A 56,272-nucleotide genomic window follows, 5' to 3' on the forward strand; every position below is an offset into this window, starting at 1 on the left:
GCTGTTGAGTTCTCAAGGTGCGGACGCTTCCTTCGTTCCCGTTTCCGGGCCCTCCGGGCGCTTCCTTCGTTTCCGACTCTATCAGATCTTTCCGATCCGATTTCCTCGGTGCTTTCCGGTCCGTTTCGCTTTCGCTCCGGGCCCTTCCGGCGTTTCCGACTCTATCAGATCCTTTCGGCGTCTGATTCCCAGTCAGAGGGGGTTGTCTTCACGGCTTTCGGGCCGTTCCGACGAGTGAGACATTAGCGGATTCCCCGGCCCCGAAGCGAATCGGGGCCCCTGTCCGAACTTCGAACGCGGATTCCTCATTTCGCAAAAGCGCACGGAAATCAGAACGGCACGACGAATCGCGGCCGTCAGGCTCAGTGGTTCTTGCGGAATCGCTGTCCGGGGCCGACCGGGGTCGGTGCTCACGTCGGACAACTCGGAGAACAGTACGGATCAGGCGGAGCAGTGTCAACCCTGGTCCTGGGCGTACTCTCTCCTCATGACTACGCATGCGCACACCACCCAGTGGTGGGCCGCCTGACCGGCGGCCCGTACTGACGCATGCACACGGCCGCCGACTCGGCGGCCGTTCGCGTATCCCCCTCCGGGAGCCGGGCCGTCGGGCCGGCGAAGGACGGAGAAGGAGCGGAACGCGATGACGAGGATCTTCAGCGGGGTCAAGCCCACCGGACACCTGACGCTGGGCAACTACCTCGGAGCCGTACGGCGGTGGGTCGAGGTGGACCAGCACCGGGGCGAGGCGCTGTTCAGCGTCGTGGACCTGCACGCGCTGACGGTGGAGCACGATCCGGCACGGGTGCGCCGGCTGAGCAGGCAGGCGGCGACGCTGCTGCTGGCCTCCGGGCTCGATCCGGAGCGCTGCACGCTGTTCGTGCAGAGCCACGTGGACGAGCACGCCCGGCTGTCGTACCTGCTGGAGTGCACGGCCACCGACGGCGAGCTGCGGCGGATGATCCAGTACAAGGAGAAGAGCGTGCGGGCGCGGGAGGCCGGGCAGGGCGTGCGGCTGTCGCTGCTCACCTATCCCGTGCTGATGGCCGCGGACATCCTGGCCTACGGGGCCGACGAGGTGCCGGTGGGCGAGGACCAGACGCAGCACGTGGAGCTGACGCGGGACCTGGCGGTGCGGTTCAACCAGCGGTACGGGCACACGTTCACCGTGCCGAGGGCGACGCGGCCGGCGGTGGCGGCGCGGGTCATGGACCTCCAGGACCCCACTTCGAAGATGGGGAAGTCCCACGAGAACGGGACCGGGATCGTCTATCTGCTGGACGACGCCGAGACCGTGCGGCGGAAGGTCATGCGGGCCGTGACCGACAGCGGGCGGGAGGTCGTCTACGACCGGGACGCGAAGCCGGGCCTCGCCAATCTGCTCGATCTGATGGCGGCGGCGACGGACGGGAACCCGGAGGAGCTGGCCGGTGTATACGAGTCGTACGGAGCGTTGAAGAAGGACACGGCGGACGCCGTCGTCGAGCTGCTGCGGCCGGTGCGGGAGCGGCATGCCGAGCTCGCGGCGGATCCGGGGTACGTGGACCGGGTGCTGAGGGAGGGGGCCGAGCGGGCCCGGGGGATGGCGCGGCCGCTGGTGGACCGGGCCTATCGGGCGATCGGGCTGCTGCCCGCCGTCTGACGGAAGGCGGCGCGGTAGTCGCGCGGGCTGGTGGCGAGGTGCGAGGCGAAGTGCTGGCGCATCGTGACCTCGCTGCCGAAGCCCGCGCGGCGGGCCACCTCGGGGAGGGGGTGGTCGGTGAGTTCCAGGAGTTTCTGGGCGGCGGCGACCCGCTGGGTGATGAGCCAGTGGAGGGGCGTGGTGCCGGTGGTGGCCTGGAAGTGGCGGGCGAAGGAGCGGGGCGACATGCCGGCGTGGGCCGCGAGGCCGGCGACGGTGTGGGGCTCGTCGAGGTGGGCGAGCGCGTGGGCGCGGACGGCGGCGAGGGCGTCCTCGTCCCGGTCGGTCCTGGGCGTGGGGCGCTCGATGAACTGGGCCTGGGTCCCGGTGCGGAAGGGGGCGGTGACCATCGAGCGGGCGACGGTGGCGGCGACCTCGGCGCCGTGCGCCGTACGGACCAGGTGGAGACAGAGGTCGATGCCGGCGGCGGTGCCGGCCGAGGTCCAGACACCGGTGTCCTCGATGTAGAGCGCCTCGGGTTCGACGCGGACCCGGGGGTGGCGGGCGGCGAGGGTCCCGGCGAGGCGCCAGTGGGTGACCGCGCGGCGGCCGTCGAGCAGTCCGGCGCGGGCCAGGACGAAGGCGCCCGCGCAGAGGGAGGCGACCGGGACGCCGCGGGCGTGGGCGCGGCGGAGGGCGTCGAGGACCGGCGCGGGGACGTCGGCGGAGGGGTCCTCGATGCCGGGGACGAGGACGAGGTCGGTGGGGGCGAGGGTGTCGGTCCAGTCGAGGGGGCGGTCGGGGGTGAGGCTCAGGCCGCCGCGGATCGGGACGGGGACGGCCGGGTCGGCCGCGGTGCGGCGGAGGTCGAAGGCGGGGACGCCGTGGTGGCGGCGGTCGGTGCCCCAGACCTCGGTGACGACCGAGACGTCGAAGGCTCGGATGCCGGGGAAGGAGACGAGAGCGATGCGCTGGGGGGCCGCCACGCTTGGCAGTAAACCATCGATCGCCGGCTTCGGCGCCTCTGGGGAGGGCGGGCGGTGCGCGGCAGGATCGGGGTCATGGAGATCGAGGAGAACGCAGCGCTGATCGTCGTCGACGTCCAGAAGGGCTTCGAGTCCGGGTCCTGGGGCCGCCGGGACAACCCGGAGGCGGAGGGGAACATGGCCGCCCTGATCGACCGGTGGCAGGAGACGGGCCGGCCGGTGGTCTTCGTGCGGCACGACTCGCGGCAGGCGGGGTCGCCGCTGGCGCCCGGTACCGAGGGAAACGCCTTCAAGGACTTCGTCGAGGAGCGGCGGGGCGCGGGTGCGGGACCGGAGGTGCTGGTGACGAAGACGGTGAACTCCGCCTTCTACGGGGAGCCGGACCTGGACGCGTGGCTGAGGGGGGCGGGGATCGGGCAGCTCGTGATCGTCGGGATCCAGACGAACATGTGCAACGAGACGACGGCCCGGATGGGCGGGAACCTCGGGTACGACGTGCTGTTCCCGCTGGACGCGATGCACACCTTCGACCTGGCGGGGCCCTTCGGGTGGGCGCGGACGGCGGAGGAGCTGACCCGGGCGACGGCGGTGTCGCTGCACGGCGGGCGGTTCGCCCGGGTCGTGACCACGGAGGACGTGCTGGAGGGCACGGCCGCGTAGGCGGGGGTCAGCCGTTGCCGGAGGCGAGCTCGCGGCTGCGGTCGCGGGCGGCCTCCAGGGCGGCGATGAGGGCGGCGCGGACGCCGTGGTTCTCCAGCTCGCGGATGGCGCTGATGGTGGTGCCGGCGGGGGAGGTGACGGCCTCGCGGAGCTTGACGGGGTGCTCGCCGCTGTCGCGGAGCATCACCGCGGCGCCGATGGCGGCCTGGACGATGAGGTCGTGGGCCTGGGCGCGGGGCAGGCCGAGGAGGATGCCGGCGTCGGTCATGGCCTCGACGAGGTAGTAGAAGTACGCCGGGCCGGAGCCGGAGAGGGCGGTGGCGGCGTCCTGCTGGGACTCGGGGACGCGGAGGGTCTTGCCGACGCCGCCGAAGATCTCCTCGGTGTGGGCGAGGTGCTCGGGGGTGGCGTGGCTGCCGCCGGAGATCACGGACATGCCCTCGTCGACGAGGACGGGGGTGTTGGGCATGACGCGGACGACGGGGGTGCCGGGGCTGAGCCGCTCCTCGATGAAGGAGGTGGGGATGCCGGCGGCGGCGCTGATGACGAGGCGGTCGGTGGCCACGTGGGGGCCGAGTTCGTCGAGGAGGCGGCCCATGTCCTGGGGCTTGACGGCCAGGATGAGGGTGTCGGCGCGCTTGGCGGCCTCGGCGTTGGTGACGGTCTCGACGCCGTATCGGTCGCGGAGCTCGGCGGCGCGTTCGGCGCGGCGGGTGGTGACCAGGAGGTGCGCGGGGCGCCAGCCGGCTCGGATCATGCCGCTGAGGAGCGCTTCACCGATCTTGCCGGTGCCGAGGACTGCGACGGTCTGGGTCATGGCTCTGTTCACCTCGCCGGAGGGGGTACGGGACGTCATCCTCGCATCGGCGGGGCGGCCGGTGCGCGGGGTGTCCGAGGGTCGGTCACGGGGTGCGGCGGCGGAGGGTGGCGGCGCCCAGGGCGAGGACGAGGACGGCGCAGCCCGCCACGACGAGGGCGTCGCGGACGAAGGCGGTGGTGACGTCGGGGTGGCGGAGGACCTCGTTCATGCCGTCGACGGCGTACGACATGGGCAGGACGTCCGAGATCGCTTCGAGAGCGGGGGCCATCCTGTCGCGCGGGGTGAAGAGGCCGCAGAGGAGCAGCTGGGGGAAGATCACCGCCGGCATGAACTGGACGGCCTGGAACTCGGAGGCCGCGAAGGCGGAGACGAAGAGGCCGAGGGCGGTGCCGAGGAGGGCGTCGAGGAGGGCGACCAGGAGGAGGAGCCAGGGGGAGCCGACGACGTCGAGGCCGAGGAACCAGACGGCGAGGCCGGTGGCGAGGACCGACTGGACGACGGCGACGAGGCCGAAGGCGAGGGCGTAGCCGGCGATGAGGTCGGCCTTGCCGAGGGGCATGGCGAGGAGGCGTTCGAGGGTGCCCGAGGTGCGTTCGCGGAGCGTGGCGATGGACGTGACCAGGAACATCGTGATGAGCGGGAAGATGCCGAGCAGCGAGGCGCCGATGGTGTCGAAGGTCTGCGGGCTGCCGTCGAAGACGTAGCGGAGCAGGAAGAGCATCGCGCAGGGGACGAGGAGCATCAGCGCGATGGAGCGGGGGTCGTGGCGGAGCTGGCGCAGGACGCGGGCGGCCGTGGCGAGGGTGCGGGAGGTCGTCATGGGCGGGGCTCCTCGGGAGTGGTGCGGGCCGCGGCGGTGTCGACGAGGTGGAGGAAGGCCGCTTCGACGGTGTCCGTGCCGCTCTGCCGGCGGAGGGCCTCGGGGCTGCCTTCGGCGAGGATCCCGCCCTCGCGCATGAGGAGGAGCCGGTGGCAGCGCTCGGCCTCGTCCATGACGTGGGAGGAGACGAGGAGGGTGGTGCCCCGGTCGGCGGCGAGGCGGTGGAAGAGGTCCCACAGGTCGCGGCGGAGGACCGGGTCGAGGCCGACGGTGGGTTCGTCGAGGACGAGGAGGTCGGGGCTGCCGAGGAGGGCGACGGCGAGGGAGACGCGGCTGCGCTGGCCGCCGGAGAGGCGTCCGGCGAGGGCGTCGGCGTGGCCGGTGAGGGCGACGTCGGCGAGGGCTCCGTCGACGGCGGCGGCGCGGGCGGGGCGGTGGGCGCGGCCGGGGAGGAGCACGGAGGCGAAGTAGTCGAGGTTCTGCCGGACGGTGAGGTCGTCGTAGACGGAGGGCGCCTGGGTGACGTAGCCGATGCGGGGGCGGAGGCTCGGGTGGCCGGCGGGGCTGCCGAGGACGGTGAGGGTGCCGGTGACCTTGGCCTGGGTGCCGACGATCGTGCGCATGAGGGTGGTCTTGCCGCAGCCGGAGGGGCCGAGGAGGCCGGTGACGCGGCCGGCGGGGACGGTGAGGTCGAGGCCGCGCAGGACGGTGCGGCCGCCGCGTACGACGGTGAGGGCGCGGGCGGTGAGGGCGGGGGCGGTGAGGGCGGGGTCCGGGTCGGGGGGTTCGGAGCCGGGGTCGGGGTTGGAGCCGGAGCCAGGGCCGGGGTTGGAGCCGGAGCCGGGGTCGGGGTCGGGGTCGGGGTCGGGGTCGGGGTCGGCGGGGGTGTAATTCATCATGCGATGAATAGTGGGGACGGAGAAGCCCCCGCGTCAAGGATCGCGGGGGCTCGGGCGGGCCGAATCCGGGTGCGCCGGACCGTGTCTCAGGGGCGCTTGGGCTTCTTGCGGGCGGCGGGGTTGCCGGTGCGGGCGCCGCGGCGCTTCTCGAAGCGGGCGCGGGCCGTCTCGTACTCGGCGCGGCGGAGCTTCTCGCCGGGAGCCTCCATGAGGCAGCGGAGGGCGTAGGCGAGGAGCACGCCGATGAAGCCGATCGCCTTCAGGCTCTTGAGGGAGTCCTCGCGGGCCGGGTCGGCGGGCCGGCGGCCGAAGCCCTCCCAGGTCTTGGTGAAGGCGATGGCCGAGCAGATCGCGAACATCAGGATCACCAGGGTGTTCACGAGGCCGCCCACCGCCGCGACCTGGAGCCCCTGGTAGGCGAAGCGCAGGACGAAGGCGCCCGCGACGGCCGCGGCGAGCGCGCCGGCGGCGAGGCCGGCGCGCCGCAGTCCGTAATGGGCGCCGTGGTCGACCCAGGTCGTCCCGAAGAAACGGATCTCCTCGGGCTGGGGTCCGCTCGTGCCGGTTCCGGGGTCCTGCTTGTCCTCGCTCACGAGGTCGATTATCCCCGGAGCGGCTCCCGGAGGGCCGGGGCGAAGGTCCTCAGGCGCAGCGCGGCGCGACGTAGTCGTCGCTGCCTGTCTTCACATAGGCGTCGGAGACGTACTGCCCCGGCGCGATGCTGTCCCATATGCGGGTGGTGCCGTAGGGCCCGGAGACCCACTCGCCCGGCTTCTGGCAGTGGATCGGGACGGTCGCGCCCTCGGAGAGCACCCGGACCACCGGGTACTGGGTGCTCGGACCGGACCGGACGTTGACCCGGTACCCCGGTGCGACCGGGTAGTACTTCACCGCCATGATGTTCTCCCCCTGGTTTCACTCTGTGCGACGCGCGCAGGCTAGCAAGCTCCTCCGACATCGCGGAGCCCATCGACTAGGCTCCGTCGCGTCGCGCACGCGCGCGTGGACGGACGCGGAACCACACGGGGGTGGGAGATGCCGCCGTTGAGCAGTACCGACGCCGACCGGGACGCCGAGGGTCCCGAGTACGCCGGGGAGTACCGGCTGCAGGCGGTGCTCGGCGCGGGCGGCATGGGCGTCGTCCACCTGGCCTCCTCGCCCTCGGGGCTGCGGCTCGCGGTCAAGGTGGTGCACGCGCGCTATGCGGAGGATCCCGACTTCCGGGCGCGGTTCCGGCAGGAGGTGGCCGCCGCCCGCCGGGTCAGCGGCGCCTTCACCGCCCCGGTCGTGGACGCCGACCCGACCGCCGAGCGCCCCTGGATGGCCACCCTCTACGTCCCCGGCCCCACCCTCGCCGACCAGGTCCGCCAGCGCGGTCCGCTCTCCCCCGCCGAGCTGCGCCGGCTCACCGCCGGGCTGGCCGAGGCGCTGCGCGACATCCACCGCGCCGGGGTGGTGCACCGGGACCTGAAGCCGAGCAACGTGCTCCTCACCGACTCGGGTCCCAAGGTCATCGACTTCGGGATCTCGCGGCCCGTCGACAGCGACCTGCACACGGAGACCGGGAAGCTGATCGGCTCGCCGCCGTTCATGGCGCCCGAGCAGTTCCAGCGGCCGCGCGAGGTGGGGCCCGCCGCCGACGTCTTCGCGCTCGGCTCGGTCCTGGTGCACGCGTCGACCGGGCACGGCCCCTTCGACTCGGACAGCCCCTACATCGTGGCCTACCAGGTGGTCCACGACGAGCCGGACCTCACCGGGGTGCCCGCAGAGCTCGCGCCGCTGGTCGCGCGCTGCCTGGCGAAGGAGCCGGCCGAGCGGCCCACGCCGGCCGAGATCATGGCGGCCCTGCTCCCGCCCTCGTACGAGGCCGAGGCCTTCATACCGTCCCAGCGGCGGCGGCCCTCGCTGCCGACGGACCCGTTCGCGCCGGACGGGCGTACGGACGGCTCCGGCCCGGGCAGCGGCTCCTTCTCCGGCTCCGGCCCGGGATCCGGCGCATTCTCCGGCTCCTTCTCCGGTTCCGGTTCCGGTTCCGGCTCCGGTGACACCGCGACGCGGCCCGCCGTGCCCGGGCCGCCGGCGCGGCGCCGGCGCTCCCTGCTCGCCCCGCGCCTGACGGTCTCGGCCGCCGTCGTGCTCGTCCTCGCCGGGGCCGGGACGTACGCTGCGCTGCGCCCGCCGGCCGGGACGGCGGCCGAGGCCCCCGCCCGCCCGGCCGAGGTGGCGACCTCCTTCGACGGCTGGCACGTCCAGCTCCAGGAGGACGGCGGCTCCGCCGCGCCCGCCTGCCTCCACGGGGCGGACGCCCTCTACTGCTCGGCCCGGGGCGTGACGCTCGCCCGCCTCGACCCGATGACCGGCGAGGTGCTGTGGAAGCGGACCGGGCCGGTCGACCAGGAGCCGCCGGACACGCCCGTCTTCCTGGCGGGCGGGACGGATCCGCTGGTCGGGGCCTCGCCGAGGACCGGTCCGCTGCGCGCGTACGCCGCCGGCGACGGGACGCCCGGCTGGACCGCGCGCGCGGACGTGCCCGAGACGTACCGCCCGGCGGGTGCGGTGGTGGTCCTCTCCGACGGCCGCGGCGCGCTCCGGGGGATCGACGCGCGGACCGGGGCCGGGCGCTGGGCCCACCGGCTGGCCGGGTTCGACGCGCCGGTGCTCGGCGCCTACGACGCCCCGACCGGACTGCTCGCCGTCTCCGAAACGGCGGCGGACGGGCGGAGCAGCCGGATCGGCGCCGTCCTGCCCGCGACCGGCGAGGTCGTGTGGAGCCGGGTGGTGACCGGGGACGCCGCACCGGTCGGCCGCACCGCCGACGGGACGCTGGTCCTCGCCTCGCGCTACCAGGGGGACCAGGTCGACGCGCTGGTGCTGCTCGCGCCGGGCGACCCCGGCGACCCGGGGAGCGGGCCGGACACCGGGGCGGAGCGGCGGGTCGGGCTCCAGGAGCGGATGCAGGTCGTCGGCGTCGCCGTGCGCGGCTCGGTGGCGTACCTGCTCTCCCTGGACGGGCGGCTGCTCGCCCTGGACACCACGGCGGAGAAGGGCGGGCGGCTGTGGGCCCTGGAGACGGGCGCCTCGAACGTCTCGGAGCCGGTCCTCGGCGCCGACGACCGGCTGTACCTCTCCGCGGCGGACGGGCGACTGTTCGCCGTCGACACCACGCGCGGCGCGGTCGTCGGGCAGACCCGGCCGCGGCTGCGGAACGGGCGGCTCGGCTACTCGACGCGGGTGCCGGCGCCGCTGGTCGCCGGGAACCGAGTGTTCGGGGCGGCTCCGGACGGCTCGGTCTTCGCGGTGGACGCGCGCGTGGCGGAGTCCTGGTAGCGGACGGGACGCAGCGCACGCGCGCGGGGTGCGGTGCACGACGGATCAGTACGCACGCGCACGCGCGCGGGGAGCGGGCTTTTCGGCCCGCTCCCCGCGCGCGTGGCGGTTTCGGTGTCAGCCGAGCTTCGACACGTCCCGGACCGCGCCCTTGTCGGCGCTCGTCGCCATCGCCGCGTAGGCGCGCAGGGCCGCGGAGACCTTGCGCTCGCGGTTCTTCGGCGCGTAGACGCCGCCGAGGGCCTCGCGGCGGGCGGCCAGGGTCGCGTCGTCGACCAGCAGCTCGATGGAGCGGTTCGGGATGTCGATGCGGATCCGGTCGCCGTCCTCGACCAGGGCGATGGTGCCGCCCGAGGCCGCCTCCGGGGAGGCGTGGCCGATGGAGAGGCCCGAGGTGCCGCCGGAGAAGCGGCCGTCGGTCACCAGGGCGCAGGTCTTGCCCAGGCCCCGGCCCTTGAGGAAGGAGGTCGGGTAGAGCATCTCCTGCATGCCCGGGCCGCCCTTGGGTCCCTCGTACCGGATGACGACCACGTCGCCGTCCTTGACCCGCTTGTTGAGGATCTTCTCGACGGCCTCCTCCTGCGACTCGCAGACGACGGCGGGGCCCTCGAAGGTCCAGATCGACTCGTCGACGCCGGCGGTCTTCACCACGCAGCCGTCGACGGCGATGTTGCCGCGCAGGACCGCGAGGCCGCCGTCCTTGGAGTAGGCGTGCGCCGCGTCGCGGATGCAGCCGCCGGCCGCGTCCACGTCGAGGGTCTCCCAGCGCTCGGACTGGGAGAAGGCCTCCGCGGAGCGGACGCAGCCGGGAGCCGCGTGGAACAGCTCGACGGCCTCGTCGGTGGGCGAGCCGCCGCGCACGTCCCAGGCGTCCAGCCACTCCTTGACGGAGCGGGAGTGGACCGCGTGGACGTCCTCGTTGAGCAGCCCGGCGCGGTACAGCTCGCCGAGGATGGCCGGGATGCCGCCGGCCCGGTGCACGTCCTCCATGTAGTACGTGCCGCGCGGGGCGACGTTCGGGGCGACCTTGGCCAGGCAGGGGACGCGGCGCGAGACCTCGTTCATGTCCGACAGGCCGTAATCGAGCTCGGCCTCCTGAGCGGCGGCGAGCAGGTGCAGGATCGTGTTGGTCGAGCCGCCCATGGCGATGTCGAGCGCCATCGCGTTCTCGAAGGCCGCGCGGGTGGCGATGGAGCGCGGCAGGACCGAGGCGTCGTCCTCGTCGTAGTACCGGTGGGTGATCTCGACGACCGTGCGGGCCGCGTTCTCGTACAGCGCGCGGCGGCCGGTGTGGGTGGCGAGCATCGAGCCGTTGCCCGGCAGGGAGAGGCCGATGGCCTCGGTCAGGCAGTTCATCGAGTTGGCGGTGAACATGCCGGAACACGAGCCGCAGGTCGGGCAGGCGTTCTCCTCGATGCGGAGGATGTCCTCGTCCGAGATCTTGTCGTTCACGGCGTCGGAGATCGCGTCGACCAGGTCGAGCGTGCGGACCGTGCCGTCGACGAGCGTGGCGCGGCCGGACTCCATCGGGCCGCCGGAGACGAAGACCGTCGGGATGTTGAGGCGCAGGGCGGCCATCAGCATGCCGGGGGTGATCTTGTCGCAGTTGGAGATGCAGATCAGGGCGTCGGCGCAGTGGGCCTCGACCATGTACTCCACGCTGTCCGCGATCAGGTCGCGGGAGGGCAGGCTGTAGAGCATGCCGCCGTGGCCCATGGCGATGCCGTCGTCGACGGCGATCGTGTTGAACTCGCGGGCGATGCCGCCGGCGGCCGTGATGGCCTCGGAGACGATCCGGCCGACCGGCTGGAGGTGGGTGTGGCCGGGGACGAACTCGGTGAACGAGTTCGCCACGGCGATGATCGGCTTCCGCCCGATGTCCGCGCCCGGTACACCGGAGGCGCGCATAAGGGCGCGTGCGCCCGCCATGTTGCGGCCGTGGGTGACAGTGCGGGACCTCAGCTCGGGCATCGTCGCTCGCTCCTCGTGATGGATGTGCTTGCTTCGAGCGTACGCCGCCGCTCCAAGATCTGGACGGCCCGTCCGGAATGCGGGACGGGATTCCAGGCTTCGGTCAGCTTCGGCGAGGCTCCGGTGGGGCTTCGCCCGGGCGCCGGTGGGCTCCGGTCAGGCTTCGGTGGGCTTCGGTGGGCTCCGGTGGGCTCCGGTGGGCTCCGGTGGGCTTCGGTCAGGCTTCGGTCAGATAGCGCTGGAGCGTCGGGGCGACCTCGGCCACGATCCGCTCCGGGTCCGCCGAGGCCAGCGGCTCCACCTGGATCACGTACCGCAGGATCGCGATCCCGATCATCTGCGAGGCCGCCAGCTCGGCCCGGAACTTCGGGTCCGGTACGGCCAGATCGGCCGCGATCCGCTCCAGGAGCCGCCGCAGCACGAAGGTCCGCAGCGCCTTCGCCGCCGCCTCGTGGGTCACGGCGGAGCGGATGACGGCGAGCAGCGGGGCCCGGGTCACCGGGTTCTCCCACACCCCGACGAAGAAGCGGGCCAGGCGCTCGCCGACCGCCTCGCGCGGGCCCTCGATGATGGCGGAGGCGGCCAGGGCCGGCTCGAAGGAGACCTCGATCGCCGCCGCGAAGACCTCGTCCTTGGTGCCGAAGTAGTGGTGCACGAGGGCCGGGTCGACCCCGGCCGCCTTGGCGATGCCGCGGACCGAGGTCTTGTCGTAGCCGCGCTCCGCGAACTGCCCCCGCGCCGCCTCCAGGATGCGCTCGCGCGCGCCGGGGCCGCTGTCGACGGCCGCGCCGCGTGCCGGGCGGCCGCGTCGCCGGGGGGTCGCCTCGCTCACGCGCGCGTGCCCCGGGCCGCCGAGGCGAGGTGGAGCCGGGTGAAGGCGAGCGCCTCCGCGAGGTCGGCCTCCCGTTCGGCGGCGGACATCGCGCGCCGGGTGTTGACCTCGATGACGACGTGCCCGTCGAAGCCGGTCGCGGCCAGGCCCTCCAGGAGCTCGGCGCACGGCTGGGTGCCCCGGCCCGGGACCAGGTGCTCGTCCTTGGCGGAGCCGCGCCCGTCGGCGAGGTGGACGTGGCCGAGCCGGTCGCCCATGCGGTCGATCATCGCGAGGGTGTCCGTGCGGGCGGTCGCCGTGTGCGAGAGGTCGATCGTGAAGTGCCGGTAGTCGTCCTTGGTGACGTCCCACTCGGGGGCGTACGCGAGCATCTCGCGGTCCTTGTACCGCCACGGGTACATGTTCTCGACGGCGAAGCGGACGTCGGTCTCGTCGGCCATCCGCCAGATGCCGGTCACGAAGTCGCGCGCGTACTGGCGCTGCCAGCGGAACGGCGGGTGGACGACGACCGTGGACGCGCCGAGCTTCTCGGCGGCCGCCTGGGCGCGCCGGAGCTTGACCCAGGGGTCGGTGGACCAGACGCGCTGGGTGATGAGCAGGCAGGGGGCGTGGACGGCGAGGATCGGCACCTGGTGGTAGTCGGAGAGCCGGCGCAGCGCCTCGATGTCCTGGCTGACCGGGTCGGTCCACACCATGACCTCGACGCCGTCGTACCCGAGGCGCGCGGCGACCTCGAAGGCCGTCGCCGTCGACTCCGGATAGACCGAGGCCGTCGACAGGGCGACCTTCGCATCCGGGACGCGCACCGCTGGTTCTGCCACGAAAGACAGGGTACGGGGCGCGCCTGGGCGCGGGAGGGTGGTTCCGGTCACCCTCCCGCGCCGCCGTACGCCTCCCGCACGCGCGTGTGGAGCCGTCGCGGCCACCTCGTACGCCGAGCGCCGCCGCCTCGCCTCCCGCACGCGCGCGTGGAGCCGTCGTACGGCCTTCCGGCCCTCGCCCCGCGCGCGTGGAGCCGTCGTACGGCCTTCCGGCCCTCGCCCCGCGCGCGTGGAGCCGCCGTACGCCCTTCCGGCCCCGCCCCGCGCGCGGGGAGCCGTGGGGGCCTGCGGTCCTCCGCCGTGCGCGCCTGCGGGCGGGCCGGTCAGGTGCCCGCCAGGACCTCCGGAAGGTGGTCGAGGCGGCGCAGGATCACGCCCTCGCGCAGGGCCCACGGGCAGATCTCCAGCCGCTCCACGCCGAGCAGGTCCATCGCCCCCTCGGCGACCAGCGCGCCGGCCAGCAGCTGGGCGGCGCGGCCCTCGGAGACGCCCGGCAGGGCGGCGCGCTCGCCGCCGCTCATGGCGGCGAGCCTCGGCACCCACTCCTCCAGGGAGGCGCGGGTCAGGAGCCGCTCCACGTACAGCCCCTCGCCGGAGCCGGGGGCGCCGGCGATCCGGGCCAGCTGCTTGAAGGTCTTTGAGGTGGCGACGACGTGGTCCGGCTTCCCGAAGCGGCTGAACTCGCCGACGGTGCGGGCGATCTGGGCCCGCACGTGGCGGCGCAGCGCCTTGACGTCCTCCGTGTCGGGCGGGTCCCCGGGCAGCCAGCCGGCGGTGAGCCGGCCCGCGCCGAGCGGCAGGGAGACGGCCGCGTCGGGGTCCTCGTCGATGCCGAAGGCGACCTCCAGGGAGCCGCCGCCGATGTCGAGGAGGAGGAGCTTGCCCGCGGACCAGCCGAACCAGCGGCGGGCGGCGAGGAAGGTGAGCCGGGCCTCCTCCTCGCCGGTGAGGACCTGGAGGTCGACGCCGGTCTCCTTCTTGACGCGGTCGAGGACGTCGTCGGCGTTGGTGGCCTCGCGGACGGCGGAGGTGGCGAAGGGCAGGACCTCCTCGCAGCCCTTGTCCTCGGCCGCGTGGAGCGCGTCCCGGACGGTGCCGATGAGCCGCTCGACGCCGCCGGGCGCGATGGCGCCGCGCGCGTCGAGGAGTTCGGCGAGCCTCAGCTCCGCCTTGTGGGAGTGGGCGGGCAGCGGGCGGGCGCCTGGGTGGGCGTCCACCACGAGCAGGTGCACCGTGTTCGAACCGACGTCGAGGACTCCGAGTCTCATGGCGGAAACGCTACTGCGCCGACCCGCATACGCTTGGCGTTGTGCCAAAGACGAAGAAGGCGAAGCCGGGCAAGGACAGTGCCGCCGGCGACGACGGTGCCGTGCGCGACGGGGCCGCGCACGACGCGCGGGACGTGAAGTACGCGCGGGACGTGGAGGGCGGGAAGCCGCCCGTCAAGGGCGTGCGCAAGCAGCGCAGGGGCGAGGAGCCGGACGAGCAGGGGCTCGACTTCCCGCGCGCGTGGGTGGAGTTCGCGGACCCGGCCGACGAGGAGCAGGTCTTCCGCTGCGACCTGACCTGGCTGACCTCGCGCTGGACCTGTGTCTTCGGCAGCGGCTGCCAGGGCATCCAGGCGGGCCGGGCGGCGGACGGCTGCTGCACGCTGGGCGCGCACTTCTCCGACGAGGACGACGAGAAGCGGGTCGCGGAGCACGTGGCGAAGCTGACGCCGGAGCTGTGGCAGTTCCACGACGTCGGCAGCGAGACGGGCTGGACCCAGGTCGACGAGGACGGTGACCGGCAGACCCGCCGCTGGAAGGGCTCCTGCATCTTCCAGAACCGGCCGGGCTTCGCGGGCGGCGCCGGCTGCTCGCTGCACATCCTGGCCCTGAAGGAGGGCCGGGAGCCGCTGGAGACGAAGCCGGACGTGTGCTGGCAGCTGCCGGTGCGCCGGACGTACGACTGGATCGACCGGCCCGACGACACGCGCGTGCTCCAGGTGTCCATCGGCGAGTACGACCGGCGGGGCTGGGGTCCGGGCGGTCACGACCTGCACTGGTGGTGCACCTCCGCGACCTCGGCGCACGGCGGCGGGGAGCCGGTCTACGTCTCGTACCGGCCGGAGCTGGTCGAGATGATGGGCAAGGACGCGTACGACGTGCTGGTCGGGCTCTGCGAGGCGCGGCTGGCGTCGGCGCTGCCGATGGTGGCGCCGCACCCGGCGGACCCGAAGCCGTAGCTCCTCCTTTCAGGAGGAGCCCGGGGGGAGCCGCCCCGGGAGGTCTCAGGAGGAGGGCTCCGGGGTCGGTCCGTCCGTCGTCGGCGGGGGCGTCGTGGGCTCCGTGGTGCCCGGCTCCGTGGTCGGGGGCGGGTCGGTGGTCGGCGGGTCCGTCGGTTCGGTCGTCGGGGGCGGGGTCGTGGGTTCCGAGGTCGGCGGCGGGGTGGTGGGCGGCTCCGTCGTCGGCGGGGGCGTCGTCGGTCCGGTGGGCTCCGCGGGGCCGGGCGGACGCGGTTCGGCCGGTTTGCCGGTGGGCGGCGGCGCGGTCGGCGGGGTCGTCGGCTTCGTGGTGGCCGGCGGCGGCGGGATCACCCGGTCGTCGATCGGGGTGACGGGCCCCCGGCCGCTGATCCTCAGCACCGCCCCGGTGGGGTCGACGCCGATCCGGGCGCTCCAGGGCCCGCGCGGTTCCCGGGCGTGGTCCACGCGGACGGCGACGGTGACGGTCCCGCCCGGGGCCAGGGTGCCGGAGGACCGGGTCACGTACAGCCAGGGGGCGTCCGTCCACAGCGACCAGTCGACCGGGGCGCCGCCCTGCCCGGCGAGGGTGATCAGGGTGACGCCGCCGAGGCAGCGCGCGGTGACGTCGATCCAGCCGGGGGCGGTTTCGCCGGGCCGGGCGGGGGCGACGGGGCCGGCGGACCGGGCGGGCGTGACGACCTCGACGGAGACGTCGGGGGTGCGGCTCCCCTGGACCAGGCCGGGGGTCGCCCGGGCGCTGCCGGTGTTCTCGTACCGGTCGTGGGAGCGGCCGTCGGCGCCCGCCCCCTCGCTCTCCCCGACGCTGACGCGGGAGCCGTCCCGCCCCGCCTCGGCGCCCGCCGGGACGCCCCGGTACGAGGTCCACAGGGCGAGCACCGGGGCGGCGACGACGGCGGCGACCACGGTGGTGGTGACGGCGCGGGCCCGCATCCGGTCGCGGCGGGCGACGAGGTCCTTCGGGTCGATCGGGAAGCCGGTCGGGGCGAAGCGGGGGGCGCCCGCACGCGCGCGCGGGACGTGCAGCATCGCCATGTAGGCGGCGGCCCGGGGCGCCTCGACGAGCGCCAGGCGGTCCTGGACGGGGCGCGGCCCGCCGCCCGGCCAGGGCGCCGCGGCGCCGACCCGCTCGGCGGTGCGGCGGCAGACCGGGCAGTCGTCCACGTGCCGGACGAGTTCGGCGCGCAGGGCGGCCGAGAGGATCACCTGCCGGTCCCCGGTGAGCAGCCGGGCGACGGTCGGGCAGCTGCCGGTGGAGACGACGGCGAGCGCGGCCCTGGTGCGCTCGACCTCGCAGCCGGCGGTGACGAGGAGCTCGCGGGCGGCCTGCGGGTCGAGGGCGAGGACTGCGGCTACCTGGCGCGGGCTCAGGCCGTGCCGGACGGCCAGTTCGAGGGCCTCGCGCTGCTCGGGGGTGGTGCCGGCGGCCTCGGGCCAGGCGAGGGTGGCGAGCTCGGCGCGGCGGCGCTCGGCGGTCTCGGCGGAGACCGGGGGCGGCTCGGGCGGGGTGACGGCGGGGCGGCCGGTGTGGGCGCCCTGGCGCCGGCGGCGCTGCTCGCCGAGGCTGCGCAGGCAGGCCCAGCGGGCCAGCGCGTACAGCCAGGCGGTGCGGCCCTCGTCGTCGGAGGGGCAGCGGCCGTGGTGGCGTTCGGCGGCGGCGAGGACGTCGCCGAGGACGGTGGTGGCGGTGTCGTGGTCGCAGAGGACCGAGAGGCAGTACGTGAAGAGTCCGTCGAGGACGGCCTCGTAGCGGGCGGGGGGCCGCTGGCCGAGCGTGCGCGGTCCCTGCTGCGGGCCGCGGCGCGCCCGGTGGGCGCCCGGGGTGCGGGAGGATTCCAGCCTGCTGCTCGTCACTGGGCGACCGTAGGCGCGCAGGGGGGCACTTTTCATACCGGATCCGCCGTTCTCAGCCTTACGGGTGAAGCCATCACTCGAAAGGGGACAGGAGCGAGGCGTTCCGCTGCCGTGACGTAGGGCCGGCGGCCGGCTGTCCCCAGGAGGGGGCCGCTCCGTCCACAGGCCGCGGGCGGGCGGCGGTCCGCTGTCAGTGGCGGCGGCTACCGTGTGGGGCATGGCTGCCCGTACGAAATCCGCCAAGGACCGTCCGTCCTACCGCTGCACCGAATGCGGCTGGCAGACGGCCAAATGGCTCGGCCGCTGTCCCGAGTGCCAGGCGTGGGGGACGGTCGAGGAGTACGGCGCGCCCGCGGTCCGGACGACCGCCGCGGGCCGGGTCTCCAGCGCCGCCGTCCCCATCGGCCAGGTCGACGGCCGGCAGGCGACCGCCCGCTCCACCGGCGTCGACGAGCTGGACCGGGTCCTCGGCGGGGGGCTCGTGCCCGGCGCCGTGGTGCTGCTCGCGGGCGAGCCGGGCGTCGGCAAGTCGACGCTGCTGCTCGACGTGGCGGCGAAGGCGGCGAGCGACGAGCACCGCACGCTGTACGTCACGGGCGAGGAGTCCGCGAGCCAGGTCCGGCTGCGTGCCGACCGGATCGGCGCGATCGACGACCACCTGTACCTGGCGGCGGAGACCGACCTGTCGGCGGTCCTCGGGCACCTCGACGCGGTGAAGCCCTCGCTGCTGATCCTGGACTCGGTGCAGACCATCGCCTCACCGGAGATCGACGGCGCGCCCGGCGGCATGGCGCAGGTCCGCGAGGTCGCGGGCGCGCTGATCCGGGCCTCCAAGGAGCGCGGGATGTCCACGCTCCTGGTCGGCCACGTCACCAAGGACGGGGCCATCGCCGGCCCCCGGCTCCTGGAGCACCTGGTCGACGTGGTGCTGAGCTTCGAGGGCGACCGGCACGCGCGCCTGCGCCTGGTCCGGGGCGTGAAGAACCGGTACGGGGCGACGGACGAGGTCGGCTGCTTCGAGCTGCACGACGAGGGGATCACGGGGCTCGCCGACCCGTCCGGGCTGTTCCTGACCCGCCGTGACGTGGCCGTGCCGGGCACCTGCCTCACGGTCACCCTGGAGGGCCGCCGGCCGCTGGTCGCCGAGGTGCAGGCGCTGACCGTGGACTCCCAGATCCCGTCCCCGCGCCGGACCACCTCCGGTCTGGAGACCTCCCGGGTCTCGATGATGCTGGCGGTCCTGGAGCAGCGCGGCCGGATCAGCGCGCTGGGCAAGCGGGACATCTACAGCGCCACGGTGGGCGGGGTGAAGCTCTCCGAGCCCGCCGCCGACCTGGCCATCGCGCTCGCCCTGGCCTCCGCCGCGAGCGACACCCCGCTGCCGAAGAACCTGGTCGCGATCGGCGAGGTCGGCCTCGCGGGCGAGGTGCGGCGGGTCACCGGCGTCCAGCGCCGGCTCGCCGAGGCGCACCGCCTGGGCTTCACCCACGCGCTGGTCCCCGGGGACCCGGGGAAGGTGCCGGCGGGCATGAAGGTGACGGAGGTCGCGGACATGGGCGACGCCCTGCGCGTCCTGCCCTCCGGTCGCCGGCCGGCCCGGCGCCAGGAGGAGCCGGGGGGCTGACGGAGGGGGACCGGGGCGCTCCGGTGGAGGTCCGGAGGGGTAGGCGCGGGGTCGAGCGGGTAGGGCGGATCGCGACCGGGCCGCCCCGGCGGGTGCCCCTCCGGAGCACCCCGGACCGGCGTGCGGCCCAGGGCCGCGGGGTGGTGTCGCTAGACTTTGCCCTGGTCTCGCCCATCCGTACGAGCCGGAGGAGTGCAGTGGCAGCCAAGGACGGGGCAGCAGCTCCTGGAAAGTCCGGCGCGGGCTCCGGCAACGAAGCGCTGATGCGCGCGGCGCTGAGCGCGGTCGCGCCCGGCACCGCCCTGCGCGACGGCCTGGAGCGGATCCTCCGCGGCAACACCGGTGGCCTGATCGTGCTCGGCATGGACAAGACGGTCGACTCGATGTGCACCGGCGGCTTCGTGATCGACGTCGAGTTCGCCGCGACCCGTCTGCGCGAGCTGTGCAAGCTCGACGGGGCGATCGTCCTCGACAAGGACATCTCCAAGATCCACCGGGCCGGCGTGCAGCTGGTCCCGGACGCCTCCATCCCCACCGAGGAGACCGGCACCCGCCACCGCACGGCGGACCGGGTCTCCAAGCAGTGCAACTTCCCGGTCGTCTCCGTCTCCCAGTCGATGCGCCTGATCGCGCTGTACGTGAACGGCGAGCGGCGGGTCCTGGAGGAGTCGGCCGCCATCCTGTCCCGGGCCAACCAGGCGCTCGCGACCCTGGAGCGGTACAAGCTCCGCCTCGACGAGGTGGCCGGCACGCTCTCCGCCCTGGAGATCGAGGACCTGGTGACCGTCCGGGACGTCACCGCCGTCGCGCAGCGCCTGGAGATGGTCCGCCGGATCGCCACCGAGATCGCGGAGTACGTGGTCGAGCTCGGCACCGACGGCCGGCTGCTCTCGCTCCAGCTCGACGAGCTGATCGCGGGCGTGGAGCCGGAGCGCGAGCTGGTGGTCAGGGACTACGTGCCGGAGCCGACGGCGAAGCGTTCCCGCACGGTCGCGGAGGCGCTGACCGAGCTGGACGCGCTGACCCACACCGAGCTGCTCGAACTGCCCGTCGTCGCACGGGCCCTGGGCTACAGCGGCTCGCCCGAGACCCTCGACTCGGCGGTCTCGCCGCGCGGCTACCGGCTCCTCGCGAAGGTGCCGCGTCTCCCCGGCGCGATCATCGAGCGCCTGGTGGAGCACTTCGGCGGGCTGCAGAAGCTGCTCGCGGCGAGCGTGGACGACCTCCAGACCGTGGACGGCGTCGGCGAGGCGCGGGCCCGCAGCGTCCGCGAGGGCCTGTCGCGGCTGGCGGAGTCGTCGATCCTGGAGCGGTACGTCTGACGGTCACCGCCCGGCCCCGGCGGGGCCCGGCGACCGCCTTCCCGGGCCGTCCCCGGCGCGTCAGTCCTTGGCGAGGCTGAACGGCGTCGCGACCGTCTTCCCGCCCGCCACCGTCGCCTCGGCCAGGTAGTTGCCCGGCCCGGCCGCGCCCGCGGGGGCGGTGGCGCACTGCGGGGCGCTGCGCCGGAGGTCCCACTCCACGGTGTGGGTGACCGTGGCGCCGGCGGGGACCTTCAGCAGGACCGGGTCGGCGGGACGCGGGCAGTCGTCGGAGGACCACAGCCGGTCGCTCTGCGGGTTGCTGATCTTCAGCACGGCGGCGCGCGGGCCGAGGTCGGCCTTGCAGTCGGCGTCCGAGGTGTTCTTGAGGACCAGGTGGAAGCGGGGCCGCTCGCCGGGCTCGTAGGTGAGCTTGACGCTGCGCAGCGTCAACTCCAGGGAGGCCGCGGGGCAGTTCGGGAGCGGGGAGCCGGCCGGGACGCGCTGTCCGGCACCGGTGCCGGCCCCGCCGTCGCCGCCCGCGCCGTCGGTGTCGCCGTTCTTGCCCGCCGTACCGGATCCGGCACCGTCGCCGGAACCCGTGCCCGCGTCCGTACCGGACGAGCCGTCGGCGGAACCCGCACCGGATCCCGTACCCGATCCGGATCCGCTGCCCGAGCCGTCCTCCGCGCCGGACTCCCCCGAGTCGCCGGATTCGCCCGACTCGTCGCGTCCGCCCGGCTGTTGGCTGATGGCCGGTCCGGTCCCGCCGGGGCCGGGGGTGATGGAGGGCGCGGGGGAAGAGCCGTTGGCGGCGTCGTTCTCCTTCTTCCCGCCTCCGTCACCGGAGGTGACGGCCCACAGGGTGAGCAGGGCGAGAAGTGCGATCAGACACAGCGCGACCGCCCTCCGTCGCCAGTAGATGGTGGAGGGAAGCGGCCCGACCGGATTGCGCAAAGATCCCACGCCCCGAACCTTACGAGAGATCCCGCTCAACTCCCGCCCCACCCGCCGCCCCAGAGCCCAAGTTTTGCCGATGATCACATCCTCGGGGAGCGGGAACTCTCCCTGCGGAGGCCGGAAATCGACCCTTTCCGCGGCTCTTCTCCCCCGACCCCCACTTTCGTCAGGGGTCGGATCCTTCCTTGGCCCGGGGCGGGGCGGTCCGGATTCCGGTTAGCGTCATGCCCCATGGACAACCTCCTCGACCTCTCCGACCGCCTCTATCTCGACGTCCTCGACTTCGCGCACTCCACACCGCACTGGTTCCAGCTGCTCGCCGAAGTCTGGACGGAGCTCGGGCTGCTGCTCTTCGGCGCGCTGTTCCTGGCCGGGTGGTGGCGCTCACGGACCGGATCGAGCCAGGCGATGACGCTCGCGCTCCTCGCCCCGCTCGCCACCGCCTTCGGTTACGTGGTGAGCGAGGCACTGAAGTCGCTGATCGACGAGGAACGCCCGTGCCGGGCCGTCGCCGGGGCGCCCGCCGCACTCGTCGACTGCCCCGCCTACGGCGACTGGTCCTTCCCCAGCAACCACTCCGCCATCGCCGGCGCGGCCGCCGTCGCGCTCGCCCTCTCCTGGCGCGGGATCGTCTGGCTGACCGTGCCGATGGCGATCCTCATGGCCTTCTCCCGCGTCTTCGTCGGCGTCCACTACCCGCACGACGTGACCGCGGGCCTGCTCCTCGGCGGCCTGGTCGCCTTCCTCGTCATGCGCGCCGCCCGCCGGCCGGTGACGGCCCTGGTGGAAACCGCCCGGTCCAGCCGGAGCGCGGCGGTCGTCTGGTGCGCGGGGCGGGGTCCCGCGACCCCGGCTCACGCCTCCGCGCGCCCCGAGCGCCGCTCGCGGGCCCGCCACGGCGCGTACTGATCACTCCCCGGACGTGCCAGGATCGGGGGTGCCATGACTTCCATCGATGCCCCCGCCTCCCTGTCCCCCTCCCTCGGTACGGCTCGGCCGGGACCGGGCCCGTCCCCGGCCCCCGTCGACCCGGCCGAGCTGCACCGGCCGGTCCTCGCCTGGTTCGACCGGCACGCCCGCGACCTGCCCTGGCGCCGCCCCGAGGCCGGCGCCTGGGGCGTCATGGTCAGCGAGTTCATGCTCCAGCAGACCCCCGTCGTCCGGGTGCTCCCCGTGTACGAGCAGTGGCTGGCGCGCTGGCCGCGCCCGGCCGACCTGGCCGCCGAGCCGCCCGGCGAGGCCGTCCGCGCCTGGGGCCGGCTCGGCTACCCGCGCCGGGCCCTGCGGCTGCACGCGGCGGCCGTGGCGATAAGGGACCGGCACCGCGGCGACGTGCCGAGCGACCACGGGCAGCTCCTCGCCCTGCCCGGCATCGGCGAGTACACCGCCGCCGCCGTGGCCTCCTTCGCCTACGGACAGCGCCACGCGGTCCTCGACACCAACGTGCGCCGGGTCCTCGCCCGCGCGGCGACCGGCGTCCAGTACCCGCCGAACGCCACCACCGCCGCCGAGCGGCGCCTCGCCCGCGCCCTGCTCCCCGACGACGAGGGCACCGCGGCCCGCTGGGCCGCCGCCTCCATGGAGCTGGGCGCCCTGGTCTGCACGGCGAAGAACGAGGACTGCGGGCGCTGCCCCCTCGCCGACCGCTGCGCCTGGCTGGGCGCCGGCAAGCCCGCCCACGACGGCCCGCCGCGCCGCGGCCAGACCTACGCCGGCACCGACCGCCAGGTCCGCGGCCGGCTCCTCGCGGTGCTCCGCGACTCCCCCGGACCGGTCCCCCAGTCCGCGCTCGACGCCGTCTGGGACGAGCCGGTCCAGCGCGGCCGGGCCCTGGACGGCCTGGTCTCGGACGGTCTGGTGGAACCCCTGGACGGCGGCCGGTACCGGCTGCCGCTGACCTGAGCCGTCCGGGCCGGCCGCCGCCGCGCGCACCCGCCCGCCACCGCTGTTACACAACCGATGGGCAGCCGTGCGTCCACCGACGGCTGCCCCGCACAGCCCCGTGACAACCGCTCCGTAGCGTCGTCATCGACACGGAGAACAAGCAGGTCACGGGGATTGTGGAGGCAGCCGGGATGAGCCAGGGCGAGGTGCTCGACTTCGAGGAGTACGTCCGCACGCGGCAGGACGCGCTGCTGCGCAGCGCCCGCCGCCTCGTCCCGGACCCGGTCGACGCGCAGGACCTGCTCCAGACGGCGCTGGTCCGTACGTACGGCCGCTGGGACGGCATCGCGGACAAGTCGCTGGCCGACGCCTACCTGCGCCGGGTCATGATCAACACGCGGACGGAGTGGTGGCGGGCGCGCCGTCTGGAGGAGGTGCCCACCGAGCAGCTCCCGGACGCGAGCATGGACGACCCCACCGAGCAGCACGCCGACCGCGCCCTGCTGATGGACATCCTGAAGGTGCTGGCGCCCAAGCAGCGCAGCGTCGTGGTGCTGCGGCACTGGGAGCAGATGAGCACGGAGGAGACCGCGGCGGCGCTGGGCATGTCGACGGGTACGGTGAAGTCGACGCTCCACCGCGCGCTCGCCCGGCTCCGCCAGGAGCTGGAGAGCCGCGATCTGGACGCCCTCGCCCTGGGGCGGCCCGGGGAGCGGACCGGAGGACAGCGGTCGGCTGCGGCGGCCGTGCGAGGTGACGAGGGAGGGCGCGAGCGGTGCGCGGCCTAGACGACGACGTCGACGACGACAGAGCCGGCGGCGGGTCCGGCGACGCGTTCGGCGGTGTCGGAGGCGGTGGTCGTGCCCGCGGCGGGACGTCCCGGGCGGTCGGCCCCAAGGCGGCGGGTGTCACGGCGATGGCCGGGCTCGCCGCCCTCGGCCTGTTCGCGGCCGCGTGCTCCACGGGCGGCACGGGCTCCCGCGACGAGGGCGCGGCCCGCGCCGACGCGACCGCCGCCGCCGTCCCGACCCCGTCCGCCACGGCCTCCGGCCAGGACTACGCGAAGGCGCCCGCGCGGGTGGACCCGGTCGCGCTCCTCAAGGGCGACCCGAAGATCGGCACCCGGGTGAAGGACGACCTCAAGCCCTGCGTGGCCGACGCGTACCCGGTGGACGCCTCGTACGGCAACCTCACCGACGGCACCGCCCCGGACGTCGTCGTCAACGTGATGACCTGCGGCGACGCGGTCGGCATCGGCACGTACGTGTACCGCAAGCAGTCCGGGGGGAGCGCCACCCCCGGCACCGCCACGGCGGACGGCTACGAGAACGTCTTCATGGCCGAGGACGCGGCGGTCTACGGCACGATCGACCGCGGCGACCTGATCGTGACGAAGCAGGTGTACGCGGAGAGCGACCCGGTCGCCTACCCGTCGGGCGAGGACGTCCTCACGTACCGCTGGTCGGGGAACCGGTTCGCCCAGCACGACTGGGTGCACAACGACTACAGCCGCGGCGTCGGCGAGGGCGACGGCGCCACCACCGTGCCGGAACCGGCGCCGAGCGCGTCCGCCACCGGCTGACACCGCCGGGGACCGCCGGCCGGCTCCACCGGCCGGGGCCCCCGCCGCGACCACCGCCCGCCCCGCCCCGCCCCGAGTCACCCACCACCGAAGGACCGCACGATGGCCGAGACCCATGTCCTGTTCGTCGAGGACGACGACGTCATCCGTGAGGCCACCCAGCTCGCCCTGGAGCGGGACGGCTTCCGCGTCACCGCGATGCCCGACGGGCTCTCCGGCCTCGACGCCTTCCGTGCGCACCGGCCGGACATCGCGCTGCTCGACGTCATGCTGCCGGGCATGGACGGGGTCAGCCTCTGCCGCCGCATCCGCGACGAGTCGACCGTCCCGGTGATCATGCTGTCGGCCCGCGCCGACTCCATCGACGTCGTCCTCGGCCTGGAGGCGGGGGCGGACGACTACGTGACCAAGCCCTTCGACGGCTCCGTCCTCATGGCCCGCATCCGGGCCGTGCTGCGCCGCTTCGGCCACGCGGCCGGCAGCGGGGCGGGCGACGGGGCGGAGGAGCGGGCCGGGGACGGCGGGCCGCTCGTCTTCGGCGACGGCGACCTGGAGGTCGACACCGAGGGCATGGAGGTGCGCCGGCGCGGCGAGCCGGTGGCGCTGACGCCGACCGAGATGCGGCTGCTCCTGGAGTTCTCGTCCGCGCCGAACACCGTGCTCTCCCGCGACAAGCTCCTGGAGCGGGTCTGGGACTACGGCTGGGGCGGCGACACCCGGGTCGTCGACGTGCACGTGCAGCGGCTGCGGGCCAAGATCGGCCAGGACCGGATCGAGACGGTCCGCGGCTTCGGCTACAAGCTCAGGGGCTGATCGGTGAGAGCGCTCCCGCTCCGCACCGGCGTCCGCTGGAAGATCGCCCTGGCCATCGCGGCGGTCGGCGCGCTGATCGCGGTCACGCTCAGCGTGGTCGTGCACAACGCCGCCCGCATCTCGATGCTCGACAACGCGCGCGAGGTCCAGATGGAGCGGCTGCTCTTCGCCCAGCGCCTGTACGAGACCTCCAAGCCGAAGGAACCGCGCTTCGGCGCCAAGCTCAACGACCCGGCGCTGCCCGACCAGCTCGACCAGCTGATGCGCGACCAGCGGCGGGGCACGTACGTGCAGGAGCACCGGCACGGCGGGCCGCCGGACGTGTGGGCGGCGGTGCCGCTGGCCAACGGCGACGTGCTCTCCCTCCACATCCCCTTCGCCGACCGCAGCGCCACGATCATGAAGGACCTCGACCGGGCGCTGGTCATCGGCTCGGTCTCGGTGGTCTTCGGCGGCTGCGCGCTCGGCATCCTCGTCGGCGGGCAGCTCTCCCGGCGGCTGCGGAAGGCCGCGGCGGCGGCCGGCCGGGTCGCCCAGGGCAACGGCGACGTCCGGGTCCGGGACGCCGTCGGCGGAGTCGTACGGGACGAGACCGACGACCTGGCGTGGGCGATCGACTCGCTCACCGACGCCCTCAACGAGCGGATCGAGGCCGAACGGCGGGTCACCGCGGACATCGCCCACGAGCTGCGCACCCCGGTGACCGGGCTGCTCACGGCGGCCGAGCTGCTGCCGCCGGGCCGCCCGACCGAGCTGGTGCGCGACCGGGCGCAGGCGATGCGGACGCTGGTCGAGGACGTGCTGGAGGTGGCCCGGCTGGACGGGGCCTCGGAGCGGGCGGAGCTCCAGGAGATCGCGCTCGGCGAGTTCGTGGAGCGGCGGGTGCGGTCGGTGTTCCCGGAGGCGGAGGTCCGGGTGGTGCACGAGTCCTGGGTGTCGACCGATCCGCGCCGACTGGAGCGGATCCTCGGCAATCTGCTGGCCAACGCGGCGAAGCACGGCAAGGGCCCGGTGGAGGTCACCGTCGAGGGGCGGGTGGTCCGCGTGCGGGACCACGGTCCCGGCTTCCCGGAGGCGCTGCTGCGCGAGGGACCGAGCCGCTTCCGTACGGGCACGAGCGACCGGGCGGGCCAGGGCCACGGCCTGGGCCTGACGATCGCGGCCGGTCAGGCGCGGGTCCTCGGGGCCCGGCTGACCTTCCGGAACGTGGCCTCGGAGGCCGCGCCGGAGGGGGTCGGCGGGGCGGTCGCGGTGCTGTGGCTGCCGGACCACGCGCCGACGAACACGGGGAGCTTCCCGATCCTGCGGCTCCCGGAGTAGGGGCACGCGCGCGTGGGGCCCGGTTTCCGGGAAACCGGGCCCCACGCGCGCGCGTGCACCGCTCCTAGACGGTCTCGGCGACCTTCGCCGTGTCCTCGTCCGCCGGCTTCTCCGCCGTCGCGGGGCCGGCGCCGCGCAGCGCCACCTCCTTGACGAAGAAGGCGAGGACGAAGCCGAGGACCGCGACCGCCGAGCCGACGAGGAAGGCGGAGTGGGTGCCGGCGGCGACGGCGTGCTGGTAGGCCTCGCGCAGCGCCTCCGGCAGCTTGGCCAGGCTCGCCGCGTCGAGCTGGGCGGTCCGCTCGGTGAGGCCGGAGCCGCCGCGGGCGGCCATCTCGTCCTGGACCCGGCTGGTGAAGAGGGCGCCCATGATGGCGACGCCGAAGGAGGAGCCGAGGGTCCGGAAGAGGGTCGTGGAGCTGGAGGCCACGCCCATGTCCTTCATCTCGACGCTGTTCTGCGCGACGAGCATGGTGATCTGCATGAGGAAGCCCATGCCGGCGCCGAGCAGCGCCATGTGGACCCCGGAGACCAGGCGGCTCGTGCCGGTGTCCATCGTGGAGAGCAGGAAGAGTCCGGCGATCATCAGGGCGCCGCCCGCGATGGGGAAGACCTTGTACTTGCCGCTGCTGGTGGTGACGCGGCCCACGACCAGCGAGACGACCATCATCGACAGGAGCATCGGCAGGAGCAGCAGGCCGGAGTTGGTGGCCGAGGCGCCCTGCACGGACTGCTGGAAGATCGGCAGGTAGAGGACCGCGCCGAACATGACGAAGCCGGTGATGAAGCCGATCAGCGACATCAGGGTGAAGTTGCGGCTGCGGAAGATGTGCAGCGGCATGATCGGGTCGCTCGCGCGGGTCTCCACGTACAGGAAGGCGGCGAGGGCGAGCACGCCGCCGGCCGCGAGGCCGACGATGGTGGCCGAGCCCCAGGCGTACTCCGTGCCGCCCCAGGTGGTGACCAGGACGATCGCGGTGATGCCGACGGTCAGCAGCGCGGCGCCGAGGAAGTCGATCCGGGTGCCGGCCGCGCGCCGCTTCGCCGGCAGGTGGAGGACGGTGGTGACCATGGCGAGCGCGACGGCGCCCAGCGGCAGGTTGATGTAGAAGGACCAGCGCCAGCCCCAGTGGTCGGTGATGGTGCCGCCGACCAGCGGGCCGCCGATCATGGCCAGGGCCATCACGCCGGCCATCATGCCCTGGTACTTGCCCCGCTCCCGGGGCGGGATCAGGTCGCCGATGATCGCCATGACGCCGACCATGAGGCCGCCGGCGCCGAGGCCCTGGATCGTGCGGAAGCCGATGAGCTGGCCCATGTCCTGGGCCATGCCGCTGAGTGCCGAGCCGATCAGGAAGATCACGATCGAGGTGAGGAAGACGCCCTTGCGGCCGTACATGTCGCCGAGCTTGCCCCAGATGGGGGTGGAGGCGGCGGTGGCCAGGGTGTAGGCGGTGACGACCCAGGAGAGGTGTTCCAGACCGCCGAGCTCGCCGACGATCGTCGGCATCGCGGTGCCGATGATCATGTTGTCCAGCATCGCGAGGAGCATCGCGATCATGAGGGCGAGGAGGACGACGCGCACGCTGCGCGGCTGCTTCTCCCCCTCCTCCGTCCGCTTCGATGGCGTGGTGTCCGTCATGGCCGTCCCCTTACTTGCCGCCCGGCTAGTTACTACACTGGGGACGGTAGGCCCGTCACTTGCCGGTCGTCAAGTAAGTTTATTGGAAAGTGGGAGTGAACAGCCATGGCCCGAGGCAACACCCGCCAGCGCATCCAGGACGTGGCTCTCGAACTCTTCGCCGAGCAGGGCTACGAGAAGACCTCGCTGCGGGAGATCGCGGAACGCCTCGACGTCACCAAGGCCGCGCTCTACTACCACTTCAAGACCAAGGAAGACATCATCATCGGGATCTTCCAGGACCTGACCCGCCCGATGGACGACCTCCTCGCCTGGGCCGCCGAGCAGCCGCGCACCCTGGACACCAAGCAGGAGATCCTGCGCCGCTACCAGGTCTGCCTGCTCGCCGCGGCCCCGCTCTTCCGCTTCATGCACGAGAACCAGGCGACCGTGCGGGAGCTCAGCATCGGCCTCACCTTCAAGGAGCGGCTGCTCGCGCTCTACGAGCACGTCCAGGACCCCGAGGCCCCGATGAAGGACCGGGTCCGCGCCATGAGCGCGGTCTTCACCCTGCACGCGGGCACGTTCTTCATGCAGAACGCGGACGAGGGCGACCCCGAGGAGAAGCAGGAAGCCGTCCTCGAGGTCGCCCTCGATCTGATCGAGCAGGCCCACCGGGCCTGATGCGCGTCAGCGTCAGATGGTCACGCCGTGGGTCCGCAGGAAGGCGGCCGGGTTGATGGCCGAGCCGTAGTTCGGGGTCGTGCGGATCTCGAAGTGCAGGTGCGGGCCGGAGGAGTTCCCGGTGTTGCCCGACAGGGCGATCTTCTGGCCGGCGGCGACCTTCTGGCCGACGTGGACCTTGATCTTCGACAGATGGGCGTACTGCGAGTACGTGCCGTTGGCGTGCTTCACGACGATGGCGTTGCCGTAGGCGGGGCCGTCGCCGCCGCCGTTCGGGCCGGCCTTCACGACGGTGCCGGCGCCGGCGGCCTTGACCGTGGTGCCGACCGGGACGGCGAAGTCCTGGCCGGAGTGCTTGTGGGCCCACATGGCGCCGCCCTGGTTGAAGCTGGCGCTGAGGGCGTACGAGGTGACCGGCTTGACCCAGCCCTTGGCCTTCTTGGCGGCGACGGGCTTGGCGGCGGCCTTCTTGGCCGCGGCCTTCACCTGGGCGGCCTTGACGGCCTTGACCTTCGCGGCCTCGACCTGGGCGACCTTCGCCTGAGCGACCTTGGCCTGGGTCTCGGCCTGCGCCGCGACGGCGGCGGCCGCGGTACCGGCTGCCGGGGCGACCTTGCTCTCGGCGGCGAAGGCGGACCCGGCTCCGGCCACCAGCGTCGCTCCCAGACCCGCGGTGGCGAGGACGGCGGCGGCGGTGCGGACGGTGGGGTTCATGACGCGCTTCGACATACGGGGGAAGACCTCCGGGCAGAACGGGACCCGACGCGATCGGTGCGTTGCGCCGGGCTGGCCGTTCCTTGGTAACCCGCCACCCAGGTCATCCCAAAACACCCCATCTACGACACGAGGTCGTAGCGATCTCTCCAGGAATACGGCTCTTGACACCCCTGGAGCACCTTCGCGAAATCGGACATACCAGCCCAAGATTCTGGGTTTAGCCGCCTGTCGGCGGTGCCGGGAAGGGCCCGCAAGGCAGCGGTGCGCCCGATTCGGGGACCCAGAAGCCCAGGTCCTGATGGTTGACGCCTGAACGTCCCCATTCACCCCTTATCAACACTACGATCCCGTCTAGTACCCCTCGAAACCCCTGTGCCGCTTGTCACCGCACGGCCCCTGCCATTGCGACCTGGGTCACGCAACCGGAGCCTCCCGGGGACCGTCCCGCACTACGCTGACGGCATCCGGGGACGTACGGGGGGACAGACATGGAACCGGCACTCATCGGCACCCGGCTCGCTTCGGCCGCGATCGGCCCTCTGCTGCGGAAACTGCTGGCCGGCGACGGCCCCGGGGCCGGACTCACCGGCGCGGACCGCCCCGTCCGGCTCGCCTCCCTCCTCTCCTTCCGCGGCGAGAAGCGCACCCTCACCGAGAAGGACGTCAGGAAACTGGCCGCGACCCTGGTGGCCCGCACCTGCGAGGGCCCCGGCGGGGCGCCGTTCCCCGCCGACGAGACCGAGGCCGTCACCGACGCGCTCGCCGCGAACCTGCTGGCCCTCGGCGACCTCGACATGGACGACGTCCAGGCCGTCCACCTCGGCCACCGCGCCCTCGCCCGGCGCCTGCGCGCCACCGCGCCCGCCCCCGACGGCCTCGCGGCGGACTCCGTCCTCTACCTCGACACCGCCACCGAATGGGCCTGCCGCCACATCCTGGAGTTCTTCACCCGCCGCCCCTCCTTCGTCGCCCGCACCCTGGTCGAGCAGACCCGGGGCCAGGCCGAGCTGGCGGCGAAGCTCGACACCGTGGCGGCGGCGAACCCGGGCCCCCTCGCCGAGGACGCGGCCTTCGAGCGGCGCTACCTGGCCCACCTGGCGAAGAAGCACGGCCACCTGACGATCTACGGCATCGACCTGCGCGACTCCGCGGAGGAGTGGCCGCTCGACGTGGCCTATCTGTCCCTGGAGGCGGCGGCCCGGCCCGAGGACCCCGACCACGACCGCGCGCCCCAGGAGTACCCGTCCCTCCGCGCCGACCTCGCCCCCGCCGCCCACGACCGGATCCTGCTCCGGGGCCAGGCCGGCTCCGGCAAGACGACCCTCGTCCAGTGGCTGACCGTCTCGGCCTGCGCCACGCCCCCGGCCGAGGGCATGGACCACCTCCACGGCCGCGTCCCCTTCGTCCTCCCCCTGCGCACCCTCACCCGCCACGGCGAGCGGCTCCCCGACGCGGAACGGTTCCTCCCCGCCGCCGGCTGCCCCCTCACCCCGCCCGACGGCTGGACCGACCGGGTCCTCGCCGCCGGCCGGGGCCTCGTCCTCGTCGACGGCATCGACGAGATCCCCGAGGCCGAGCGCGGCCGGGCCCGCGACTGGCTGCGCGGGCTGCTCGCCGCGTACGAGGGCGGCAACCGCTGGCTCGTCACCTCCCGCCCCACCGCCGTACGCGACGACTGGCTGGCCCGCGACGGCTTCACCGAGCTGACCCTCTCCCCCATGACCCCCGCCGAGGTCGCCACCTTCGTCCGCCGCTGGCACCGCGCGGCCGGCCCGGCGGCCGCGCCGTACGAACAGCCGCTCCTCGACTCCCTGCGCACGACGGAACACGTCGCGCAGCTGGCGACGAACCCCCTCATGTGCGGCCTGATCTGCGCCCTCCACCACGACCGCCGGGGCTACCTCCCCCGGGGCCGCAAGCCCCTCTACGACGCGGCCCTCTCCCTCCTCCTCGCCCGCCGCGACCGCGAACGCGGCATGGGCGCCCCCTACGGCGTCGACCTGGACGAGACACCCCAGATCCAGCTGGTCCAGCGCCTTGCGTACTGGCTGGCGCTCAACGACCGCTTCGTCATGGACCGGGCCCACGCGAAGTCCCTGGTAGCGGAGGCGCTCCCGGCGATGGGCCTCACGGCCCACACCCCCGACCAGGTCTTCACCCACCTCCTCCACCGCAGCGGCCTGCTGCGCGAGCCCACCGCCGACACGGTCGACTTCGTCCACCGCACCTTCCAGGACCACCTGGCGGCGAAGGCCCTGGTCGACCACTGGGACATCGGCGTCCTCGTCCGCCACGCCACGGACGACCGCTGGGAGGACGTCATCCGCATGGCCGTGGGCCACGCCCGCCCCCGCGAGGCGGCGGAGATCCTGCGCGAACTGCTGGCCGCGGCGGACGCGGCCGGGGACCGCCGCACCCGGCTGCGGCTGACCCTGCTGACCGCGACGGCCCTGGACCACGCCACGGAGGTCGCCCCGGAGATCCGCAAGGAGATCACCCGGCGTACGGGAGAGGTCATCCCGCCCCGGACGCCCGACGAGGCGCGGGAGCTGGCAGCCGCGGGCCGGATCGTGCTGGAGCTGCTGCCCGGCCCGGACGGACTCGACGAGCACATCGCCGAGGCGGTCGTGACGGCGGCGACCCACATCTCCTCCGACGCCTCCCTCCCCTTCCTCGCCCGGTACGCCGAACATCCTTCACTCCGGGTGAGGGCCCAGCTCATGTGGGGCTGGCGGCGCTTCGAAGCCCGGGAGTACGCCGATGCCGTCATCGCCCGCCTGGCCCCCACCGGGCTGCGCTACCAGGCACTCGACGAAGTCCGGGCCGACGAACTCATGCGCCTCGACCCCGCACCCGAGCGACTGGAGATCGGGAGCTCCGTCTCGGCCGCGCGGACGGCCGCGCTGCTGACCCGGTGCGACCCCGTGGAACTGGAGCTGCACGGGGAAGGCACGCGCCGCGCCCCACTCGCCTTCTCCTCCCTCAGCCGGCTGAGGTCCCTCCGCCTCCCCGAGGCCACGAGCTGGCGGGTCGCCGATCTCCCGGCCGGAGCGCCGCTGGGCGACCTGTTCGTCCTGTCCTGGCCCGAGGACGGCCTCTCGGGGCTGGCCCGCCACTCCGGTCTGACCGACCTCTGGGGAATGCCCTCCAGTCCTGTGCCGGCAGGTCTCTGGGAGGACCTGGCCTCGCTTCCCGCGCTCAGGACGCTGGGGATCGACATCGAGTGGCTGGATCACTGCCCGGAGGAGCTCCGCCTCACCGGCGTCCAGCACGTGAGCTGCCGGGCGGTAGGAAGGCCCCTCGCCCGGCTGGAGCGGCTGGCGCGGGTGTTCCCCCGTCTCCAGATCCTCGTCATCACGCCGCATCCGGGCGGGACCCTCGATTTCTCCGGCTTCTCGGCCCTCTCCGAACTGGAGGTCATCACGGTCATGGGCACCCGCCACCATGTGACCGGCACCGAACACCTCCCGCCCGGTCTGCGTTTCCGCGCCTGACCGCACGGCGAAGGGGCGGCCCCGGAACCATCGGGTTCCGGGGCCGCCCCTTCGATACCGCTACACGCTCAGCGCGTGCGTCACGCGTCCTTGGAGAGGTTCGGGCCCGAGTCGCCCGCCGCGACCGGCGGGGCGTCCGGGAGGGCCGCCTTCTCCTCGCCGCGGAAGGTGAACTTCTGCTCGTCACCCTCGCCCTCGGTGTCCACGACCACGATGTGGCCGGGACGCAGCTCGCCGAAGAGGATCTTCTCGGAGAGCGAGTCCTCGACCTCGCGCTGGATCGTCCGGCGCAGCGGCCGGGCGCCCATGACCGGGTCGTAGCCCTTCTTGGCGAGCAGCTCCTTCGCCGACTGGGAGAGCTCGATGCCCATGTCCCGGTCCTTGAGGCGCTCGTCCACGCGGCCGATCATCAGGTCGACGATCTGGAGGATGTCGTCCTGGGTCAGCTGCGGGAAGACGATGATGTCGTCGACGCGGTTGAGGAACTCGGGGCGGAAGTGCTGCTTCAGCTCCTCGCTGACCTTCGACTTCATCCGCTCGTAGTTGGACTTCGTGTCGCCCTGGGCGGCGAAGCCCAGGTTGAAGCCCTTCGAGATGTCCCTGGTCCCGAGGTTGGTCGTCATGATGATGACCGTGTTCTTGAAGTCCACGACCCGGCCCTGGGAGTCGGTCAGGCGACCGTCCTCCAGGATCTGGAGCAGGGAATTGAAGATATCGGGGTGGGCCTTCTCGACCTCGTCGAAGAGGACGACGGAGAACGGCTTGCGGCGCACCTTCTCGGTGAGCTGGCCGCCCTCTTCGTAGCCGACGTATCCGGGCGGCGAACCGAAGAGACGGGAAACCGTGTGCTTCTCGCTGAACTCCGACATGTCGAGGGAGATCATCGCGTCCTCGTCGCCGAAGAGGAATTCGGCGAGGGCCTTCGAGAGCTCGGTCTTACCGACACCGGACGGACCGGCGAAGATGAACGAGCCACCGGGACGCTTGGGGTCCTTCAGGCCGGCACGCGTGCGGCGGATCGCCCGCGAGAGGCCGATGACGGCGTCCTTCTGGCCGATGACGCGCTTGTGGAGCTCGTCCTCCATGCGGAGCAGACGCGAGGACTCCTCCTCGGTCAGCTTGAAGACCGGGATGCCGGTGGCGGTCGCGAGGACCTCGGCGATCAGCTCGCCGTCGACCTCGGCGACGACGTCCATGTCGCCGGCCTTCCACTCCTTCTCGCGCTTGGCCTTGGCGGCGAGGAGCTGCTTCTCCTTGTCGCGCAGGGACGCGGCCTTCTCGAAGTCCTGCGAGTCGATCGCGGACTCCTTGTCGCGGCGGACGCCGGCGATCTTCTCGTCGAACTCGCGGAGGTCCGGCGGCGCGGTCATCCGGCGGATGCGCATCCGGGAGCCGGCCTCGTCGATCAGGTCGATCGCCTTGTCCGGGAGGAAGCGGTCCGAGATGTACCGGTCGGCCAGCGTCGCGGCCTGGACGAGGGCCTCGTCGGTGATGGAGACGCGGTGGTGCGCCTCGTACCGGTCGCGCAGACCCTTGAGGATCTCGATGGTGTGCGGCAGCGAGGGCTCGGCGACCTGGATGGGCTGGAAGCGGCGCTCGAGGGCGGCGTCCTTCTCCAGGTACTTGCGGTACTCGTCGAGGGTGGTGGCACCGATGGTCTGGAGCTCGCCGCGGGCCAGCATCGGCTTGAGGATGCTGGCGGCGTCGATCGCGCCCTCGGCGGCGCCCGCACCCACGAGGGTGTGGAGCTCGTCGATGAACAGGATGATGTCGCCGCGGGTGCGGATCTCCTTGAGGACCTTCTTCAGGCGCTCCTCGAAGTCACCGCGGTAGCGGGAGCCGGCCACCAGCGCGCCGAGGTCCAGGGTGTAGAGGTGCTTGTCCTTGAGGGTCTCGGGCACCTCGCCCTTGACGATGGCCTGGGCCAGGCCCTCGACGACGGCGGTCTTGCCGACGCCGGGCTCGCCGATGAGGACCGGGTTGTTCTTGGTGCGGCGGGACAGCACCTGCATGACCCGCTCGATCTCCTTCTCGCGCCCGATGACCGGGTCGAGCTTGGACTCGCGAGCGGCCTGCGTCAGGTTGCGGCCGAACTGGTCGAGGACCAGGGACGTCGAGGGGGTGCCCTCGGCAGGGCCGCCGGCGGTGGCGGCTTCCTTGCCCTGGTAACCGGAGAGCAGCTGGATGACCTGCTGCCGCACCCGGTTGAGATCGGCGCCCAGCTTCACGAGGACCTGGGCGGCGACGCCCTCGCCCTCGCGGATCAGGCCGAGCAGGATGTGCTCGGTGCCGATGTAGTTGTGGCCGAGCTGGAGGGCCTCGCGGAGCGAGAGCTCCAGGACCTTCTTGGCACGCGGGGTGAAGGGGATGTGCCCGGACGGGGCCTGCTGCCCCTGCCCGATGATCTCCTCAACCTGCTGGCGGACCGCCTCGAGCGAAATCCCGAGGCTCTCCAGGGCCTTAGCGGCGACACCCTCACCCTCGTGGATAAGGCCCAGAAGGATGTGCTCGGTGCCGATGTAGTTGTGGTTGAGCATCCGGGCTTCTTCCTGAGCCAGGACGACAACCCGCCGCGCGCGGTCGGTGAACCTCTCGAACATCGTTAATCGCTCCTCAGAGCGGTCAGTCAGTTAGGGGTCGATCCCCTCCCTGTCCTTCCGCAGCTTAGTCCCGCAAGCGGGGACCGCTCATTCCAACTGCCGACATCCGTCCGGATCACCCCCTTGTCCGCGGGGTGGTCCGCTGCCGAACAGCCGACAAATGCTCCAACTCGATGGTGCGAGACGATGTTCCCGCAGGCCAAGTAGTTACCCCCGCCTTGAGTACGCCGATGGCGAACGTGAGACGGACCGGCCGGACGGGTCACCCCTCTCCACTAGGAATGTCTTACCCGTAGGGTCCGACACTCCATGCGGCACACCCGGGTTCCCTCCGCTACCAGCGAACAGAGTTGCGCCGTCGAATGTGCTCGTACGCCCCATTACCGGACACCTCGGGTCCCCGGACCGGAACGTTACGTCACCGTCGGCGCCCGGAGCCGTAACCAACCCGGCCCCCCGGGAGTTCCCCGGGCATGGCCCTCACCGTCCCGCTTCCCCGCTCGCCGATCGACGGCGACCGGGCGCTCTCGCTCTGGTACGAGCGGGAGCTCGGGTGGGCGACGGTGCCGGGTCCGCCGGTGCAGCTGGTGACGGGGCTCCGCTTCGACGTGCTGGAGCTTCCCGCGGCGGCCGGCCGGGGGGTGCTGCGCCGGGTCGGCGCGGCGACCGGGCCGGTGGCCCTGATGGGGCGCCGGATGCGGCTCCTGGTGGCCGCGGGGAGCGCGGAGGAGCTTCCCGGCCTGCTGGAGTGGCTGGAGTGGGGCGGGATCTCACTGGATCTCGTGGCGCTGGGCGCCGACGGCCGGATGACCGCTCCCCCGCCACCGGGGCGGGGCGGATCCGGCGCGCCGGGCGCCGCCGTGTGGCTGCGGGCCCCCGAGCCGGGGCGCGAGGTGGAGTCCTCGCTGCCGGCTCCGCGGTCCGGGCCGTGGGGCCGTGCGGAGGCCCCGTGTCTGACGCGCCTGGTCGCCGCGGCCGCGGTGGAGTGCCACCGGCTGCGGCTGCTGGACGCCCGGGCCGGTCGGCCGGCTGCCCAGCGGGGGACGCCTCAGCGGTTCGCGTCCTCGTAGGCCGCCTTGACGTGGGCGGGGACGCGGCCGCGGTCGTTGACCTCCATGCCGTTCTCCTTGGCCCAGGCGCGGATCTTCGCCGTGTCGGGGCTGCCGGAGGCGGCCACGCGGCCCTTGCCGCGGCCCGCGGTGGTGCGGCCACCGGTGCGGCGCCCGCTCGTGGTGTACGGCTCGAGCAGGCCACGGAGCTTTTCCGCGTTGGCGGTGGTGAGGTCGATCTCGTAGGTCTTGCCGTCCAGCGCGAACGTCACGGTCTCGTCCGCCTCGACGCCGTCGAGGTCGTCGACAAGAAGGACCTGAACCTTCTGTGCCACCGGATTTCCTTTCATCGAAAATGCAGTACGCGGAAAGGAAACCGCTTTTCCCGGAAAAACACAAACCCCTGGGAGAGGTTCAGATCCCCGGGAACGCGGGAAACGTGCGCGATTCGGACATAGGGTTCCGCCGGGGTTCCTCCGGGGTTACGGTCACAGGTGCAGAAGCATCCGGCTGTTGCCCAAGGTGTTCGGCTTCACTCGTTCGAGACCGAGGAACTCGGCGACGCCCTCGTCATAGGAACGGAGGAGCTCGGCGTAGACATCTCCGTCGACCGGGGTCTCGCCGATCTCGACGAAGCCGTGCTTCGCGAAGAACTCGACTTCGAAGGTGAGGCAGAAAACCCGGCGCACACCGAGCCAGCGTGCGGTCTGCAACAACTTGGTGAGCAGCTGATGCCCCACGCCGGCGCCCTTGAACTCGGGATCGACGGCGAGCGTGCGGACTTCCGCGAGGTCTTCCCACATGACGTGCAGGGCGCCGACTCCGACGACCTCGGCGTCCTCGTCGCGTTCCGCGACCCAGAACTCCTGGATGGCCTCGTAAAACGTCACCGTCGCCTTGTCGAGGAGGATGCCGCGGCGCGCGTAGGGATCGACCAGACGTCGCACGGCGGCGACGTCGGAGGTGCGGGCACGGCGTACGGTGACGGCTTTCGACATGGGGGGACGGTACCGCTAGGAAGCCGTCCGTTCCCCGCCGCCCTCCTCCGGCGCGGGGGGAAGCGGGTTGTCCCGCTGGACGATCCGGATGGCGTCGTTCAGGGACTCGCGCTGTTCCGGGGACATCATCCCGAAGAAGGCGACCAGGGCGGCCGCGGGGTTGTCGCTCTGCGCCCAGGCGTCGTTCATCAGTGCGGCCGAGTAGGCGGCGCGGGTGGAGACCGCGGTATATCGATAGGCGCGGCCTTCGACTTCCCTGCGCACCCAGCCCTTCTGATGGAGATTGTCCAGGACGGTCATGACGGTGGTGTAGGCGATGGAGCGTTCCCGCTGGAGGTCCTCCAGGACTTCCCGGACGGTCACCGGGCGGTTCCATTGCCAGACGCGCGTCATGACGGCGTCTTCGAGTTCTCCCAAGGGACGGGGCACAGGCTCACCCTAGTAGGAGATACGGGAAATAACGGCTATTGACTGGATGAGCACGCCAGAACATGACAAAAGGGGCGACGACCACGGAAGGTCGCGCCCCCTCGGGGTCTCGGGGCTCCTACGAGCCGGCGCCCGGCCCGTCCGCCTGGCGGGTGGCCTCCGCGCGGGCGAGCGCCGCGTCGACCGCCGCGTCCTCCTTGGCCTTGTTCGGGCCGCCCTGGGACTTGACGATCACGACGATGAGGGCGGTGAAGAACACGGCCATCACGACGGGGGGCAGGAGCGCGGATACGTATTCCATGCCGACCAGGGTAGCTAGCCCGCGGCCCGTTCCTCGGGCGGGGGCGGGGGCACCGGGCGCCGGCGCGGCGGAAAGACCTCGGAGGGTTTGGGCACCGGACGTTCGGACGGGGCGGGGGCCGACGGCTTGGGCCGGGGCTCCTGCGCCGCGCGGCCGCCGGGCAGGGCGAGCAGCCGGGCCCGGGAGCCGGTGGCCGGGGCGCCCGCGGTGGCCTGGCAGACCCGTGCGAGGCGGGACCGCACCGAGTGCTCGGCGAGGGCCTGGCAGCGGTCGAGCAGCCGGGCGGCGGCGGGGTTGCCGCGCAGGGCGCGCAGGGCGGCGAGGTCGTCGGCCTCGGGGTCGTACCCGTCGGCCAGGGCGTCCTCCAGGAGGTTCAGGTAGCCGGCGAGCGAGCCGGGCAGGGTCTCGCGGTAGCGGACCAGGTCGGCGAGGAGGAAGGCGCGCAGCCGGGCCGCCTCGCGCACGGCCTCGTCCACGGAATCGGCCAGGCGGAGGGCGTCGCGGACGACCTCGTCCGGGAGGGGGGCGGGATGGAGGGCGTTGGCGAGGGCGCGTCGGAGCACACGCAGCTCGTCCGCGCTGAACGCCATGCCGCCGCGGGATCCGTATGGCGTGGGCATGGGCCGACGATACGCGCTAATCGGACAATTTTCGCTTAGCGATCATCCGGCGCGTCGGCCCCCGGACCTCCTCCCACCTGCGGATTCCCGCCACGCGCGCGTGGCCCCGCCGCGAGGGCCGACCACCCGCCCGGACACCCCGCCGGGGCCGCGCGGAGCACGTGCGCGGGCGGGGTCCCGTGCGCGGGCGGGGTCACATGCGGGAGACGTTCCGCTCGTAGACCAGGCGCAGGCCGATCAGGGTCAGCCACGGCTCGTGCCGGTCGATCTCCGCCGAGTCCCGCAGGACCATCGGCGCGAGGCCGCCGGTGGCGATCACGGTGACGGCCGAGGGGTCGCCCTTCGGGCCGACCAGCTCGCGCTTCATGCGGGCGACGACGCCGTCGACCTGGCCCGCGTAGCCGAAGACGATGCCGGACTGCATCGCCTCGACCGTGTTCTTCCCGATCACCCCGCGCGGCCGGACCAGCTCGATCTTGCGGAGCATGGCGCCCTTCACGCCCAGCGCCTCGACCGAGATCTCGATGCCGGGGGCGATCGCGCCGCCCGCGTACTCCCCGCGCGCGGTGACCGCGTCGTACGTGGTCGCCGTGCCGAAGTCGACCACGATCGCCGGGCCGCCGAAGAGCTCGACCGCCGCGACCGCGTTGATGATGCGGTCCGCGCCGACCTCCTTCGGGTTGTCCGTGAGGATCGGCACGCCCGTCTTCACGCCGGGCTCCACGAGGACCGCCGGCACGTCCCCGTAGTAGCGGCGGGTCACCTCGCGCAGCTCGTGCAGCACCGAGGGGACCGTCGCGCAGATCGCGATCCCCTCGATGCCGTCGCTCAGCTCGGCGCCGAGCAGCGGGTGCATGCCCATCAGGCCCTGGAGCAGGACCGCCATCTCGTCGGCGGTCCTGCTGGGATCCGTGGAGATCCGCCAGTGCTCGACGATCTCCTCGCCGTCGAAGAGCCCGAGGACCGTGTGCGTGTTGCCGACGTCGATGGTGAGCAGCATCAGCCGCGCACCTCGCGCAGGTCCAGGCCGACGTCGAGGATCGGGGAGGAGTGCGTGAGGCCGCCGACCGCGAGGTAGTCCACGCCGGTCGCCGCGTACGCCGCCGCGTTCTCCAGGGTCAGCCGGCCGGAGGACTCCAGGACCGCGCGGCCGGCGACCAGGGCCACCGCCTCCCCGGTCTCGTCCGGGGTGAAGTTGTCCAGCAGGATCAGGTCGGCGCCCGCGTCCAGGACCTCGCGGACCTGGTGCATGGTGTCGACCTCGACCTCGATCGGCACCTCGGGGAAGGCCTCCCGGACGGCCTTGAACGCCTCGGCGACGCCGCCGGCCGCCACCACGTGGTTGTCCTTCACCAGCGCGGCGTCCGACAGCGACATCCGGTGGTTGACGCCGCCGCCGCAGCGGACCGCGTACTTCTCCAGGGCGCGCAGGCCCGGCGTCGTCTTGCGGGTGTCGCGGACCTTGGCCCTCGTGCCCTCCAGGGCGTCCGCCCACGCGCGCGTGGCGGTGGCGATGCCGGAGAGGCGGCACAGGATGTTCAGCGCGCTGCGCTCGCCGGTGAGCAGGTCACGGGTGCGGGCGGTGACGCTGAGCAGCAGGTCGCCGGGCTCGACGCGCTCGCCGTCCTCGCGGTGCCGCTCGACCTCGAACTCCTCGGTGCAGACGATCGACAGGACCGCCTCCGCCACCCGCAGGCCGGCGACCACGCCGGCCTCCCGGGCCACGAAGTCGGCGGTCGCGACGGCGTCCTCGGGGACGGTCGCCACGGTCGTCACGTCCACGCCGCCGTCGAGGTCCTCGGCGATCGCCAGGTGGGCGATGTCCTCGACCTGTACGGGGTCGAGGCCGGCGTCGGCGAGCAGCTGGGCGAGCGCGGGGTCGAGCCCGCACTCGTACTCCTCGGCGTCGCCGCAGCCGCAGCCGTCGCCGCAGCCGCCGGACTCCTCGTACGAGCTGATCTGGATGAGAGGGACGTCCACGGGCTCGGGACGGGCTTCCTCGGGCGTGCTCACGGCTGCGGCTCCCTGGGGGCTTCGGGGGTTACGGGCGGAAAGTCCGCGGTCCCGGTGGTGCGCACCACCGGGCGGCGGTCGGGCGTGAGGCGGACGACCAGGTGGCGGCGCCACCGCTCGTCGTCCCGGTCCGGGCGGTCCTCGCGCCAGTGGCAGCCCCGGGTCTCCTCGCGGGCCAGGGCGGCCGCGACCAGGACCCGGGCCACGCACAGCAGGTTGGTGGTCTCCCAGGACTCGACGCCCGGCTCGGCCGACTTGCGCTCCTCCTCGGCGTCCTGCCGGAGCGCTTCGAGGGCGTCGGCGGCGGCCGTCAGGCTCGCGGCCGAACGGAGCACGCCCGCGTCCCGGGTCATGATCCGCTGGATCTCCCGGCGGACCTCGGGCGCGAGCAGGGTCAGCACCTTCGGTTCGGCGGCCTCCTGGCGGGCGCCCTCGCGGTGCGGGCCGTGCTCCGCGATGTCGGCGGCGATCCGCTCCGCGAAGACCAGGCCCTCCAGGAGCGAGTTCGAGGCGAGCCGGTTGGCGCCGTGCACCCCGGTGCAGGCGACCTCGCCGCAGGCGTACAGGCCGGGGACGGTGGTGCGGCCGCGCAGGTCGGTGCGGACGCCGCCGGAGGCGTAGTGCGCGGCCGGGGCGACCGGGACCGGGTCGGTGACCGGGTCGATGCCGTGCGCCCGGCAGGCGGCCAGGATCGTCGGGAAGCGGTGCTCCCACATCTCGGCGCCGAAGTGCCGGGCGTCCAGGTACATGTGCGCGGCGCCCTGCTCCTGCATGCGGCGGGTGATCGCCTTGGCGACGATGTCCCGGGGCGCCAGCTCGGCCAGCTCGTGCTGCCCGAGCATGAAGCGGACGCCGTCCGCGTCCACCAGGTGGGCGCCCTCGCCGCGGACCGCCTCGGAGACCAGCGGCTGCTGGCCCTCGGCGCCCGCGCCGAGGAAGAGCACGGTCGGGTGGAACTGCACGAACTCCAGGTCGGAGACCTCGGCGCCGGCCCGCAGGGCGAGGGCGACGCCGTCGCCGGTGGAGACGGACGGGTTGGTGGTGGCCGAGAAGACCTGGCCCATGCCGCCGGTGGCGAGGACCACGGCGGGGGCGTGGACGGCGCCGACGCCGTCGTGCTGGCCCTCGCCCATGACGTGCAGGGTGACGCCGGCCGTGCGGCCCCGCTCGTCCTTGAGGAGGTCGAGGACGAGCGCGTTCTCGACGGTGCGCACCCCCCGCTCGCGGATCGCCTCGACCAGGGCCCGGGAGATCTCCGCGCCGGTGGCGTCGCCGCCCGCGTGGGCGATCCGGCGCCGGTGGTGGCCGCCCTCGCGGGTGAGGGCGATCTCGCCGTCCTCGGTGCGGTCGAAGTCGGCGCCGGTGGCCATCAGCCGGCGGACCGCGTCCGGGCCCTCGGTGACCAGGAGGCGGACGGCCGGCTCGTCGCAGAGCCCGGCGCCGGCGACGAGGGTGTCGTCGAGGTGCTGGCCGGGGGTGTCGCCCTCGCCGAGCGCGGCGGCGATGCCTCCCTGGGCCCAGCGGGTGGAGCCCTCGTCCAGGCTGGCCTTGGTGACGACGACCGTACGGAGCCCGGCGGCGGTGCAGCGCAGGGCGGCGGTCAGTCCGGCGACGCCGGAGCCGACCACGACGACGTCGGCGTCGATGGCCCAGCCGGGCGCGGGGGCGTGCAGCCGTATTCCGGTCACGAGGCGGCTCCCTGGGTCGCTCCGAAGGTCAGCGGGATGTTGTCGATCAGCCGGGTGGTGCCCACGCGGGCGGCGAGCGCGAGGATCGCCTCGCCGCGGTGGTCGTCCTCGACCTCGGTGAAGTCGGCCGGGTCGATCAGGGCCAGGTAGTCCAGGACCAGCGGCGGCTCGGCCTTCGCGGCCTCGTCCAGGACCGCCCGGGCGGCCGCCCGCACGGCCTCGGCGCCACCGCCCTCGGCGGCCTGCGCGACCGCGTGGGCGTCGGCGGCGGCCCGGGCCTCGCCCAGCCGGGAGAGCCCCTCGGCGCGGTTCCCCGCCCGCCCCTGGGCGCCGGGCAGGGAGACGGCGCGCGCGTGCAGCGCCTCCTGCGCGGCGAGCCGGTCGCGGGCGGCGAACAGGGCCCGGGACAGGGTGAGGGCGGTGTGCCGCTCGGGGGCCGACAGGTAGCGGTTGCGGCTCGACAGGGCGAGGCCGTCGGTCTCGCGGACCGTCGGGACGCCGACGATCTCGACCGGGAAGTTCAGGTCCCGCGCCATGCGGCGGATGACGGCCAGCTGCTGGGCGTCCTTCTGGCCGAAGAAGGCCAGGTCGGGCTGGGTGAGGTGGAGCAGCTTGGCGACGACGGTGAGGACGCCGTCGAAGTGCCCGGGCCGGGAGGCGCCCTCCAGGAGTTCGCCCATGGGTCCGGCGGTGATCCGGACCTGCGGCCGCCCGCCGGGGTAGACCTCGTCGGCGGAGGGGGCGAAGACGGCGCTGGCGCCGGCGGCGAAGGCCAGCTCCAGATCGGCGTCCAGGGTGCGCGGGTAGCGGTCGAGGTCCTCGCCGGCGCCGAACTGGAGCGGGTTGACGAAGACGGTCACGACGACGAAGCCGTCGGCGCCGACCCGCTCGCGGGCGGCCCGGATCAGGGTGGCGTGGCCCTCGTGGAGGGCGCCCATGGTCATGACGACGGCGTTGTGCCCCGGCTTGCCGCCGAAGTGGGCGCGCGCGTACGCCAGGTCCTCGACCGTGGGGACCAGTTCCGCCGGCGCGTGGCGCCGCGGGCTCTTCCGGTCGATCGGGCTCATCGGTCGTCTCCTCGCGGCCCGTCGGCGGGGCCGGTCGTGTCGGCGGCGAGGACGCCCAGCAGGTCCTGGGCCAGCTCCGGCTTGAGCAGACCGTGCGCGAGCGCCCGGTCGGCGGTCGTCCGGGCCATGGCCAGGTAGCCGGCGACGGTGCCGGGCGCGTGCTTGCGGAGCTCGGCGACGTGGGCGGCGACCGTGCCGGCGTCGCCGCGCGCGACGGGGCCGGTCAGGGCCGCGTCGCCGGACCGCAGCGCGTTGTCGAGCGCGGCGCCCAGGAGGGGGCCGAGCATCCGGTCGGGGGCGGCGACGCCGGCCGTGCGGAGCAGCTCCATCGACTGGGCCACCAGGGTGACCAGGTGGTTCGCGCCGAGGGCGAGGGCCGCGTGGTAGAGCGGCCGGGCCTCCTCGGCGATCCACTCGGGCTCCCCGCCCATCTCGATGACCAGTGCCTCGGCGGCGAGCCGCAGCTCCTCCGGAGCGGTCACCCCGAAGGAGCAGCCGGCCAGCCGCTGCACGTCGACGGCGGTGCCGGTGAAGGTCATCGCCGGGTGCAGGGCCAGCGGGAGGGCGCCCGCGCGGCGGGCCGGGTCCAGGACCCGGGCGCCGTACCGCCCCGAGGTGTGGACGACCAGCTGGCCCGGCCGGACGGCGCCGGTCCCGGCGAGTCCTTCGACGAGGCCGGGCAGGGCGTCGTCCGGGACGGTGAGCAGGACGAGGTCGGCGAGCGCGAGCACCCGCGCGGGCTCCACCACCGGGACGTCCGGCAGCAGCGCGGCGGCCCGGCGCCGGGAGGCGTCGGAGACCGCGGAGACGGCGACGGGGCGGTGCCCGGCGAGCTGGAGGGAGGCGGCGAGGGCGGGGCCGACGCGGCCTGCGCCGACGACCCCGACGGTGAGCCGGGCGGGCCGGTCCTCGGCCCTGGGCTCTGGCGCTGCGGGTGCGTTCACGGTGGGTACGGCCTTCCGTTCCAGTCCTCGGCGGGTACCGGACGATTTCTGGTCATGCTACGCCAGCGTTTCGTCCCTCCCCCGGCCGCCCGAAAGTCGCGGGCGGAGGCGCGGGGGGCGGTGTGATGATCTGCCCATGGATGCGGATGAACTGCCACCGGGGGCACCCGGCGAGGTGACCGGCGGAACGGCCGGCGAGGTGACCGGCGAGGCGTCGGACGGGACGGTCGACGAGGGGGCGGCGCGACGCCACCGGGCCCAGGTGTGGGGCGGTGCCGCGCGGTCGCTGTGGCGCCCGTCCGTGGAGGGCACGGTCGGCGGCCGGCTGCGCGCGCTCGCCGACTGGGCGGAGGGCGCGGGCCTCGCGGACGCGGCCCTGGACGTCTACGGCGACGGCCTGGTGGAGGTCCTGGAGGAGCGGATCGCCACGGAGCTGGGCATGCCCGCCGCCGTCTTCTTCCCCACCGGCACCATGGCCCAGCAGGTGGCGCTGCGCTGCTGGGCGGGCCGCACCGGCAGCCCGGTCGTCGCCCTCCACCCGCTCGCCCACCCCGAGGTCCACGAGGACGGCGCCCTGGTGGCCGTGTCGGGACTGCGGACGGTCCACCCGACGGGAGCACCCCGGCTGCCCTCGGCGGAGGAGGTGCGGGACCACCCGGAGCCCTTCGGGACGCTGATGCTGGAGCTGCCGCTGCGGGCCGCGGGCTTCGTGCTGCCGTCCTGGGAGGAGCTGACGGCGACCGTCGGGGCGGCCCGGGAGCGGGAGGCGGTGGTCCACTTCGACGGCGCCCGGCTGTGGGAGTGCCCGACGCACTTCGGCCGGCCGCTCGCGGAGATCGCCGGGCTCGCCGACAGCGTGTACGTCTCGTTCTACAAGTCCCTCGACGGGATCTCCGGGGCCGCGCTCGCCGGCCCGGAGGAGCTGGTGGCGGAGGCGCGGATCTGGCTGCACCGGTACGGCGGCCTGCTCTTCCAGCAGTACCCGGCCGCGCTCGCCGCCCTGCGCGGCCTGGACACCGAGCTGCCCCGGCTGCCCTCGTACGTGGCCCACGCGCGCGTGGTGGCCGGGGCGCTGCGCGAGGCGCTCGCGGAGAAGGGCGGCCCGGGCTGGTCCCGGGTGCATCCGGAGGTGCCGCACACCCACCAGTTCCAGGTGTGGCTGCCGTACCCGCCGGACGTCCTCACGGCGGCCGCGCTGGCCCAGACCGAGCGGACCGGGACCTGTCTCTTCCGCCGCTGGTTCGCCCCGGGCGCGGGCGGTCCGCCGGGCGTCGCCGTCACCGAGGTGACGGTGTCGGCGGCGGGCCTGGAGTGGACCGCCGAGGACGTCAGGGCGGCCGTACGGGACTTCCTGGCGCTCGTCGACGGCTGAGGCGCGGCGCGGGGGGCCGGCGGCGTGGGGCGCGGTGCGGGGCGTCTGTCGCCCGGCGTCCGGCGTCCGGTCAGGGCGGGCGCGGGGTCAGGACGGGCGTACCGGCCTCCCCGGCGCGCGGTCAGGACGGGCGTACCCGCCTCCCCGGCGCACCGTCAGGACGGGCGCGTCGGGCTCTCCGGCGCCCGCCCGGGGCCGAGGCGGGACGTCAGGCGGGCCAGGGCCGCGCGGAGGCGGCCGGTCGCGGGGCGGCCGGCCACCACCCGCTCGAAGCGGCGGTGGTCGCGCAGCCCCCGCAGCACGGCCGCGTCGTGGGTGCCGGGGGCGGGCGGCGCGGGCTCGCCCCGCCGCGCGGCCCGGTAGCTGTCGAAGAGGTGCTGCTGCAGCGCGTCCATGGGCTCACCCTGGGACCGCGCCGGGCGGCCCCGCCCTCCGATTGACGGCCCTCGTCAATCGGAGCGACGGCCTCCCGGGGGCATCCCGCACCATGGGGGCGTGAGCGTGACCATCGACATCACCGGAGTGCCGGCCGAGCGGATCGTCTTCAGCCCCTCGCCGCTGGCCGAACTCGGCAACGCCCTCCACGTCCTGGCGGAGCCGGGCCACCACCCCGGGCACCACGCGTGGGCGACGGCGACCGCCACCGCGCTCGACCCCGGCCTCGCCGACCGGCTCCTGGAAGCCGACTTCATGTGGCGGTCGACCCGCTCCGACTTCCTGCTGCCCGCGCGGCCCCGCGAGACCCTGGCCGAGGAGCTCGACGACCTCGACCGCATCGACGACGAGACCTTCGTCGGCGCCGCCCTGGAGATCTCCTGCAGCCCCGCCTACGCCCGGGGCGGCATCCCCTCCCCGCTGGTCGACGAGCGGTCCCGGCGGCGCGCCCTGGACCTGGCCGCCGCGCGCGGCCCGCTCCAGGCGGCGTTCGCGGAGCGGATGATCACCGCGCCCGCCGCCACGCGCGCGTGGCTCCGGCGTCTCCTGGAGGACTGCGACGCGGCCTTCTTCGCCGACACCTGGCGGCGGCTCCGGGTGCAGCTCGCCGCCGACGCCCGCCACAAGACGGAGCTGATGCGCCACAAGGGGCTGGCCGACGCCCTCGCGGACGCCTCGGGGGCGATGCGCCTGGAGGAGGACGGCGAGGGCGCCCGGATCGTCGTCGACAAGCTGATGGAGGCCCGTACGGACGCCCGGGCCGGGGCGGTGACCCTGCTGCCGAGCGCCTTCGGCCGGCCGCACCTGATCGCCGTGTACTCGCCCGGCTGGCAGCCGGTGATCATGTACCCGGCGGCGAGCCGGGAGGTCGGCGGCCTGGAGTCCGTCGAGGCCGTGCGGCTCCGGCTGGAGGCGCTCGCCCACCCGGTGCGGATGCGGATGTGCCGCAGCCTGGCGCGCGGCCCGTACTCGACGAGCGAGCTGGCCGACACGCACGGCATCACCGCCCCCGAGGTCTCCCGCCACCTGGCCGTCCTGCGCCGGGCCGGTCTGCTCACCACCCGCCGCCGGGGCCGCTACGTCCTGCACCAGCTCGACTTCTCCGTCGTCGCCCGCCTGGGCAGCGACTTCCTGGAGTCGGTGCTGCGCTGAGCGCCGTACCGGAGCCGGGGCCGGGGCGGGCGTCCGGGCCGGCGGCTCAGCCCTTGGCGCCGCCCGCGCGGACCAGGCCCGTCTCGTACGCGAGGACGACGACCTGGACGCGGTCGCGCAGACCCAGCTTGGTGAGGATGCGGCCCACGTGGGTCTTGACCGTCGCCTCCGACAGGACGAGCCGGGCGGCGATCTCGCCGTTGGAGAGGCCCTGGGCGACCAGGAGCATGACCTCGCGCTCGCGCTCGGTCAGCTTCTCCACCTCGCGGTGCTCGGGCTCCCGTCCGGAGGACGGGAGCATCGGGGAGAAGCGGTCGAGGAGGCGGCGGGTGGTCGAGGGGGCGACCACGGCGTCGCCGCTGTGCACCGAGCGGATCGCGCCCAGCAGCTCGGCCGGCGGCACGTCCTTCAGCATGAAGCCGCTCGCGCCCGCCTTCAGGCCGGAGAAGGCGTACTCGTCGAGGTCGAAGGTGGTCAGGATGAGGACCTTCGGGGCGTCGGGCGCCGCGCAGATCCGGCGGGTCGCCTCCACCCCGTCGAGGCGCGGCATCCGGACGTCCATGAGGACCACGTCGACGGCGGTGGCGCGCAGCACCTCCAGGGCCTCCGCCCCGTCGCCCGCCTCCGCCACGACCTCCATGTCCGGCTGGGCGGCCAGCACCATGCGGAAACCGGTGCGCAGGAGCACCTGGTCGTCGACGAGCATCACGCGGATGGACATGCGGTTCCTTCGGTGGGGTGGGGACGGGGCACGGGCTCTCAGTGTGCGGGCTTGAGCGGCAGCAGGGCGCTGATCCGGAAGCCTCCGCCCGGACGCGGGCCCGCGTCCAGGGTGCCGCCCACCATGCCGACCCGCTCCCGCATGCCGATGAGGCCGTGGCCCCGCCCGTCGGCGCCGCCGTCCTCGTACATCTCCTGGGGCGCCCCCCGGCCGTCGTCCTCGACGAGCAGGCCGAGGCCGTCGTCGAAGTAGACGAGGCGGACGCTGGCGCCGACGTCGGGACCGCCGTGCTTGCGGGTGTTGGTGAGGGCTTCCTGGACGATCCGGTAGGCGGTCAGGCCGACGCCGGTGGGCAGCTCGCGCGGGGTGCCCTCGACGGTGAGGTCGACGGTGAGCCCGGCGCCCCTGACCTGCTCGACGAGCTCCTCGATCTGCTCCACGTCGGGCTGCGGCACGTACTCCCCCGCCTCCCGGTGCTCGCCGGTGCGCAGGATGCCGAGCAGCCGGCGCATCTCGGCGAGCGCCTGCCGGCCGGTGGTGGAGATGGTCTCCAGGGCCTGCTTGGCGGTCTCCGGGGAGGTGTCCATGACGTAGGCGGCGCCGTCGGCCTGCACGACCATCACGGACACGTTGTGGGCGACGACGTCGTGGAGTTCGCGGGCGATCCGGGCCCGCTCGGCGGCCACCGCGACCTTGGCCTGCGCCTCCCGCTCCCGCTCCAGGCGGGCGGCCTTCTCCTCCAGCTGGGCGAAGTAGGCGCGGCGGGTGCGCAGCGAGTCGCCGAGGACCCAGGCCAGCGCGAACGGCACGGCCATGATCACCGTGAAGAAGACCTGGGCGGGGACCGAGACGGTCTCCTCCAGCGGCCATCTCAGCTGGGAGAGCGGGGCCGCGCAGAGCCCGCCGGCGAGGGCGAGCCGGGAGGCCCAGCGGGGGCCGTCGTGGGCGGCGACGGTGAAGATGACGACGAGCATGGCGAAGTCCGCCATGAAGGGCTCGATGTCGAGGAGCAGCTGGACGAAGCCGAGGGCGACGGCCAGCAGCAGCATGCGCTCCGGGGCCCGCCGCCGCAGGGCGACGACCACGGAGAAGAGCGTGGCGACCGCCCCGTAGCCGACGGCGGGGTCGAGGTCCGGCATCGACCCGATCCACAGCGCGGAGAACCCGAGGAGGACGACGGCCCAGAAGACGTCGACGCCCGTCGGGTGGCTGCGGATGAAGTCGTAGAGGCGCTGCACGTGACCCAGCGTAGGGAAAGGGCGGGGGCCGGGGATCAACCGAGCGGTCGATCCTCGCGGCGGGACCCGTACACCCCGGGGTGGAGACTGGGGCGCGTGACGGATGACGTGACGGACGGGACGGGACGGCCGCCGGAGGGCGCGGCGCGGTGGCGGGGCTGGCGGGAGGCCACGGAGCGGGCGCTGTACGGCCCCGGCGGCTTCTACCTGCGCCCCGAGGGTCCGGCCGGCCACTTCAGGACCTCGGTGCACGCCTCGCCGCTCTTCGCGGCGGCGGTGGCCCGGCTGCTGGTGGAGACGGCCGAGGAGCTGGACACCGACGAGGTCGCCCTGGTGGACGTGGGCGCGGGCCGGGGCGAGCTGTCGGCCGGGGTGCTCGCGGCGGTCCCGGCGGGGCTGCGGGTGCGGGCGTACGCGGTGGAGCGGGCCGCCCGGCCGGACGGGCTGGACGCGCGCGTGGAGTGGACCGGCCGGCCGCCGGAGGGCGCGCGGGGCCTGCTCTTCGCGAACGAGTGGCTGGACAACGTGCCGGTGGACGTCGCCGAGGCGGACGAGGACGGCACCGTGCGGTACGTGGAGGTCCGCGCCGACGGTACGGAGCGGCTGGGCGCCCCGGTCACGGGCCCGGACGCGGAGTGGCTGGCCCGCTGGTGGCCGCTGTCCGGGCCGGGCGAGCGGGCCGAGATCGGCCGGCCCCGGGACGAGGCGTGGGCGGCGGCGGCCGGCTCGCTGGCGGCGGGCCGGGCGGTGGCGGTGGACTACGGGCACCTGCGGGGGTCCCGGCCGCCCTTCGGCACCCTGACCGGCTTCCGGGCGGGCCGTGAGGTGGCCCCGGTCCCGGACGGCGCCGGGGACCTGACCTCCCACGTGGCCCTGGACGCCTGCGCGGCGGCGGTCCCCGCGCGCGCGGCGGAGCTGACGACCCAGCGGGAGGCGCTGCGCCGGCTCGGGGTGTCGGGCGCCCGGCCGCCGCTGGCGCTCGCCTCGTCCGATCCGGCGGCGTACGTACGGGCGCTGGCCGCCGCCGGGGAGGCGGCCGAACTGACCGCGCGCGGCGGGCTGGGCGACTTCCTGTGGCTGAGCCAGCGGGTGTGAGCCCGCGGGGCCGGGTTTTCCACGGGCCGGGTTCTCCACGGGCCTGCTCCTCCGTGAGCCGGGTCTCCCCGAGCCGGGTCTTCCCCGAGCCGGGTTCTCCACAGGCCGGGGGCTCGCCCGTGGGCGGGGCGTCCGGCGGGGGATACTGTCCGGCATGACGGAGACCACGGTCGGCATCGGCGGCGCGGCGGAGAGCACCGACATGGTGCTGAACATCGGCCCCCAGCACCCCTCCACGCACGGCGTGCTCCGGCTGCGGCTGGTGCTCGACGGCGAGGTGATCCGGCACGCCGAGCCGGTCGTGGGCTACATGCACCGGGGCGCCGAGAAGCTCTTCGAGGCGCGCGACTACCGCCAGATCGTCATGCTGGCCAACCGCCACGACTGGCTCTCCGCCTTCTCCAACGAGCTCGGCGTGGTGATGGGCGTCGAGCGGATGCTCGGCATGGAGGTCCCGGAGCGGGCCGTCTGGCTGCGGACGCTGCTGGCGGAGCTGAACCGGGTCCTCAACCATCTGATGTTCCTGGGCTCGTACCCGCTGGAGCTGGGCGGGATCACGCCCGTCTTCCACGCCTTCCGGGAGCGCGAGGAGCTCCAGACGGTGATGGAGGAGGTCTCGGGCGGCCGGATGCACTACATGTTCAACCGGGTCGGCGGCCTCAAGGAGGACCTGCCGGCGGGCTGGCTCGGCCGGGCCCGGCAGGCGGTCGCGGACGTGCGCTCGCGGATGGACGTGTACGACCGGCTGGTCCTCGGGAACGAGATCTTCCGGGCCCGCACGCGCGGGGTCGGCGTCCTGGGCCGGGAGACCGTGCACGCCTTCGGGGTGTCCGGGCCGATCGCCCGCGCCTCCGGCGTCGACTTCGACCTGCGGCGCGACGAGCCGTACCTGGCCTACGGGGAGCTCCAGGACACCCTGCGGGTCGTGGTCCGCGAGGAGGGCGACTGCCTGGCCCGCTTCGAGTGCCTGCTGGAGCAGACGCACAACTCCCTGGAGCTGGCGGACGCCTGCCTGGACCGGCTGGACGAGCTGCCGCGGGGGCCGGTCAACCAGCGCCTCCCGAAGGTGCTGAAGGCCCCGGAGGGACACACGTACGCCTGGACCGAGAACCCGCTCGGGCTGAACGGCTACTACCTGGTGTCGAAGGGCGAGAAGACGCCGTACCGGCTGAAGCTGCGCTCGGCGTCGTACAACAACATCCAGGCGCTGGTGGAGCTGCTGCCGGGGACGCTGGTCGCGGACATGGTCGCGATCCTGGGGTCGTTCTTCTTCGTCGTCGGCGACATCGACAAGTGACCGCCCGGGCGGCTCAGCCCCGGCGCATCACCACGTAGTCCCGGGTCTCCCGGCCGGGGCGGCGGCGGTCGACGACCGTCCAGCCCCAGCGCGCGTACCGGTCCGTCAGTTCCGGTACGTCGAGGGTCATCAGCAGGGCGGGGCCGGCCCCGGCGGCCACCAGCAGGGCGTCGTGGAGGGAGCGGCCGAGGCCGCGTCCCTGACGGGCGGGGGCGACGACGAGTTCGGCGAGCTCGAAGGCGGGGGCGGCGCCGGAGAGGGCCGTGTCGGTCCAGCCCGCGGCGAGTCCGAGGAGTTCGTCGTCGGGGCCCAGGGAGACCGCCGCGTGGAAGCCGGGGCGACGGGCGGCGGAGTCGAGGAGCCGGTCCACGGTCCGTACCGCGCCGAGCGGCGGCTCGTGCCAGGGGGCGCCGGCGAACGCCTGGGCGCACAGGGCGATCAGCTCGTCCCGGCGGGCCCGCGCCTCCTCCGGCAGGAGGAGGCCGAGGCGGCCGGTCACTGGTTGACGGCGCCGCGCAGCTCGGCGAGGTCCAGCTGCTCGGTCTCGTCGTGCGCGGTCAGGTCGATGACCTGACCGATCGGGCCGGTGGCGGAGGGGCGGACCACGACGGGCTCGTCCTCCCGGGCGGCGGGGACGGCGGCCGGGGCCTGGACGGCGGCCGAGGCGGGCACCGTGGTCAGGGCCGGGGCCGGGCTCTGCGCCTCGGGCGCGAGGGCGGGCCGGGCGGCGGCACGGGCCTCCTCCAGGACCTCCTCGCCCACCACGTCGGCGAGGTCGGTGTCCTGGACGGCCTCGATCGCCGCCTTCTGGGTGCCGAAGAAGTCGAAGCCGCCCTCGGTGCGCTGGACGGGCCGGCGGGCCGCGTACGGGACGATCGCGCTGGCCGCGGGGACCGCAGGGGAACGGTCCTGGGCCGGGGCGGCCGCCGGGGGCAGCGCCTTCGCGGGGGCCGCGGCCGGGCCGAGGGCCGCCGGGGCCTCCTGGGCCGCCGGGCGGGTGTGCTGCTCGGCGGCGTGCCGGCCGCGCGGCTCCTCCGACTCGGCGGCGCGCTCGGCGAGGTCGCGCGCGCGGGCCGCCTCGGCGGTGCGGCGGGCCCGCTGGGCGGCGGCGTTGCGGGGCAGGTCGCGCAGGGCCTCGGCGGCGCGGCGGTACGCCTCCGGGGTGGGCGCCGACCCGGCGGCGGTCAGCTCCTTGGGGGCGTCGCCCGCGGTGGCCTGGGCCAGGACGCGGCGGCCCTCCAGGGCGCTGGCGCGCTCGGTCTCGGCGGTGGCGTAGCGGCGCAGCAGGTCGGCGTGCTCGCCGCGCAGCCCGGCCAGTTCGACGCGCTTGGCGCGGAGCTTGGCGTCCAGGCGGATGCGCAGGGCGCGGGACTCCTCCAGGTCCGCCTCCAGCTCGGCGAGGCGCTCCTCGGCCTTCCACTGGTCGGCGGTGCGGGCGCGGGTCAGCTCGGCGACCTGGCGGCCGGCGCTGCGGTCCCAGCCGCGCATGAGGACGGCACCGGTGACGGCGGCGGCGGCCGCCGCGGCGGCGAGCAGCCGCACGACCACGAGTTCCCCGGGGATCCAGGCCGCCGCGGCGCAGACGGCCGCGGCGCCGGCGACCGCGGAGGGCGGCATCAGCTTGTGCAGAGGCGGGGAATGACGGTGGCGTCCACGTGGCATGGCCTGAAATTTACCGTGCGTACGCAAGGCGTGGGAGGTCGGCCCGGCAATCATTTGGCCACTTCTCGACAACGGAATCGGAGAGACCGCGTTCCGCTTCCGCTTCGGGCCGACTTCCCCTCTCCGGCGTCTACTTGCCGACCAGCCCCTTCTCCTTCAGATAGGCGGCGGCGACGTCCTCGGGCTTCGCCCGCTCGGCGTCCACCTTGCGGTTGAGTTCGGCGAGATCCGCGGTGGTCAGCACCTTGGTGATCTTGTCGAGGGCGGCAGTGACCTCGGGCGCCCCGGCCTCCTTCGCGTTCACCACCGGCAGCACGTTGTCGGCGTTCTGCAGGCGCTTGTCGTCCTCCAGGAAGACCAGGCCGAAGCCGTCCACCGTGGCGTCCGTGGTGGTCGTCAGGACCAGCTGGTCCACCCCGTCCTTGACCGCCTGCTTGGCCTGCGGGGTGCCGACGCCCTTGGGGTCGACGCCCGCCACGTCGATCCCGTACGTCTTCTTCAGACCGGGGGCGCAGAAGGGCCGGACCGCGCATTCGTCGCCCGCCGCGATCTTCACCTTCAGCTTCGCCGCGCCGAGATCGGAAAGGGTCTTCAGCTTGTTCTTCGCGGCGAATTCCTTCGACACGGCGAAGGCGTTCTGGTCGACCGCCTCCCCGGCTTCCAGGACCCGCAGTCCGCGCGGTTCCGCCAGCGCGCGCAGCGCGTCCACGGTGGCCTTCACGTCACCCGAGGCGACCGGCTTCTCCTCGGGCGCCTTCGGGCCGTTCACCTTCGCGTTGAGGAATTCCGCGAGCGTCGCCGCGTATTCCGGCACGACGTCGATCTCGCCCTTCTCCAGGGCCGGCTCGTACAGCTCCCGGTTCTTCACCGTGGTGACCGAGACCGAGTACCCCGTGTCGCGCAGCAGCTGCGCGTACAGCTCGGCGAGCACCTTCGACTCGGTGAACGCGGCCGCGCCCACGACCAGGGAGCCCTTGTCCCCGCCGGACCCGGAGGAGGTCTTCTCCTTGCCCTGCTCCAGGCTGTCGCCGCCGCACGCGGTGAGCGAGACGGCCAGCGCGGCGGCACCCAGCAGCGCGCCCGTGGCGCGCGAGATCCTGTTCACGACTTCAGTCCTTCGCTGTCGGTGTGCACATACGTCAAGTCCGGGGCGGCCGGGGCACGAGCAGCCGGTCCAGTACCACCAGCACGCCCTCCACCACCAGCGCGAGCAGGGCCACCAGGACGGCCCCCGCGACCACCTGCGCGGTGTCGTAGAGCGCGAAGCCCGCGGTGATGATCCGGCCGAGGCCGCCCTGGCCGACCATGGCGGCGATGGTCGCGGTCGCGACCACCTGCACGGCGGCGGACCGGACCCCGGTCATCACCACCGGGGCGGCCAGCGGGAGTTCCACCCGGCGGAAGACCTGACCGCCCGTCATCCCCATGCCCCGGGCCGCCCGGACGGCCGCCCGGTCGACCTCGCGGACCCCCACGTACGCGTTGGTCAGCAGCGGCGGTATCGCGAAGAGGACCAGGGCGGTCACGGTCGGCACATATCCCGCGTTCCGCAGCGGGGAGACCATGAAGAGGGCGAGGACGGCGAAGACCGGGACCGCCCGCCCCACGTTCGACACGTTGACCGCCAGCGCGCCGCCGCGCCCGAGGTGCCCCAGCCACAGCCCGAGCGGCAGGGCTAGGGCCCCGGCGATCAGCAGCGCCAGCACGCTCACGTACACGTGCTCGGCCAGGCGCGCGCCGACGCCCTCCTCGCCGGTCCAGTGCGCACCGGTGGTGAGCCAGGTCCACGCGTCCGTCACGACCCCCACCTCACCCACCCCCCGGTGCGCCCTGGGCCCGGGACCAGGGCGTGAGCAGCCGCTGGACACCCAGGAGCAGCAGGTCGGCGACGACGGCGAGCAGCACGCAGAGCACCGAGGCGGCGAGCACCTGCGCCTTGAAGAAGGTGGGCAGGGCGTCCTCGATGAGATTGCCGAGGCCGCCGCGGCCGACGACCGAGCCGACCGTGGTGAGCGCGATCGTGGAGACGGTGGCCATCCGGACGCCGGCCATCAGGACCGGCAGCGCGAGCGGCAGTTCGACCTGCCAGAGCAGCCGCCAGGGCCCGAAGCCGAGCCCGCGCGCCGCCTCCCTGGTCTCCGCCGGGACGGCTTCGAGCCCGGCCAGCGCGTTGCGCACCAGGATCGTCAGCGCGTACAGCACCAGACCGGTGACGACGAGCGCCGAGGAGAGGCCGAGGACGGGCAGCAGCAGGGAGAACATGGCGAGCGACGGCACCGTGTAGAGCAGCGTGGTCAGTCCGAGGACCGGGGCGGCCAGCCGCGGCCGGGCCCGCACGAGGAGGGCCAGCGGCACGGCGACGAGCAGCGCGATCGCCACGGACGCGGCGGTGAGGCCGATGTGCTGGACCAGGGCCTCGGTCAGCTCCTCGCGGCGGGTGCGCAGGTACTCCCCGCAGATCCAGTCGTTTCCGACCAGGCAGTTCGGCGAGCTCATCCGGACCTCCCCCCAGGTCGCCGTCGTGAGAACGTGTGTACGGCGACCCTAGCGTCCGCCACCGACAACGGGGCCGGTCCGGGGGCCGTGCCGCCGATCCGCCACCTCGTCGCAACACCGCCTTCACACACACCCGGTGGCGAGGGGCCAGAATGGACCCATGATCCGGTTCGAACAGGTGACCAAGCGCTATCCGGACGGCACCACCGCGGTCGACGACCTCTCCTTCGAGGTCGCCG

Annotated in this window: 53 protein-coding genes (1 of these 53 cut by a window edge); 20 read left to right on the forward strand and 33 right to left on the reverse strand. The window is 73.9% G+C overall.

Annotated features, from left to right (window positions below; all coding sequences use genetic code 11):
- The first annotated feature begins 643 nt into the window (after positions 1-643).
- On the forward strand, positions 644-1,642 hold the full coding sequence (gene trpS, locus ACF1ED_RS27555; protein ID WP_391764902.1) for a tryptophan--tRNA ligase: 999 nt from the start codon (positions 644-646) through the stop codon (positions 1,640-1,642).
- Here the strand turns inward: trpS and ACF1ED_RS27560 are convergent.
- Complete coding sequence (locus ACF1ED_RS27560) at positions 1,609-2,607, reverse strand: GlxA family transcriptional regulator (protein WP_391764904.1); 999 nt, start codon at positions 2,605-2,607, stop codon at positions 1,609-1,611. The genes trpS and ACF1ED_RS27560 overlap by 34 nt on opposite strands.
- A gap of 75 nt (positions 2,608-2,682) precedes the next feature.
- Between ACF1ED_RS27560 and ACF1ED_RS27565 the strand changes: the two genes are divergently transcribed.
- Positions 2,683-3,267 carry a cysteine hydrolase family protein gene (locus tag ACF1ED_RS27565; protein ID WP_391764906.1) on the forward strand — a complete coding sequence of 195 codons (585 nt, stop codon included), beginning with the start codon at positions 2,683-2,685 and terminating at the stop codon, positions 3,265-3,267.
- 7 nt (positions 3,268-3,274) lie between these two features.
- Here the strand turns inward: ACF1ED_RS27565 and proC are convergent, their stop codons facing one another.
- The 5 genes from proC to ACF1ED_RS27590 all read right to left on the reverse strand — a co-directional run bounded on the left by proC (position 3,275) and on the right by ACF1ED_RS27590 (position 6,703).
- The gene (gene proC / locus ACF1ED_RS27570; protein ID WP_391764908.1) at positions 3,275-4,084 is read right to left on the reverse strand and encodes a pyrroline-5-carboxylate reductase; all 810 of its coding nucleotides are present in this window, start codon (positions 4,082-4,084) and stop codon (positions 3,275-3,277) included.
- Positions 4,085-4,169: 85 nt separating this feature from the next.
- Positions 4,170-4,907 carry an ABC transporter permease gene (locus ACF1ED_RS27575; protein ID WP_391764910.1) on the reverse strand — a complete coding sequence of 246 codons (738 nt, stop codon included), beginning with the start codon at positions 4,905-4,907 and terminating at the stop codon, positions 4,170-4,172.
- Positions 4,904-5,806: an ABC transporter ATP-binding protein gene (locus ACF1ED_RS27580; protein WP_391764912.1), complete on the reverse strand. Its 903-nt coding sequence runs from the start codon at positions 5,804-5,806 to the stop codon at positions 4,904-4,906. The genes ACF1ED_RS27575 and ACF1ED_RS27580 overlap by 4 nt, the downstream gene beginning before the upstream one ends.
- An 86-nt stretch (positions 5,807-5,892) precedes the next feature.
- Positions 5,893-6,399: a hypothetical protein gene (locus ACF1ED_RS27585; protein ID WP_391764914.1), complete on the reverse strand. Its 507-nt coding sequence runs from the start codon at positions 6,397-6,399 to the stop codon at positions 5,893-5,895.
- 49 nt (positions 6,400-6,448) lie between these two features.
- Positions 6,449-6,703: an SH3 domain-containing protein gene (locus tag ACF1ED_RS27590; RefSeq protein ID WP_351856998.1), complete on the reverse strand. Its 255-nt coding sequence runs from the start codon at positions 6,701-6,703 to the stop codon at positions 6,449-6,451.
- A 138-nt stretch (positions 6,704-6,841) separates the two neighbouring features.
- Between ACF1ED_RS27590 and ACF1ED_RS27595 the strand changes: the two genes are divergently transcribed.
- Positions 6,842-9,133, forward strand: a complete 2,292-nt coding sequence (locus tag ACF1ED_RS27595) for a protein kinase (protein ID WP_391764916.1) — start codon at positions 6,842-6,844, stop codon at positions 9,131-9,133.
- A gap of 117 nt (positions 9,134-9,250) precedes the next feature.
- Here the strand turns inward: ACF1ED_RS27595 and ilvD are convergent, their stop codons facing one another.
- The 4 genes from ilvD to ACF1ED_RS27615 form a co-directional block, all read right to left on the reverse strand.
- On the reverse strand, positions 9,251-11,104 hold the full coding sequence (gene ilvD, locus ACF1ED_RS27600; RefSeq protein WP_391764918.1) for a dihydroxy-acid dehydratase: 1,854 nt from the start codon (positions 11,102-11,104) through the stop codon (positions 9,251-9,253).
- Between the two features lie 217 nt (positions 11,105-11,321).
- On the reverse strand, positions 11,322-11,936 hold the full coding sequence (locus tag ACF1ED_RS27605) for a TetR family transcriptional regulator (protein WP_391764920.1): 615 nt from the start codon (positions 11,934-11,936) through the stop codon (positions 11,322-11,324).
- Positions 11,933-12,757 (reverse strand): sugar phosphate isomerase/epimerase family protein, encoded by an 825-nt coding sequence (locus tag ACF1ED_RS27610; protein ID WP_391764922.1) that lies wholly within the window; start codon positions 12,755-12,757, stop codon positions 11,933-11,935. The genes ACF1ED_RS27605 and ACF1ED_RS27610 overlap by 4 nt, the downstream gene beginning before the upstream one ends.
- A 323-nt stretch (positions 12,758-13,080) precedes the next feature.
- Positions 13,081-14,025, reverse strand: a complete 945-nt coding sequence (locus tag ACF1ED_RS27615; RefSeq protein ID WP_391764924.1) for a Ppx/GppA family phosphatase — start codon at positions 14,023-14,025, stop codon at positions 13,081-13,083.
- Between the two features lie 152 nt (positions 14,026-14,177).
- Between ACF1ED_RS27615 and ACF1ED_RS27620 the strand changes: the two genes are divergently transcribed.
- Positions 14,178-14,984, forward strand: coding sequence for a hypothetical protein (locus ACF1ED_RS27620; protein ID WP_391765248.1), 807 nt, complete (start codon positions 14,178-14,180; stop codon positions 14,982-14,984).
- Positions 14,985-15,029: 45 nt separating this feature from the next.
- Here ACF1ED_RS27620 and ACF1ED_RS27625 read toward each other — a convergent pair whose 3' ends face one another.
- Positions 15,030-16,856, reverse strand: coding sequence for a hypothetical protein (locus ACF1ED_RS27625; RefSeq protein WP_391764926.1), 1,827 nt, complete (start codon positions 16,854-16,856; stop codon positions 15,030-15,032).
- Positions 16,857-17,073: 217 nt separating this feature from the next.
- On the opposite strand from ACF1ED_RS27625, the gene radA reads away from it, so the two are divergent.
- Both radA and disA read left to right on the forward strand, forming a co-directional pair.
- The gene (radA, locus tag ACF1ED_RS27630) at positions 17,074-18,480 is read left to right on the forward strand and encodes a DNA repair protein RadA (protein WP_391764928.1); all 1,407 of its coding nucleotides are present in this window, start codon (positions 17,074-17,076) and stop codon (positions 18,478-18,480) included.
- Positions 18,481-18,677: 197 nt separating this feature from the next.
- Positions 18,678-19,802, forward strand: a complete 1,125-nt coding sequence (gene disA / locus ACF1ED_RS27635; RefSeq protein ID WP_200429347.1) for a DNA integrity scanning diadenylate cyclase DisA — start codon at positions 18,678-18,680, stop codon at positions 19,800-19,802.
- A gap of 60 nt (positions 19,803-19,862) precedes the next feature.
- On the opposite strand, the gene ACF1ED_RS27640 is transcribed toward disA, so the two are convergent.
- Complete coding sequence (locus ACF1ED_RS27640) at positions 19,863-20,747, reverse strand: hypothetical protein (RefSeq protein ID WP_391764930.1); 885 nt, start codon at positions 20,745-20,747, stop codon at positions 19,863-19,865.
- A 225-nt stretch (positions 20,748-20,972) separates the two neighbouring features.
- On the opposite strand from ACF1ED_RS27640, the gene ACF1ED_RS27645 reads away from it, so the two are divergent.
- The 6 genes from ACF1ED_RS27645 to cseC all read left to right on the forward strand — a co-directional run bounded on the left by ACF1ED_RS27645 (position 20,973) and on the right by cseC (position 26,340).
- The gene (locus ACF1ED_RS27645; RefSeq protein WP_391764932.1) at positions 20,973-21,650 is read left to right on the forward strand and encodes a phosphatase PAP2 family protein; all 678 of its coding nucleotides are present in this window, start codon (positions 20,973-20,975) and stop codon (positions 21,648-21,650) included.
- A gap of 33 nt (positions 21,651-21,683) precedes the next feature.
- Positions 21,684-22,643: an A/G-specific adenine glycosylase gene (locus ACF1ED_RS27650; protein ID WP_391764934.1), complete on the forward strand. Its 960-nt coding sequence runs from the start codon at positions 21,684-21,686 to the stop codon at positions 22,641-22,643.
- Positions 22,644-22,816: 173 nt separating this feature from the next.
- A complete protein-coding gene (locus tag ACF1ED_RS27655; RefSeq protein ID WP_391764936.1) occupies positions 22,817-23,413 on the forward strand; it encodes a SigE family RNA polymerase sigma factor in 597 nt (198 codons plus the stop codon).
- Positions 23,401-24,207, forward strand: coding sequence for a hypothetical protein (locus tag ACF1ED_RS27660; protein ID WP_391764938.1), 807 nt, complete (start codon positions 23,401-23,403; stop codon positions 24,205-24,207). The genes ACF1ED_RS27655 and ACF1ED_RS27660 overlap by 13 nt, the downstream gene beginning before the upstream one ends.
- A gap of 102 nt (positions 24,208-24,309) precedes the next feature.
- Entirely contained in the window at positions 24,310-25,020 is a 711-nt protein-coding gene (gene cseB / locus ACF1ED_RS27665; protein ID WP_391764940.1) for a two-component system response regulator CseB, read from the forward strand.
- A 3-nt stretch (positions 25,021-25,023) separates the two neighbouring features.
- Entirely contained in the window at positions 25,024-26,340 is a 1,317-nt protein-coding gene (gene cseC / locus ACF1ED_RS27670; RefSeq protein WP_391764942.1) for a two-component system sensor histidine kinase CseC, read from the forward strand.
- Between the two features lie 64 nt (positions 26,341-26,404).
- Here the strand turns inward: cseC and ACF1ED_RS27675 are convergent, their stop codons facing one another.
- On the reverse strand, positions 26,405-27,982 hold the full coding sequence (locus ACF1ED_RS27675; protein ID WP_391764944.1) for an MDR family MFS transporter: 1,578 nt from the start codon (positions 27,980-27,982) through the stop codon (positions 26,405-26,407).
- 105 nt (positions 27,983-28,087) lie between these two features.
- On the opposite strand from ACF1ED_RS27675, the gene ACF1ED_RS27680 reads away from it, so the two are divergent.
- Positions 28,088-28,645: a TetR/AcrR family transcriptional regulator gene (locus ACF1ED_RS27680; protein ID WP_391764946.1), complete on the forward strand. Its 558-nt coding sequence runs from the start codon at positions 28,088-28,090 to the stop codon at positions 28,643-28,645.
- 12 nt (positions 28,646-28,657) lie between these two features.
- Here ACF1ED_RS27680 and ACF1ED_RS27685 read toward each other — a convergent pair whose 3' ends face one another.
- Positions 28,658-29,374, reverse strand: a complete 717-nt coding sequence (locus tag ACF1ED_RS27685) for a M23 family metallopeptidase (RefSeq protein ID WP_391764948.1) — start codon at positions 29,372-29,374, stop codon at positions 28,658-28,660.
- Between the two features lie 476 nt (positions 29,375-29,850).
- Between ACF1ED_RS27685 and ACF1ED_RS27690 the strand changes: the two genes are divergently transcribed.
- Positions 29,851-32,856 carry an NACHT domain-containing protein gene (locus tag ACF1ED_RS27690; protein ID WP_391764950.1) on the forward strand — a complete coding sequence of 1,002 codons (3,006 nt, stop codon included), beginning with the start codon at positions 29,851-29,853 and terminating at the stop codon, positions 32,854-32,856.
- An 80-nt stretch (positions 32,857-32,936) separates the two neighbouring features.
- Here ACF1ED_RS27690 and ACF1ED_RS27695 read toward each other — a convergent pair whose 3' ends face one another.
- Complete coding sequence (locus tag ACF1ED_RS27695; RefSeq protein WP_391764952.1) at positions 32,937-35,456, reverse strand: ATP-dependent Clp protease ATP-binding subunit; 2,520 nt, start codon at positions 35,454-35,456, stop codon at positions 32,937-32,939.
- Between the two features lie 473 nt (positions 35,457-35,929).
- On the opposite strand from ACF1ED_RS27695, the gene ACF1ED_RS27700 reads away from it, so the two are divergent.
- Positions 35,930-36,526, forward strand: a complete 597-nt coding sequence (locus ACF1ED_RS27700) for an SCO3374 family protein (RefSeq protein ID WP_391764954.1) — start codon at positions 35,930-35,932, stop codon at positions 36,524-36,526.
- On the opposite strand, the gene ACF1ED_RS27705 is transcribed toward ACF1ED_RS27700, so the two are convergent.
- The 10 genes from ACF1ED_RS27705 to ACF1ED_RS27750 all read right to left on the reverse strand — a co-directional run bounded on the left by ACF1ED_RS27705 (position 36,505) and on the right by ACF1ED_RS27750 (position 44,565).
- On the reverse strand, positions 36,505-36,840 hold the full coding sequence (locus ACF1ED_RS27705; protein ID WP_200429334.1) for an Lsr2 family protein: 336 nt from the start codon (positions 36,838-36,840) through the stop codon (positions 36,505-36,507). The genes ACF1ED_RS27700 and ACF1ED_RS27705 overlap by 22 nt on opposite strands.
- Positions 36,841-36,993: 153 nt before the next feature.
- A complete protein-coding gene (locus ACF1ED_RS27710; protein WP_150229043.1) occupies positions 36,994-37,503 on the reverse strand; it encodes an amino-acid N-acetyltransferase in 510 nt (169 codons plus the stop codon).
- A gap of 15 nt (positions 37,504-37,518) precedes the next feature.
- Positions 37,519-37,932 carry a BlaI/MecI/CopY family transcriptional regulator gene (locus tag ACF1ED_RS27715; RefSeq protein WP_391764956.1) on the reverse strand — a complete coding sequence of 138 codons (414 nt, stop codon included), beginning with the start codon at positions 37,930-37,932 and terminating at the stop codon, positions 37,519-37,521.
- Between the two features lie 118 nt (positions 37,933-38,050).
- On the reverse strand, positions 38,051-38,233 hold the full coding sequence (locus ACF1ED_RS27720; RefSeq protein ID WP_391764958.1) for a hypothetical protein: 183 nt from the start codon (positions 38,231-38,233) through the stop codon (positions 38,051-38,053).
- A gap of 14 nt (positions 38,234-38,247) precedes the next feature.
- Entirely contained in the window at positions 38,248-38,823 is a 576-nt protein-coding gene (locus ACF1ED_RS27725; protein WP_391765250.1) for a hypothetical protein, read from the reverse strand.
- Between the two features lie 223 nt (positions 38,824-39,046).
- A complete protein-coding gene (locus ACF1ED_RS27730) occupies positions 39,047-39,853 on the reverse strand; it encodes a type III pantothenate kinase (RefSeq protein WP_351851661.1) in 807 nt (268 codons plus the stop codon).
- Positions 39,853-40,866 (reverse strand): carboxylating nicotinate-nucleotide diphosphorylase, encoded by a 1,014-nt coding sequence (nadC, locus tag ACF1ED_RS27735; protein ID WP_391764961.1) that lies wholly within the window; start codon positions 40,864-40,866, stop codon positions 39,853-39,855. Before nadC ends, ACF1ED_RS27730 begins: the two co-directional genes overlap by 1 nt.
- On the reverse strand, positions 40,863-42,554 hold the full coding sequence (locus ACF1ED_RS27740; protein WP_391764963.1) for an L-aspartate oxidase: 1,692 nt from the start codon (positions 42,552-42,554) through the stop codon (positions 40,863-40,865). Before ACF1ED_RS27740 ends, nadC begins: the two co-directional genes overlap by 4 nt.
- A complete protein-coding gene (gene panC, locus ACF1ED_RS27745; RefSeq protein WP_391764965.1) occupies positions 42,551-43,621 on the reverse strand; it encodes a pantoate--beta-alanine ligase in 1,071 nt (356 codons plus the stop codon). Before panC ends, ACF1ED_RS27740 begins: the two co-directional genes overlap by 4 nt.
- Positions 43,618-44,565, reverse strand: a complete 948-nt coding sequence (locus tag ACF1ED_RS27750) for a Rossmann-like and DUF2520 domain-containing protein (protein ID WP_391764967.1) — start codon at positions 44,563-44,565, stop codon at positions 43,618-43,620. The genes panC and ACF1ED_RS27750 overlap by 4 nt, the downstream gene beginning before the upstream one ends.
- Positions 44,566-44,701: 136 nt before the next feature.
- On the opposite strand from ACF1ED_RS27750, the gene ACF1ED_RS27755 reads away from it, so the two are divergent.
- Positions 44,702-45,937 (forward strand): threonine aldolase family protein, encoded by a 1,236-nt coding sequence (locus tag ACF1ED_RS27755; protein WP_391764969.1) that lies wholly within the window; start codon positions 44,702-44,704, stop codon positions 45,935-45,937.
- A 155-nt stretch (positions 45,938-46,092) separates the two neighbouring features.
- On the opposite strand, the gene ACF1ED_RS27760 is transcribed toward ACF1ED_RS27755, so the two are convergent.
- A complete protein-coding gene (locus tag ACF1ED_RS27760; protein WP_391764971.1) occupies positions 46,093-46,332 on the reverse strand; it encodes a hypothetical protein in 240 nt (79 codons plus the stop codon).
- 100 nt (positions 46,333-46,432) lie between these two features.
- Here ACF1ED_RS27760 and ACF1ED_RS27765 point away from each other — a divergent pair, with 100 nt between their 5' ends.
- A complete protein-coding gene (locus ACF1ED_RS27765; protein ID WP_391764973.1) occupies positions 46,433-47,524 on the forward strand; it encodes a DUF5937 family protein in 1,092 nt (363 codons plus the stop codon).
- A 46-nt stretch (positions 47,525-47,570) separates the two neighbouring features.
- Here the strand turns inward: ACF1ED_RS27765 and ACF1ED_RS27770 are convergent, their stop codons facing one another.
- Positions 47,571-48,245, reverse strand: coding sequence for a response regulator transcription factor (locus tag ACF1ED_RS27770; RefSeq protein ID WP_351851681.1), 675 nt, complete (start codon positions 48,243-48,245; stop codon positions 47,571-47,573).
- Positions 48,246-48,283: 38 nt separating this feature from the next.
- Positions 48,284-49,483: a sensor histidine kinase gene (locus tag ACF1ED_RS27775; protein ID WP_391764975.1), complete on the reverse strand. Its 1,200-nt coding sequence runs from the start codon at positions 49,481-49,483 to the stop codon at positions 48,284-48,286.
- 96 nt (positions 49,484-49,579) lie between these two features.
- Between ACF1ED_RS27775 and ACF1ED_RS27780 the strand changes: the two genes are divergently transcribed.
- Together ACF1ED_RS27780 and ACF1ED_RS27785 are read left to right on the forward strand one after the other, a co-directional pair.
- Positions 49,580-50,578, forward strand: a complete 999-nt coding sequence (locus ACF1ED_RS27780; RefSeq protein ID WP_391764977.1) for an SAM-dependent methyltransferase — start codon at positions 49,580-49,582, stop codon at positions 50,576-50,578.
- A gap of 154 nt (positions 50,579-50,732) precedes the next feature.
- Positions 50,733-51,875, forward strand: a complete 1,143-nt coding sequence (locus ACF1ED_RS27785) for an NADH-quinone oxidoreductase subunit D (protein WP_391764979.1) — start codon at positions 50,733-50,735, stop codon at positions 51,873-51,875.
- Between the two features lie 13 nt (positions 51,876-51,888).
- On the opposite strand, the gene ACF1ED_RS27790 is transcribed toward ACF1ED_RS27785, so the two are convergent.
- The 5 genes from ACF1ED_RS27790 to ACF1ED_RS27810 all read right to left on the reverse strand — a co-directional run bounded on the left by ACF1ED_RS27790 (position 51,889) and on the right by ACF1ED_RS27810 (position 56,033).
- Positions 51,889-52,374 (reverse strand): GNAT family N-acetyltransferase, encoded by a 486-nt coding sequence (locus ACF1ED_RS27790; RefSeq protein WP_391764981.1) that lies wholly within the window; start codon positions 52,372-52,374, stop codon positions 51,889-51,891.
- Positions 52,371-53,537 (reverse strand): hypothetical protein, encoded by a 1,167-nt coding sequence (locus tag ACF1ED_RS27795; protein ID WP_391764983.1) that lies wholly within the window; start codon positions 53,535-53,537, stop codon positions 52,371-52,373. Before ACF1ED_RS27795 ends, ACF1ED_RS27790 begins: the two co-directional genes overlap by 4 nt.
- Before the next feature lie 130 nt (positions 53,538-53,667).
- Positions 53,668-54,642 carry an ABC transporter substrate-binding protein gene (locus ACF1ED_RS27800; RefSeq protein WP_391764985.1) on the reverse strand — a complete coding sequence of 325 codons (975 nt, stop codon included), beginning with the start codon at positions 54,640-54,642 and terminating at the stop codon, positions 53,668-53,670.
- A gap of 34 nt (positions 54,643-54,676) precedes the next feature.
- Entirely contained in the window at positions 54,677-55,345 is a 669-nt protein-coding gene (locus ACF1ED_RS27805) for an ABC transporter permease (protein ID WP_391764986.1), read from the reverse strand.
- 1 nt (position 55,346) lies between these two features.
- Positions 55,347-56,033: an ABC transporter permease gene (locus tag ACF1ED_RS27810; protein WP_391764988.1), complete on the reverse strand. Its 687-nt coding sequence runs from the start codon at positions 56,031-56,033 to the stop codon at positions 55,347-55,349.
- A gap of 160 nt (positions 56,034-56,193) precedes the next feature.
- On the opposite strand from ACF1ED_RS27810, the gene ACF1ED_RS27815 reads away from it, so the two are divergent.
- Positions 56,194-56,272, forward strand: the 5' end (the start) of a protein-coding gene (locus ACF1ED_RS27815) for an ABC transporter ATP-binding protein (RefSeq protein WP_391764990.1). Its footprint extends 926 nt past the window's final position; the window shows 79 of its 1,005 coding nt (coding positions 1-79); it begins with the start codon at positions 56,194-56,196; its stop codon lies beyond the right edge, outside the window.

This window comes from Streptomyces sp. NPDC014656, from assembly GCF_043084305.1.
Lineage (GTDB): Bacteria > Actinomycetota > Actinomycetes > Streptomycetales > Streptomycetaceae > Streptomyces.

Coding starts and splice junctions, on each gene's coding strand:
- ACF1ED_RS27655 (WP_391764936.1), top strand. CDS start 22,817: ATGAGCCAGGGCGAGGTGCTCGACTTCGAGGAGTACGTCCGCACGCGG.
- trpS (WP_391764902.1), top strand. CDS start 644: ATGACGAGGATCTTCAGCGGGGTCAAGCCCACCGGACACCTGACGCTG.
- ACF1ED_RS27645 (WP_391764932.1), top strand. CDS start 20,973: ATGGACAACCTCCTCGACCTCTCCGACCGCCTCTATCTCGACGTCCTC.
- ACF1ED_RS27615 (WP_391764924.1), bottom strand. CDS start 14,025: ATGAGACTCGGAGTCCTCGACGTCGGTTCGAACACGGTGCACCTGCTC.
- ACF1ED_RS27575 (WP_391764910.1), bottom strand. CDS start 4,907: ATGACGACCTCCCGCACCCTCGCCACGGCCGCCCGCGTCCTGCGCCAG.
- ACF1ED_RS27710 (WP_150229043.1), bottom strand. CDS start 37,503: ATGTCGAAAGCCGTCACCGTACGCCGTGCCCGCACCTCCGACGTCGCC.
- cseB (WP_391764940.1), top strand. CDS start 24,310: ATGGCCGAGACCCATGTCCTGTTCGTCGAGGACGACGACGTCATCCGT.
- ACF1ED_RS27760 (WP_391764971.1), bottom strand. CDS start 46,332: ATGGACGCGCTGCAGCAGCACCTCTTCGACAGCTACCGGGCCGCGCGG.
- ACF1ED_RS27700 (WP_391764954.1), top strand. CDS start 35,930: ATGGCCCTCACCGTCCCGCTTCCCCGCTCGCCGATCGACGGCGACCGG.
- ACF1ED_RS27565 (WP_391764906.1), top strand. CDS start 2,683: ATGGAGATCGAGGAGAACGCAGCGCTGATCGTCGTCGACGTCCAGAAG.
- ACF1ED_RS27680 (WP_391764946.1), top strand. CDS start 28,088: ATGGCCCGAGGCAACACCCGCCAGCGCATCCAGGACGTGGCTCTCGAA.
- ACF1ED_RS27755 (WP_391764969.1), top strand. CDS start 44,702: ATGGATGCGGATGAACTGCCACCGGGGGCACCCGGCGAGGTGACCGGC.
- ACF1ED_RS27590 (WP_351856998.1), bottom strand. CDS start 6,703: ATGGCGGTGAAGTACTACCCGGTCGCACCGGGGTACCGGGTCAACGTC.
- proC (WP_391764908.1), bottom strand. CDS start 4,084: ATGACCCAGACCGTCGCAGTCCTCGGCACCGGCAAGATCGGTGAAGCG.
- ACF1ED_RS27725 (WP_391765250.1), bottom strand. CDS start 38,823: ATGGCGTTCAGCGCGGACGAGCTGCGTGTGCTCCGACGCGCCCTCGCC.
- ACF1ED_RS27690 (WP_391764950.1), top strand. CDS start 29,851: ATGGAACCGGCACTCATCGGCACCCGGCTCGCTTCGGCCGCGATCGGC.
- ACF1ED_RS27720 (WP_391764958.1), bottom strand. CDS start 38,233: ATGGAATACGTATCCGCGCTCCTGCCCCCCGTCGTGATGGCCGTGTTC.
- ACF1ED_RS27810 (WP_391764988.1), bottom strand. CDS start 56,033: ATGAGCTCGCCGAACTGCCTGGTCGGAAACGACTGGATCTGCGGGGAG.
- ACF1ED_RS27595 (WP_391764916.1), top strand. CDS start 6,842: ATGCCGCCGTTGAGCAGTACCGACGCCGACCGGGACGCCGAGGGTCCC.
- ACF1ED_RS27685 (WP_391764948.1), bottom strand. CDS start 29,374: ATGTCGAAGCGCGTCATGAACCCCACCGTCCGCACCGCCGCCGCCGTC.
- ACF1ED_RS27785 (WP_391764979.1), top strand. CDS start 50,733: ATGACGGAGACCACGGTCGGCATCGGCGGCGCGGCGGAGAGCACCGAC.
- ACF1ED_RS27580 (WP_391764912.1), bottom strand. CDS start 5,806: ATGATGAATTACACCCCCGCCGACCCCGACCCCGACCCCGACCCCGAC.
- ACF1ED_RS27795 (WP_391764983.1), bottom strand. CDS start 53,537: ATGCCACGTGGACGCCACCGTCATTCCCCGCCTCTGCACAAGCTGATG.
- ACF1ED_RS27770 (WP_351851681.1), bottom strand. CDS start 48,245: ATGTCCATCCGCGTGATGCTCGTCGACGACCAGGTGCTCCTGCGCACC.
- ACF1ED_RS27650 (WP_391764934.1), top strand. CDS start 21,684: ATGACTTCCATCGATGCCCCCGCCTCCCTGTCCCCCTCCCTCGGTACG.
- ilvD (WP_391764918.1), bottom strand. CDS start 11,104: ATGCCCGAGCTGAGGTCCCGCACTGTCACCCACGGCCGCAACATGGCG.
- ACF1ED_RS27695 (WP_391764952.1), bottom strand. CDS start 35,456: ATGTTCGAGAGGTTCACCGACCGCGCGCGGCGGGTTGTCGTCCTGGCT.
- ACF1ED_RS27675 (WP_391764944.1), bottom strand. CDS start 27,982: ATGACGGACACCACGCCATCGAAGCGGACGGAGGAGGGGGAGAAGCAG.
- ACF1ED_RS27730 (WP_351851661.1), bottom strand. CDS start 39,853: ATGCTGCTCACCATCGACGTCGGCAACACGCACACGGTCCTCGGGCTC.
- radA (WP_391764928.1), top strand. CDS start 17,074: ATGGCTGCCCGTACGAAATCCGCCAAGGACCGTCCGTCCTACCGCTGC.
- panC (WP_391764965.1), bottom strand. CDS start 43,621: ATGAGCCCGATCGACCGGAAGAGCCCGCGGCGCCACGCGCCGGCGGAA.